Origin of the sequence: Enterococcus sp. DIV2449a (genome assembly GCF_051711225.1) — a bacterium.
Classification (GTDB): Bacteria; Bacillota; Bacilli; order Lactobacillales; family Enterococcaceae; genus Enterococcus_D; species Enterococcus_D casseliflavus.
Genome location: NZ_JBIOME010000001.1, coordinates 1484380 through 1542050, shown reverse-complemented (window position 1 = coordinate 1542050; position 57671 = coordinate 1484380). Strand labels below are relative to the sequence as shown.

The 57671-nt window shown below is 41.5% G+C and carries 55 protein-coding genes and 1 pseudogene (2 of these 56 only partly in view); 11 read left to right on the top strand and 45 right to left on the bottom strand.

Going from position 1 to position 57671, the window contains the following annotated elements:
- The 9 genes from IGI76_RS07215 to fabT all read right to left on the bottom strand — a co-directional run.
- Window positions 1–361: the beginning of an acetyl-CoA carboxylase biotin carboxylase subunit gene (locus tag IGI76_RS07215; protein WP_194192873.1), read on the bottom strand. The gene continues 1004 nt to the left of window position 1, outside the view; 361 of the gene's 1365 nt are visible here — the first part of the coding sequence; its start codon is at window positions 359–361; its stop codon lies beyond the left edge, outside the window.
- Window positions 362–368: 7 nt separating this feature from the next.
- Window positions 369–797 carry a 3-hydroxyacyl-ACP dehydratase FabZ gene (fabZ, locus tag IGI76_RS07210; RefSeq protein ID WP_005225895.1) on the bottom strand — a complete coding sequence of 143 codons (429 nt, stop codon included), beginning with the start codon at window positions 795–797 and terminating at the stop codon, window positions 369–371.
- A gap of 4 nt (window positions 798–801) precedes the next feature.
- Window positions 802–1284: an acetyl-CoA carboxylase biotin carboxyl carrier protein gene (gene accB, locus IGI76_RS07205; RefSeq protein WP_194192874.1), complete on the bottom strand. Its 483-nt coding sequence runs from the start codon at window positions 1282–1284 to the stop codon at window positions 802–804.
- The gene (gene fabF, locus IGI76_RS07200; protein ID WP_438781276.1) at window positions 1285–2523 is read right to left on the bottom strand and encodes a beta-ketoacyl-ACP synthase II; all 1239 of its coding nucleotides are present in this window, start codon (window positions 2521–2523) and stop codon (window positions 1285–1287) included.
- Between the two features lie 12 nt (window positions 2524–2535).
- On the bottom strand, window positions 2536–3273 hold the full coding sequence (gene fabG / locus IGI76_RS07195) for a 3-oxoacyl-[acyl-carrier-protein] reductase (protein ID WP_008378189.1): 738 nt from the start codon (window positions 3271–3273) through the stop codon (window positions 2536–2538).
- Window positions 3274–3282: 9 nt separating this feature from the next.
- Window positions 3283–4206, bottom strand: coding sequence for an ACP S-malonyltransferase (fabD, locus tag IGI76_RS07190; protein WP_194192876.1), 924 nt, complete (start codon window positions 4204–4206; stop codon window positions 3283–3285).
- A 123-nt stretch (window positions 4207–4329) separates the two neighbouring features.
- Window positions 4330–4554, bottom strand: a complete 225-nt coding sequence (locus IGI76_RS07185; protein ID WP_005225890.1) for an acyl carrier protein — start codon at window positions 4552–4554, stop codon at window positions 4330–4332.
- A gap of 52 nt (window positions 4555–4606) precedes the next feature.
- On the bottom strand, window positions 4607–5569 hold the full coding sequence (locus IGI76_RS07180) for a beta-ketoacyl-ACP synthase III (protein WP_005225889.1): 963 nt from the start codon (window positions 5567–5569) through the stop codon (window positions 4607–4609).
- A gap of 9 nt (window positions 5570–5578) precedes the next feature.
- Window positions 5579–6019, bottom strand: a complete 441-nt coding sequence (gene fabT, locus IGI76_RS07175) for a fatty acid biosynthesis transcriptional regulator FabT (protein ID WP_008378199.1) — start codon at window positions 6017–6019, stop codon at window positions 5579–5581.
- Window positions 6020–6339: 320 nt separating this feature from the next.
- Between fabT and IGI76_RS07170 the strand changes: the two genes are divergently transcribed.
- Window positions 6340–7281 (top strand): GIY-YIG nuclease family protein, encoded by a 942-nt coding sequence (locus IGI76_RS07170; RefSeq protein WP_438781274.1) that lies wholly within the window; start codon window positions 6340–6342, stop codon window positions 7279–7281.
- 69 nt (window positions 7282–7350) lie between these two features.
- On the opposite strand, the gene IGI76_RS07165 is transcribed toward IGI76_RS07170, so the two are convergent.
- The 4 genes from IGI76_RS07165 to IGI76_RS07150 form a co-directional block, all read right to left on the bottom strand.
- Window positions 7351–7581: a YkuJ family protein gene (locus IGI76_RS07165; RefSeq protein ID WP_005225886.1), complete on the bottom strand. Its 231-nt coding sequence runs from the start codon at window positions 7579–7581 to the stop codon at window positions 7351–7353.
- An 83-nt stretch (window positions 7582–7664) separates the two neighbouring features.
- The gene (locus tag IGI76_RS07160; RefSeq protein ID WP_167822832.1) at window positions 7665–8540 is read right to left on the bottom strand and encodes an NAD(P)-dependent oxidoreductase; all 876 of its coding nucleotides are present in this window, start codon (window positions 8538–8540) and stop codon (window positions 7665–7667) included.
- Window positions 8541–8614: 74 nt separating this feature from the next.
- Window positions 8615–9847 carry a glycosyltransferase family 4 protein gene (locus tag IGI76_RS07155; RefSeq protein WP_005225884.1) on the bottom strand — a complete coding sequence of 411 codons (1233 nt, stop codon included), beginning with the start codon at window positions 9845–9847 and terminating at the stop codon, window positions 8615–8617.
- Between the two features lie 31 nt (window positions 9848–9878).
- Window positions 9879–10889, bottom strand: a complete 1011-nt coding sequence (locus tag IGI76_RS07150) for a glycosyltransferase (protein ID WP_034858001.1) — start codon at window positions 10887–10889, stop codon at window positions 9879–9881.
- Window positions 10890–11271: 382 nt separating this feature from the next.
- On the opposite strand from IGI76_RS07150, the gene IGI76_RS07145 reads away from it, so the two are divergent.
- Complete coding sequence (locus IGI76_RS07145) at window positions 11272–12567, top strand: ISL3 family transposase (RefSeq protein ID WP_194194237.1); 1296 nt, start codon at window positions 11272–11274, stop codon at window positions 12565–12567.
- A gap of 108 nt (window positions 12568–12675) precedes the next feature.
- Here the strand turns inward: IGI76_RS07145 and ptsP are convergent, their stop codons facing one another.
- From ptsP to IGI76_RS07130, 3 genes are all read right to left on the bottom strand, one after another.
- Window positions 12676–14403, bottom strand: coding sequence for a phosphoenolpyruvate--protein phosphotransferase (gene ptsP / locus IGI76_RS07140; RefSeq protein ID WP_140964866.1), 1728 nt, complete (start codon window positions 14401–14403; stop codon window positions 12676–12678).
- Window positions 14403–14669, bottom strand: a complete 267-nt coding sequence (locus IGI76_RS07135; protein ID WP_003126335.1) for a phosphocarrier protein HPr — start codon at window positions 14667–14669, stop codon at window positions 14403–14405. The genes ptsP and IGI76_RS07135 overlap by 1 nt, the downstream gene beginning before the upstream one ends.
- 160 nt (window positions 14670–14829) lie before the next feature.
- Complete coding sequence (locus IGI76_RS07130) at window positions 14830–15021, bottom strand: hypothetical protein (RefSeq protein ID WP_005225880.1); 192 nt, start codon at window positions 15019–15021, stop codon at window positions 14830–14832.
- A 270-nt stretch (window positions 15022–15291) separates the two neighbouring features.
- On the opposite strand from IGI76_RS07130, the gene IGI76_RS07125 reads away from it, so the two are divergent.
- Window positions 15292–17553 (top strand): ATP-dependent Clp protease ATP-binding subunit, encoded by a 2262-nt coding sequence (locus tag IGI76_RS07125; RefSeq protein ID WP_194193206.1) that lies wholly within the window; start codon window positions 15292–15294, stop codon window positions 17551–17553.
- Window positions 17554–17704: 151 nt separating this feature from the next.
- Complete coding sequence (locus tag IGI76_RS07120; RefSeq protein WP_005225878.1) at window positions 17705–18016, top strand: DUF1827 family protein; 312 nt, start codon at window positions 17705–17707, stop codon at window positions 18014–18016.
- 161 nt (window positions 18017–18177) lie between these two features.
- Here IGI76_RS07120 and IGI76_RS07115 read toward each other — a convergent pair whose 3' ends face one another.
- Together IGI76_RS07115 and IGI76_RS07110 are read right to left on the bottom strand one after the other, a co-directional pair.
- Window positions 18178–19497: a helix-turn-helix domain-containing protein gene (locus tag IGI76_RS07115; RefSeq protein ID WP_322745112.1), complete on the bottom strand. Its 1320-nt coding sequence runs from the start codon at window positions 19495–19497 to the stop codon at window positions 18178–18180.
- Between the two features lie 471 nt (window positions 19498–19968).
- Window positions 19969–20436, bottom strand: a complete 468-nt coding sequence (locus tag IGI76_RS07110) for a hypothetical protein (protein ID WP_086295177.1) — start codon at window positions 20434–20436, stop codon at window positions 19969–19971.
- A gap of 1028 nt (window positions 20437–21464) precedes the next feature.
- Between IGI76_RS07110 and IGI76_RS07105 the strand changes: the two genes are divergently transcribed.
- Together IGI76_RS07105 and IGI76_RS07100 are read left to right on the top strand one after the other, a co-directional pair.
- On the top strand, window positions 21465–21950 hold the full coding sequence (locus tag IGI76_RS07105) for a hypothetical protein (protein ID WP_167822836.1): 486 nt from the start codon (window positions 21465–21467) through the stop codon (window positions 21948–21950).
- 79 nt (window positions 21951–22029) lie between these two features.
- Window positions 22030–23028, top strand: coding sequence for a WxL protein peptidoglycan domain-containing protein (locus tag IGI76_RS07100; protein ID WP_438792255.1), 999 nt, complete (start codon window positions 22030–22032; stop codon window positions 23026–23028).
- Window positions 23029–23209: 181 nt separating this feature from the next.
- Here IGI76_RS07100 and IGI76_RS07095 read toward each other — a convergent pair whose 3' ends face one another.
- From IGI76_RS07095 to IGI76_RS07060, 8 genes are all read right to left on the bottom strand, one after another.
- Window positions 23210–23908: a hypothetical protein gene (locus tag IGI76_RS07095; protein ID WP_086295171.1), complete on the bottom strand. Its 699-nt coding sequence runs from the start codon at window positions 23906–23908 to the stop codon at window positions 23210–23212.
- A gap of 667 nt (window positions 23909–24575) precedes the next feature.
- Entirely contained in the window at window positions 24576–26156 is a 1581-nt protein-coding gene (locus IGI76_RS07090) for a peptide chain release factor 3 (RefSeq protein WP_194192881.1), read from the bottom strand.
- A gap of 191 nt (window positions 26157–26347) precedes the next feature.
- Window positions 26348–27163 carry a MetQ/NlpA family ABC transporter substrate-binding protein gene (locus IGI76_RS07085; protein WP_194192882.1) on the bottom strand — a complete coding sequence of 272 codons (816 nt, stop codon included), beginning with the start codon at window positions 27161–27163 and terminating at the stop codon, window positions 26348–26350.
- Between the two features lie 5 nt (window positions 27164–27168).
- Window positions 27169–27837, bottom strand: coding sequence for a methionine ABC transporter permease (locus tag IGI76_RS07080; RefSeq protein ID WP_194192883.1), 669 nt, complete (start codon window positions 27835–27837; stop codon window positions 27169–27171).
- On the bottom strand, window positions 27824–28549 hold the full coding sequence (locus tag IGI76_RS07075) for an ATP-binding cassette domain-containing protein (protein WP_438781269.1): 726 nt from the start codon (window positions 28547–28549) through the stop codon (window positions 27824–27826). Before IGI76_RS07075 ends, IGI76_RS07080 begins: the two co-directional genes overlap by 14 nt.
- Before the next feature lie 11 nt (window positions 28550–28560).
- Window positions 28561–29577, bottom strand: a complete 1017-nt coding sequence (locus IGI76_RS07070) for a lipoate--protein ligase (protein ID WP_087627375.1) — start codon at window positions 29575–29577, stop codon at window positions 28561–28563.
- Window positions 29578–29816: 239 nt separating this feature from the next.
- Window positions 29817–31193, bottom strand: coding sequence for a hemolysin family protein (locus IGI76_RS07065; RefSeq protein ID WP_005225867.1), 1377 nt, complete (start codon window positions 31191–31193; stop codon window positions 29817–29819).
- A 112-nt stretch (window positions 31194–31305) separates the two neighbouring features.
- On the bottom strand, window positions 31306–32421 hold the full coding sequence (locus tag IGI76_RS07060; RefSeq protein WP_010748066.1) for an AI-2E family transporter: 1116 nt from the start codon (window positions 32419–32421) through the stop codon (window positions 31306–31308).
- A gap of 142 nt (window positions 32422–32563) precedes the next feature.
- On the opposite strand from IGI76_RS07060, the gene IGI76_RS07055 reads away from it, so the two are divergent.
- Window positions 32564–32998, top strand: a complete 435-nt coding sequence (locus IGI76_RS07055) for a GNAT family N-acetyltransferase (protein WP_016610225.1) — start codon at window positions 32564–32566, stop codon at window positions 32996–32998.
- 67 nt (window positions 32999–33065) lie between these two features.
- Here IGI76_RS07055 and IGI76_RS07050 read toward each other — a convergent pair whose 3' ends face one another.
- The 4 genes from IGI76_RS07050 to recX form a co-directional block, all read right to left on the bottom strand.
- On the bottom strand, window positions 33066–34028 hold the full coding sequence (locus IGI76_RS07050; RefSeq protein ID WP_194192885.1) for an N-acetylmuramoyl-L-alanine amidase family protein: 963 nt from the start codon (window positions 34026–34028) through the stop codon (window positions 33066–33068).
- A 161-nt stretch (window positions 34029–34189) separates the two neighbouring features.
- Window positions 34190–34723 (bottom strand): nucleoside tri-diphosphate phosphatase, encoded by a 534-nt coding sequence (gene ntdP, locus IGI76_RS07045; RefSeq protein ID WP_005225863.1) that lies wholly within the window; start codon window positions 34721–34723, stop codon window positions 34190–34192.
- A 93-nt stretch (window positions 34724–34816) separates the two neighbouring features.
- Window positions 34817–35968, bottom strand: coding sequence for an A/G-specific adenine glycosylase (gene mutY / locus IGI76_RS07040; protein WP_194192886.1), 1152 nt, complete (start codon window positions 35966–35968; stop codon window positions 34817–34819).
- Entirely contained in the window at window positions 35961–36755 is a 795-nt protein-coding gene (gene recX / locus IGI76_RS07035) for a recombination regulator RecX (protein WP_034858009.1), read from the bottom strand. Before recX ends, mutY begins: the two co-directional genes overlap by 8 nt.
- A 114-nt stretch (window positions 36756–36869) precedes the next feature.
- Between recX and rlmD the strand changes: the two genes are divergently transcribed.
- Window positions 36870–38246, top strand: a complete 1377-nt coding sequence (gene rlmD / locus IGI76_RS07030; RefSeq protein ID WP_194192887.1) for a 23S rRNA (uracil(1939)-C(5))-methyltransferase RlmD — start codon at window positions 36870–36872, stop codon at window positions 38244–38246.
- A 71-nt stretch (window positions 38247–38317) separates the two neighbouring features.
- On the opposite strand, the gene IGI76_RS07025 is transcribed toward rlmD, so the two are convergent.
- Genes IGI76_RS07025 through IGI76_RS07010 form a run of 4 tightly spaced genes read right to left on the bottom strand, consistent with a single transcriptional unit; the run spans window position 38318 to window position 41975 of the window.
- Window positions 38318–38869 carry a hypothetical protein gene (locus IGI76_RS07025; protein WP_438781265.1) on the bottom strand — a complete coding sequence of 184 codons (552 nt, stop codon included), beginning with the start codon at window positions 38867–38869 and terminating at the stop codon, window positions 38318–38320.
- A 16-nt stretch (window positions 38870–38885) separates the two neighbouring features.
- The gene (locus IGI76_RS07020) at window positions 38886–40091 is read right to left on the bottom strand and encodes an ABC transporter permease (RefSeq protein ID WP_194192889.1); all 1206 of its coding nucleotides are present in this window, start codon (window positions 40089–40091) and stop codon (window positions 38886–38888) included.
- The gene (locus IGI76_RS07015) at window positions 40088–40762 is read right to left on the bottom strand and encodes an ABC transporter ATP-binding protein (protein ID WP_438781262.1); all 675 of its coding nucleotides are present in this window, start codon (window positions 40760–40762) and stop codon (window positions 40088–40090) included. Before IGI76_RS07015 ends, IGI76_RS07020 begins: the two co-directional genes overlap by 4 nt.
- Window positions 40746–41975 (bottom strand): efflux RND transporter periplasmic adaptor subunit, encoded by a 1230-nt coding sequence (locus IGI76_RS07010; RefSeq protein ID WP_194192891.1) that lies wholly within the window; start codon window positions 41973–41975, stop codon window positions 40746–40748. The genes IGI76_RS07015 and IGI76_RS07010 overlap by 17 nt, the downstream gene beginning before the upstream one ends.
- 244 nt (window positions 41976–42219) lie before the next feature.
- Here IGI76_RS07010 and IGI76_RS07005 point away from each other — a divergent pair, with 244 nt between their 5' ends.
- Both IGI76_RS07005 and IGI76_RS07000 read left to right on the top strand, forming a co-directional pair.
- Window positions 42220–43365 (top strand): sensor histidine kinase, encoded by a 1146-nt coding sequence (locus IGI76_RS07005; protein ID WP_194192892.1) that lies wholly within the window; start codon window positions 42220–42222, stop codon window positions 43363–43365.
- 18 nt (window positions 43366–43383) lie between these two features.
- Window positions 43384–44060 (top strand): annotated as a pseudogene (locus IGI76_RS07000) (response regulator transcription factor).
- A gap of 145 nt (window positions 44061–44205) precedes the next feature.
- Here the strand turns inward: IGI76_RS07000 and glyS are convergent.
- From glyS to IGI76_RS06975, 5 genes are all read right to left on the bottom strand, one after another.
- Window positions 44206–46278, bottom strand: coding sequence for a glycine--tRNA ligase subunit beta (glyS, locus tag IGI76_RS06995; RefSeq protein WP_194192893.1), 2073 nt, complete (start codon window positions 46276–46278; stop codon window positions 44206–44208).
- A 1-nt stretch (window position 46279) separates the two neighbouring features.
- Window positions 46280–47191, bottom strand: a complete 912-nt coding sequence (gene glyQ / locus IGI76_RS06990) for a glycine--tRNA ligase subunit alpha (RefSeq protein WP_005225852.1) — start codon at window positions 47189–47191, stop codon at window positions 46280–46282.
- A 15-nt stretch (window positions 47192–47206) separates the two neighbouring features.
- Window positions 47207–47446, bottom strand: a complete 240-nt coding sequence (locus IGI76_RS06985; protein WP_194192894.1) for a hypothetical protein — start codon at window positions 47444–47446, stop codon at window positions 47207–47209.
- Window positions 47447–47744: 298 nt separating this feature from the next.
- Window positions 47745–49502: a glycoside hydrolase family 35 protein gene (locus tag IGI76_RS06980; RefSeq protein ID WP_438781259.1), complete on the bottom strand. Its 1758-nt coding sequence runs from the start codon at window positions 49500–49502 to the stop codon at window positions 47745–47747.
- Window positions 49502–51514: a beta-galactosidase gene (locus IGI76_RS06975; protein ID WP_194192896.1), complete on the bottom strand. Its 2013-nt coding sequence runs from the start codon at window positions 51512–51514 to the stop codon at window positions 49502–49504. Before IGI76_RS06975 ends, IGI76_RS06980 begins: the two co-directional genes overlap by 1 nt.
- A 121-nt stretch (window positions 51515–51635) precedes the next feature.
- Between IGI76_RS06975 and IGI76_RS06970 the strand changes: the two genes are divergently transcribed.
- Complete coding sequence (locus IGI76_RS06970; protein WP_086295138.1) at window positions 51636–52442, top strand: AraC family transcriptional regulator; 807 nt, start codon at window positions 51636–51638, stop codon at window positions 52440–52442.
- Here the strand turns inward: IGI76_RS06970 and recO are convergent.
- The 6 genes from recO to IGI76_RS06940 all read right to left on the bottom strand — a co-directional run.
- A complete protein-coding gene (gene recO / locus IGI76_RS06965; protein ID WP_005225847.1) occupies window positions 52436–53209 on the bottom strand; it encodes a DNA repair protein RecO in 774 nt (257 codons plus the stop codon). The two genes, IGI76_RS06970 and recO, sit on opposite strands and share 7 nt — an antisense overlap.
- A 93-nt stretch (window positions 53210–53302) precedes the next feature.
- Window positions 53303–54202 carry a GTPase Era gene (era, locus tag IGI76_RS06960; protein WP_005225846.1) on the bottom strand — a complete coding sequence of 300 codons (900 nt, stop codon included), beginning with the start codon at window positions 54200–54202 and terminating at the stop codon, window positions 53303–53305.
- Window positions 54203–54236: 34 nt separating this feature from the next.
- A complete protein-coding gene (locus IGI76_RS06955) occupies window positions 54237–54626 on the bottom strand; it encodes a diacylglycerol kinase family protein (protein ID WP_016610244.1) in 390 nt (129 codons plus the stop codon).
- Window positions 54610–55086, bottom strand: a complete 477-nt coding sequence (ybeY, locus tag IGI76_RS06950; protein WP_005225844.1) for an rRNA maturation RNase YbeY — start codon at window positions 55084–55086, stop codon at window positions 54610–54612. Before ybeY ends, IGI76_RS06955 begins: the two co-directional genes overlap by 17 nt.
- A complete protein-coding gene (locus tag IGI76_RS06945) occupies window positions 55086–57287 on the bottom strand; it encodes an HD family phosphohydrolase (protein WP_010748045.1) in 2202 nt (733 codons plus the stop codon). Before IGI76_RS06945 ends, ybeY begins: the two co-directional genes overlap by 1 nt.
- A gap of 21 nt (window positions 57288–57308) precedes the next feature.
- Window positions 57309–57671, bottom strand: the end of a protein-coding gene (locus tag IGI76_RS06940; RefSeq protein WP_005225842.1) for a PhoH family protein. Its footprint extends 612 nt past the window's final position; 363 of the gene's 975 nt are visible here — the last part of the coding sequence; its start codon lies off the right edge, out of view; its stop codon occupies window positions 57309–57311.

Here is a 57671-nt window from a genome sequence, read left to right as displayed (position 1 = left end):
GTCTTGCATTGATTTTGTTTCCCATTGCATCGATAGTCTCACTCTTTGGCCCAATAAAGACGATATTGCATTCCTCGCACATCGCAGCAAAGCGGCTATTCTCTGAAAGGAAGCCAAATCCAGGATGGATCGCCTCAGCCTTTGTGACGATCGCAGCGCTTAGGATCTGCTGTACATTCAAATAAGAGTCGGCTGCTTTGGCAGGTCCGATACAAATCGCTTCATCGGCAAGCTCTGTGTGCAACGCTTCTTTATCTGCTTCTGAATAAACGGCGACCGTTTGAATACCTAATTCGCGACAAGCGCGAATGATACGTACGGCGATTTCGCCACGGTTTGCGATCAATACTTTAGAAAACATGTCTCACCTATCCAATCATGAAAGTCAATTCTGCTTCCGCCACTTTTTTCCCATCAACATAGGCAATTCCTTTGCCGATGCCAGCTGCAGATTTCACTTTGATTATTTCTACTTCTAAGATCAAGGTATCGCCTGGTGTTACTTTTTTTCTGAATTTTGCTTTGTCTAAACCGCCAAAGTAGGCAGTTTTCCCACGAAAATCTTCCAATGATAGTAATGCCACAGCACCTGCTTGCGCCATTGCTTCCACGATCAATACTCCGGGCATCACTGGTTCATGGGGAAAATGACCTTGGAAAAACGGCTCATTGATAGTAACGTTTTTCTTCGCAACGACCCGTTTGCCTTCTTCTAACTCCTCTACGCGATCCACTAAAAGCATCGGATAACGATGAGGGATGATTTCTTTGATTTCTTGAATCGTTAATGCGCTCATTGCTTTACCCTTCTTTCACACGGAATAATGGTTGATTGTATTCAACGATTTGTTCGCTTTCAACCAAGACTTCAACTAATTCGCCATCGACGTCACTGACGATTTCATTCATGACTTTCATCGCTTCAACGATACAGAGAATATCACCTTTTTTCACGTGATCGCCGATTTGTTTGAAGTTGTCTTTATCAGGACTTGGTTTCAAATAAACGACACCCACTAATGGAGAGACAACATCTTTGCCCTCTAAGACAGTTTTTGCCGTTTCTACTGTGTCAGGTGTTGCTGAGACAGCAGGCGTTGGTGCAACAGGAGTTGGCACAGCATTCGCTGCAGGAGCAGGAGCAGGTGCAGAGGATGCATTTTGTAGCCCACTTGTCGTATTTTTATTAAAATAAAGTTCAAATGTCTCTTTTTTTAATTGAAGCTCAGTTAACGTCGATTGATCGAATTGGCTGAGCAGCTCTTTTACCTCATGTGTTTCCAATTACGCTTCCTCCCAACGTTTCAACAAGATCACTGCATTATGACCGCCAAACCCAAGTGAATTACTCATGGCATAGGTCAATTCTGCTGGTTGGCTTTGATTGATAACAACGTTCAAGTCGATCTCAGGATCTTGTTCTGTCACGTTGATGGTTGGTGGAATAAATTGATGTTGTAATGCTAATAGTGAAGCAATGGCTTCGATTCCACCAGCCGCCCCAAGCAAATGACCAGTCATTGACTTTGTACTGCTGACATATGGTTTTTTATAGTCTTCGCCCAATCCGTATTGGATCGATGTCGCTTCTGCACTGTCATTGGCAGGCGTGCTTGTACCGTGGGCATTGATGTAGCCAACTTCAGCTGGAGTGATCGATGCTTCTTGCATCGCCAATTTCATTGCTTTTCCAGCACCTGATCCATCTGGATTTGGCGCAGTCATATGGTAGGCATCACAGTTCGCACCGTACCCTACTACTTCACCTAAAATCGTTGCCCCACGTTTTTGCGCATGCGCCAATGATTCTAAAATGAAAACGCCAGCGCCTTCACCCATGACAAACCCACTACGATTTTTATCAAACGGAACGGAAGCTTTGTCAGGGTCTGATTCAGTGGATAACGCCGTCAGAGACGCAAAACCAGCGATACCGATTTCACAGATCGTCGCTTCTGAACCACCAGCGATCATGACATCTGCATAGCCATGCTTGATGTTCCGAAAAGCTTCACCGATTGAATGGGTACCAGAAGCACAGGCGGAAACAGTCGTCGTACAAATGCCTTTCGCACCTACCCGTAACGCAATGTTGCCGGCAACCATATTTACAATCGACATCGGTACGAACATTGGTGATACCCGATTTGCTCCTTTGTCATGCATCCGAATCACTTGGTCTTGAATCGTTGGCAAGCCGCCGATCCCTGAACCAACCATCACGCCAAAACGATCCACATCAATGGTTTCTGTCTCTAACTTCGCCATTTCCATCGCTTCTAACGCCGCATAAATTCCATAAATGGAAAAAAGATCCATCCGCTTCGTATCTTTTTTAACGAAGTACTTTTCTAACGGAAATTCTTTGACTTCAGCGGCAACTGAGATCCCTGTTGCTTCTGCGTCAAATTTTGTAATCGGGCCGATGCCGTTGGTCCCGTTTTGTAAACTTGCTAAAAATGTTTCTGGGTCATTTCCGATTGGAGAAGTGACGCCGTATCCTGTAACTACTACTCGATTCATCTATTCTTCCTCCTACCCTTGCATTGCCATCCCGCCGTCTACACTGATCACCTGACCAGTGATGTAGGGGCTTTTTGCTAAAAAGACTGCTGTTTGCGCAACATCCTGTGTGGAACCAAAACGCTGTAACGGAATATTTGCCAATGATTGTTCTTTGACTTTATCCGACAGCACTTCAGTCATCTCTGTTTCGATAAAACCTGGGGCGATCGCATTGCAGGTGATCCCCCGAGCGGCACCTTCACGAGCGGCAGATTTCGTAAAACCGATCACGCCAGCTTTACTTGCCGCATAGTTGGCTTGCCCGATATTTCCCGTCAAGCCGACCACACTCGTCAAATTGATGATGCGACCTTCTCGCAGCTTCATCATTTTTTTCAACGCGTGCTGCGTCATATTGAAGGTACCAGTCAAATTGATTTTGATCACTGAATCAAAATCTTCGGGTTTCATTCTCAACAATAATTTGTCATTCGTGATTCCGGCATTATTGACTAAAATGTGGATCGGTCCGACTGCCGCTTCTGCTTCCAAAAGCATGGCTGCCGCTTGATCAAAATCAGAAATGTCCCCATTGATCGCTACACATTTCACGCCGTAGCTGGTGATGCGATCGATCAGTGACTGGGGAATTTCTTTTCGTCCATTTAAAACGATATTCGCTCCTTCTTTGGCAAAGGCTTCCGCGATGGTAAAACCGATCCCTCGCGAGCTACCAGTTACAAAGACGTTTCTATTTTGCAGATCCATAAATTCCTCCTAGTTGAATCGGGCTAGTGTATCTGCCAACGTTTGGCTATCTTCTACACGCGCAGTCTGTATTTCTTTGTCTATTTTCTTCATAAAACCGCTCAATACTTTTCCTGGTCCGATCTCGATGACTTGTTGGATGCCAAGCTGCTTCAGTGTCGCAATGCTTTCGTAAAAACGCACTGGCGATTTCACTTGCAGCGTCAACAGTTCCTTGATTTGGTCTTGCTGCATTGGCTGCGCGGTCGTATTGCTGATGACAGGTACTTGTAACTCATCAAAGGTGATTTGAGCTAATTCCTTTGCTAATTGCTGTGATGCGGGTTCCAACAAAGCAGTATGGAAAGGACCGCTGACATTTAAAGGAATCACCCGTTTGGTTCCAGCAGCTTGTAACAATTCCACCGCTTTATCCACTGCCGGCGCTTCACCGCCAATGACGATCTGCTGCGGCGTATTGTAATTCGCTGGTGTCACGATCCCCACTTGACTTGCTTCTTTACAGATTTCTTCAATCGTTTCAGCGGGTGTGTTCATCACAGCGACCATTTTCCCAACACCTGCTGGCGCCGCACTTGCCATATACCGACCGCGCTTTTGCACCAATGCGACTGCTGTCTGGAAATCAAGTGCACCACTAGCGACTAGGGCTGTATATTCGCCTAAACTCAAGCCAGCAACAGCATCTGCTTTGATTCCTTGCGCATCCAAAAGTCGCCAAAAAGCCGTACTTACCGTTAAGATGGCAGGCTGCGTATATTCCGTCTGGTTTAAACGTTCGTTTTCAGTAAAGCATAGCTCGGCCATATCATATCCTAGAATGGTGCTGGCTTGTTCAAACGTCTCACGAACGATTGCTTCTTGGTGATAGAGCTCTTCTCCCATTTGGGGGTACTGTGCGCCTTGACCGCTAAATAAAAAGGCTGTCTTCATCTTGCACTCCTTCATTACTTTGATCGTTGTCGTTGGAGAACATGGCTTCTTGCAGTTCGTCTATGAATCAGCAAAAACACGTTCTTAAAAAGGAAAGGCTAGGCTGTCTGCCTAGCCTTTGTTTTATGCTTGTTGTTTTTCTACATATTTAACTAGATCTTCAACGGTTGTGATACCATCTTCTGTTTCGATCTTCACATCGAATTCATCTTCGATCTCGTTAATGATTTGGAAAAGATCCAAGCTGTCTGCTTCTAAATCTTCTTGGATGTTTGTGTTCAATTTGATTTCTTCTTTTTCTTTTCCTAATTCTTCTGCTACGATTTCTTGAATTTTTTCGAATACCATGTGTATATTCCTCCAATGTGTTTTTCAATAGTAATTTTGTTTCGTGAACAAGTTATAAGGTGGCTAACATAGTTCCCCATGTCAATCCGCCGCCAAAACCTGAGAACACCACTTTTTGACCACTGCCAAGTGACAGTGTACCTCGTTTGATTTCTTCATCTAGCAATAACGGAATCGAGGCTGCCGAAGTATTACCATAATCTTGCATATTTTGCAAAAATTTCTCACGGGGCTGCTTCAGCTTGCGAGCAACTTTGTCTAAAATACGTGAATTTGCTTGGTGAAGCAAAAAATAATCGATTGCTTCATCTTGTGTCAGATCATTGATCGAGGCGACCACATCACGCGTCGCAAAATCAAAGATTTCTCGTCCAATCATTTGCATACAAGCACTATACGCCGGAGCGTTTTGTGAAAAAGGATTCTCATTCGTTCGAAAACCAGATGTTAAGGACATGCCTCGCGTCCCATCTGCTTTTAAAGACTCTTTGAGCAAATGCTGCTCTGAAGATGCTTCCAGCAATAGACCGCCGGCACCATCTCCGAATAAAACAGCCGTCGAACGGTCGTTCCAATCCAAGACTTTTGAAAGTACTTCTCCACCGATGACCAATCCTTTTTTAGCGCCCGTTCGAATCAGTTTTTCAGCCATAGACAATGCATACACGAAACCAGCACATGCTGCACTGATATCAAAAGCAAAGGCATTGACTGCTCCAATCGCTCCTTGGACTTGGCAAGCAACCGCCGGTGTATTGAAATCCGGTGTGATCGTCGCTACCAAGATAAAATCTAGACTTTCTGCTGAAAGCTGAGCATCTTGCAAGAGCGTTTGAGCGACGCGAATACAAAGGTCTGAAGTGTTTTCGCCAACAGCGACTCTTCTTCGTTTGATTCCCGTGCGAGAATGGATCCATTCATCTGAAGTATCCATCAAATTTGATAGATCATCATTTGTTACGATTTTTTCTGGAACATAACTTGCAGTCGCGGTAATTTTTCCAAACATATTCATCCATTATTCTCACTTATAATCTTGTAAAAAGTCATGCAGATTTTTCAGTGCTTTCAACAGTGCCTGTTCCTCTTCAGGAGACATCTGACTCAAGACACCCTTCACCATCTCACGATGAAAATGCTGATGAACACGATAAAGGAGTTTTCCTTTTTTCGTCAAACCTAGTTTAACGACTCGCCGATCATCTTCACTGCGAATCCGTTCTACATATTCTTTTTTCACCAAACGATTGATCGCGATGGTCAAAGTCCCAACAGTGATCGAAAGCTCTTTGGCAACTTCAGTCGTGGTCTTTTTTTTGTACATCCCGATGGCTTCGATGGTATGCATTTCGGTAATTGAAAGGTCTTTGAATTGAGATTTTTTCAATTCAGATTCTTCAATCACTAAGATGTCATTAAAGACGCTGACTAAGTAGTCATTAACTGTTTCTAAATTGGGTTCCATAACCTTCACCATCCGAATACTTTGATAATCAAATCATTTGATAGTCAAACTATATCGGAAGTTATTGAGAAATGCAAGAATTTTTTCGAACTTTTTTGATTTTTAAGCGCATTTTTATTTAAGAATTGATTTTCTAAGATTTTAAAAGCTGCGAGTTGACAAAATAATCCGTTTCCGTTATAGAAAAATTTCCTTTGAATGTCAAAGTTTATCATTGCGTTGCCTCCACTCTATTCCTATTTTTTTCTTGTCAACGGCCAGCAAACGTTGCTCTCTCCGCTCTCATCTGCTACTCTTTGAAGGAAGGAGAGGAAAGATCGATGAATCCGAACAAAGAGTTTCTAAAAAACAAAGCAAATGCACTGCCTGAAAAGCCTGGCGTTTATCTAATGAAAGATCAACACAACGAAGTCTTGTATGTGGGAAAAGCCAAATCATTGAAGCAGCGTGTCGTTTCCTACTTCCGAAAAAACCAGCAGCATGCCAATAAGGTGCTTCGACTTGTTTTTAATGTCGTTGATTTTGAAACTATCGAAACAGATACCGAATTGGATGCACTATTACTTGAATGTCGTTTGATCCAAGCTTTTCATCCTATCTACAACCGCCAAATGAACCATTCAGCGAACTATTGCTTTGTTGATTTGACGAATCATAGCTTCACGATCACTCAAACACCACAAATTGGCAGTTATGGCCCCTTTCGACAAACAAAAAAATTGCCTGTGTTGTTTCAATTATTGTCAGAAACGTTTCAATTGCCGACTGTCAACGAACTGACGCTATTAACCTTACGTAAGCAACTCCCTCAAATGGAGGCGTATTCCTTGGAAGAGAAGTGGCGAGAGATCGGCTGTTTTTTTGCAGGAAAGAAGACCGACTGTTTTTCACTCCTTAAAAAACGCTTGGCATACCTGATTGATCACTTATTGTTTGAACAAGCTAGTGTACTGCAGCGAGAGATCCATTTAGCAGAAAGCTTTTACCAAGAAATCGTGAGGGTCAATCAGTTCATTCAAGAACCGGAAGTGATTTTTTCGATTCCCCTTGACTTAGAGGAGCCAGTATCACAGACGACTCAACTCAAATACTATCAAGTCAGCTTTGGTAAGTTGATCCAAACAAACATTCTTTCTCCCGAAGAAACATTCCAGCCACTTCCGCCATCAAGCGCTGCGCTGCCTTTAGCCCCGGAAGATCTCGATCCATTAGGGATCATCCTTAATCACCTGTACCGCCAAGAAAAAGCAGCAGACAAATAAAAAACAGCAAGCCCAAGTAGGCTTGCTGTATAGATATGAGTCAAAGACATCAAAACGTCCCACTCATTCTTATTGGATCAAATCATAGATTTCCATGGCTACAATATCAACATTATCAAATTGATAAGATTGACTTGATTCTGCTTCCGTTAATTCAAACGTTTCTGTCGAATTGTCATAAGTAACGGTACATTTTTCGACGCCTTCTTTTTCAAAACGACGTACTTGAACTTCATTGTCTTGCGCTTCGACCATCGCTTCTAAACGTTTGATGATAGCGACTAATTGCGAACTTTTCATTCGTAAGCCTCCTTTTTCTGTCCGTTATATTGTATCAAAACATCCTCTATCTTGCATTGATTTTTCGTATTTTTTTTGTCATTTTAAGATTTTTTTCCATCTTGCCACCAAAGTTTAATCAGCGCCTGCGTTCCGTCATTTTCGAAGCCTTTTTCAGCCAACTGATCATACAATTTTTTAGCTAAAGCGGTGCTTGGCAAATCCAATCCCATCTTCTTGGCCTCATCCAAAGCGATCCCCAAATCTTTGATGAAATGTTTGACAAAAAAGCCTGGTGAATAATCCTCTTTTAGGATACGAGGACTATAATTCGTCATGGACCAATTGGCTGCCCCACCACCAGAAAGGGTTTCAATCACTCGTGGTAAATCAAGACCCGCTTGGTTCGCATAGACCAGCATTTCTGTCATCCCCGTCATGGTTCCGGCAATCATGATCTGATTGGCCATTTTCGTATGCTGACCTTTCCCTGCCCCTCCTTGAAGTTGAAACGTCTTTCCTAATACTTCAAAAAGTGGTTTTACTTGTTGGTAAGCTTTTTCATCGCCACCAACCATAATCGTTAGCGTAGCGTTTCTCGCACCAAGATCCCCACCAGAAACTGGCGCATCGATACTCGCTGCTCCTTTTTCCTTCGCTGTCTGGTAGATTCGTTCAGCCAAATCAGGTGTACTGGTGGTAAAATCCACCAATGTTTTGCCCGTCACAACCGTTTGAAAAATCCCTTGAGGTCCATAGTAAACTTCTTCAACGTCGGATGGATAACCAACCATTGTAAAGATGATTTCACTTTCTGATGCAACTTCTGTTGGGGTGTCACACCAAATTGCTCCATTCGCAACGAGTTCATCTGTTTTTGCTTTCGTCCGATTGTAAACATTCACTGTATGTCCGGCAGCTAAGAGATGACCAACCATCGCTTGACCCATGACACCAGTACCGATAAATCCTAATTTCATGCAGATCCCTCCAAAATAAAAAAGTTCATGTCTTTAGTATACGCTAAAAACATGAACTTGCGAAAATTTTCTGTTTAATCGATCGTTCGGCGAAAGGCCTTTAATTTTACTTTGAATTTTTCTAGCGTCTGCTCGGTTTCTTTTTCGATGCGTTCTGTTTCATAATAAGCGACCATGTCATGGTAGAAAGATAGCATCGACTCACCGAAGCGCAATGCCGAGATCTCGTACATTTTTCTAGCAAGAACTTCGGGATCAGCAGGAATCTTTCGTTCATAATAATCAATAAATGCTTTTGCGAAATCCCGATCACTCTCATAGGTGACGCCTAAAGACGGATCGTCGATCAAGGTATTTAAGTAGTCATTGCCTTCAACGACTAACGGTGTTCCAGCAGCCATTGCTTCCGTGTAAGTCAGTCCTTGTGTTTCTGATGTGGACGCACTAACGAAGTAATCCGCAGCGTGGTAATAGATCGCCACTTTATCATTTGCCACTTCGCCGACAAATTGAACATGGTCAGATAAAGCCATATCCACCACTTTTTCTTCTAATTTTTCTTTATGCGGACCTTTCCCAACGATCACTAATTGCGCATCAGGAATCTTCGTTAAAATTTCTGGCATGCCGTCGATGATTGCTTGGATATTCTTTTCATAAGAAATACGACTGAGGGAAAGCAGCATGGGTTGATTCTCAGTGATGCCCAATTTCTCCCGCAATTCTTTTTTCATGTCAGTTGTAATATCCGGTCGGCGAAACTTCTCAACTTCGATCCCTGTGGGGATGATCCGCATTGGTGAAACCACACCATACCCTCTCAGCGTATCGATGACCCGTTCACTTGGACAAACAACACCTGTCGAGTGGTTGGCAAATAGCCGTGAAAGATATTTCACGTGAGATGGCCGCAAGACCTTTCCGTTTGCGATGTAGTGCAAGTAATCTTCATACATTGTATGGTAGGTATGGATCACAGGAATCTGCAATTTACGCCCCACCATTTTCCCCAACATCCCAGAACCAAACTCTGTATGGGTATGGATCAATTCCAATTCTAATTCTTTGGCGATCAAATAGGCATACAACATGCCGCGAACCACGATTCGCCGATCTTTGAAGGACACAAACGGGACACTTGGCATGCGAATGATATCTTCTTCGTCCAGATCAGCATTTGGATCGGTCGTTGTAAAGATATACACTTTATGGCCTTTTTTCTCAAGCTCTTCTTTCAATGTCTTGATCGATGTCGCCACACCACTTACCTGGGGGAAGTAGGTGTCAGTAAAAAATCCGATTTTCAAAACGGTACCTCCAAACTTTACATTAGTTTCTTCATTCCGTATTCATCACTTTTGTATAAACCTCTTGTAATTTAAACCCAATTTCATCAATACTCTTTTGCTTTGCTGTTTCATAACCCGCTTCACTCAATGGTGGCAACGTGCCCTCCACGATTCCTTTGATTTTCTCAATAAATCCTTCATTGGTTTTTTCCATGTATGCATTGTGCCCATTACTTAGCCACCCTTTATAAACAGGAATATCCCGAACGAGCACATTTTGGCGGCTGGCTAACGCCTCAAGGACTACGATCCCTTCTGTTTCTTCATAAGAAGGAAAGAAGAATAAATCGGCAGCGGAATATGCGCCTTCGATAATGTCTCCTTTGATATAACCTGGAAATAACACATTTTCTGGATGGTCTTCATTGACGAGGTCGCGGATCTGTTTAGGAATCGTCATCATTGGTGTATGACCAAACCAGATAAACGTATACTCAGGCAATTGTCTAGCTATCTCTACAAAATCAAGAATGCCTTTTCGTTCAAAAAATAAACCGACGGATATAATGACTTTTTGATCTGGTAAGAGATTGAAATACTCACGAAAGGCTTTTTCTTTCTCTTGATCCGGCTGATATTTGTCAAGATCGATGCCGTTTGAGATTGCCTCGATCGGTACTTGGATACCATACCCTTCCAAAAGTTCTTTCGAATAAGGAGTCGGTGTGATCAACTGATCGGCTCTAGAATAAAGATTGATCAAATATTTTTTATATAATGGCGAAAGCTGGTTTGAGCCGATAAATGAATTCCGAAAATCCTCTTCTGTAGAATGGGCATGGTAAATCACTTTTTTCCCTTGTCTTTTAGCTTTGTTGACCATGTGCATACTATTGATCCCATACGTGTTGATATGAAGGATATCATAGTCCTCATCATTTTTATCAAGAGTAAAAGGAATCCCGACAGATGTCAGCGCTCGTTGCTGATGGGCCAACGCTCGACCGATACCTGATTTAGCTAATAATTTTTCTCCTTCAAAATAAAGAAGTACTTTCAAAGATGATTCCTCCTTGGAAATGCTTATATCTGATATTAGTATACCATAGGCAATCGGAGACATACTCCTACCATGGTCCTAGATTTTGTTCCCCATTTAATCATGATACGTGAAAAACCTACGGAATCATAGCTTTATACAAAGATATGACAAAATTGTTCGTTTTCTGAAAAAACGAGCAGGCTGTTGCAAGTCAAATCGAACAAGAAGGCTTCTTATAACAAAAAAAGGCAACAAGCAAAATTGGGCTCTATAATTTATGGGACTGATGAATCAGAATTGATTCTTCAGTCCCATTTTCATTTTAGGTATTAAAAAACATATCGTTCTCTAGTATGATTAAATCACCACAAAATAAACAACTGAGAGGACGATATGCTATATGAATGATTCTATCAAAAAAATGCTGAGAATAATAGAGAAAGATTTGATGATTACAGAGGTCTCTTACGAGACCCTTCAGAAGAAAAAGACGTTGGTCGTCGATGCTGTTCTCTCGCCTACTCCTCGTGCTTGTAGAAGTTGTGGTTCTACTGTGGTAGATGGAAACGGGAAAGCAATTATAGTGAAAAATGGGAAGAAGGAAACGATTGTCCGTTTTGAACAATACAATCATATGCCTTTGGTTATGCGCCTAAAAAAGCAGCGCTATACCTGTAAAAACTGTCGCACCCATTGGACGGCTCAAAGTTATTTTGTCCAACCCAGACATTCAATCGCAAATCATGTTAGATATAAAATTGCTTCTTTACTGATTGAAAAAGTATCTTTATCTTTTATTGCGAAAAGCTGTCAGGTATCTTTGACCACCGTTATTCGTACATTGAAAGAGTTTAAAAGCTATTTACCAAAGCAATCTAAGAAGATTCTCCCCAGAGTATTGATGGTTGATGAATTTCGTTCGCATGCTTCCATAGAAGATAAAATGAGCTTTATTTGCGCAGATGGTGAAACAGGAAAATTAATAGATGTTTTGCCTACGCGTAAATTACCTCGATTAACAAGCTATTTCTTAGGTTGTACCAATCCAGAAGAAGTAGAATTCTTGGTGACAGACATGAACGCCGCCTACTTCCAGCTCACCAAACGTGTTCTGCCAAATGCGAAAGTAGTGATTGATCGGTTTCATATTGTCAAACACATGAATCAAGCGTTCAATGAGTTGCGTATCCGTGAAATGAATGAACTTCGTAAAGCCGGACAGAAAAGCCAGGCAGAAAAACTGAAAAAGAACTGGCGCTTTTTGCTAAAAAATCGTGCAAACATCAACCACTATGAATACAAAACATGGAAAAGTTTCCGAGCACCAAAGTACCCATTTCTTACTGAAGCAATGATGATTGATCGATTGCTTGAGTTTTCTACGCCCCTGAAGGAGGCGTATCCCTTTTTTCATGAATTAGTTGAAGCCTTTCGAGACAAAGACCCTGACTTATTTTTCTGCATATTGGCAGAACTTCCCGAAACGTTAGATGACGGCTTTCGGGAGAAGCTTCAAAACCTTCTGTCCTATGAAGAAGGCATCACCAACGCAATGATCTATCCTTATTCCAATGGAAAAATAGAAGCGAAGAATACCCACATAAAGACAATGAAACGAGTATCCTACGGATTTAAATCATTCGAGAACATGAGAATTAGAATCTTTTTGATCAATCAATTAATCATTGTAAGATAACAAAAAATCTGAGCCAGAATGTGGTTCGTTCTGACCCAGATTTGATTTTGCACAACTCATCAGTCCTTATTGACAAAGAGCCCAAAATTGCTTGTTGCCTAGAAATGATTAGTTTACATACTGTTCGATTAGCTCAACAACTTCTTCCATTGTATCGCAATCTTCTAAAGCACGTTTTGCTAACTCTTGCATGTCAGTCGTTGACAAGCGTTTCATTAAGCTACGTGTTTTCAGAACAGATGTTGCACTCATTGAGAACTCATCTAAGCCCATACCTACAAGAAGTGGCACAGCAGTTTGATCGCCCGCCATTTCTCCACACATACCAGCCCATTTGCCTTCAGCATGCGCTGAGTCGATCACGTTTTTGATCAAACGTAAAATTGATGGGTTGTATGGTTGGTACAAGTAAGACACGCGCTCGTTCATGCGGTCTGCAGCCATGGTGTATTGGATCAAGTCATTGGTACCAATACTGAAGAAGTCAACTTCCTTGGCAAACTTGTCTGCTAAGACAGCAGCTGCTGGAATTTCGATCATGATTCCGACTTGGATCTCGTTAGAAATCTCAACGCCTTCGTCAATCAATTTTTGACGCTCTTCTTCATACATTTTCTTCGCTGTACGGAACTCTTTCAATGTTGCCACCATTGGGAACATGATACGTAAGTTGCCGTGAGCAGAAGCACGTAACAACGCACGAAGTTGGGTACGGAACATGTCATCCCCAAGTTCAGATAAGCTGATACGCAATGCACGATAGCCTAAGAAAGGATTCATTTCATGAGGCAATTTTAGGTAAGGAAGTTCTTTATCGCCACCGATATCCATTGTACGGACAACCACTGGTTTGCCAGCCATTCCTTCTAAAACTGCTTTGTATGCTTTGTATTGGTCTTCTTCTGTTGGGAAATCAGGAGAATCCATGTACAAGAATTCAGTACGGTATAAACCGACTGCTTCTGCACCATTGTTGTGGACACCTTCTAAATCTTTTGGCGTTCCAATGTTCGCAGCTAATTCAAAGTGCTTGCCATCAGCGGTAACTGTTTCAGCATCTTTCAATTTTTCCCATTCTGCTTTTTGTTCTGCGTAGGCTTTCCCAGCTTCAACAAATTCAGCTGCTTGGTCATCTGTCGGGTTGACGATAACGTCACCGATAATACCGTTAACAGCTAAGATGTCGCCCGCTTTCACTTTTGCAGTGATCTCCATTGTTCCAACGATTGCTGGGATTTCAAGAGAACGTGCCATGATAGCGGAATGAGAAGTACGTCCACCGATATCTGTTACAAAAGCTTTTACAAAGTTGCGGTCTAATTGTGCAGTATCACTTGGTGTCAAGTCATGCGCAACAACGACTACTTCTTCGTTGATCATTGAAGGATTAGGCAAAGTCACATTCAGCAAATGCGCCAAGATACGTTTTGCGACATCTTTAATGTCAGCTGCCCGTTCTTGCATGTAAGCATTGTCATCCATTGCTTCAAACATACCAATATACATGTCAGTAACTTCTTTCAACGCAGCTTCTGCATTGACTTTGTTATCTGTCACGTTTTGTTTGATTTGACCAATCATCTCAGGATCTGAAAGAACCATTAAATGAGCATCAAATACTTGTGCTTCTGCTTCACCTAAAGTTTGCGCTGCTTTGTCGCGGATTTGTTGTAATTCCGCTGTTGACTTCGCTAACGCATCATCTAAGCGTGCTTCCTCTGCTGCAGTATCTTCAACTGATACTTTTGAAAAAGATAAATCAGGTTGTACTAACAGGTAGGCTTTCGCAACGGCTACACCATCACTAGCAGCAATTCCTTTTAGCATCTCAACCATTATTCAGACAAACCTTCTTTTTTCATTGTTTCTACGATTGCAGCGATTGCATCTGCTTCGTCAGCACCTTCAGCAGTGATAGTTACATCAGAACCTTGGCCAACGCCTAATGACATTACGCCCATGATTGATTTAAGGTTTACTGATTTACCTTTGTACTCTAAGTTGATATCAGAGTTGAATTTGCTTGCTGTTTGAACCAATAATGTAGCTGGACGTGCGTGAATCCCTGTCTCAGCAACTACGTGAAAATCTTTCTTTTCCATATTGATCAATCTCCTTTATGATACGTTTTTTTGTGTGAAGGCAAAATTTCCATGCATGCAATGACACCCGAAAAAAATCGCCCTTTCAACTGTTAAGATTACCATTTTTTTCCTCGATAGACAACCGTTTTCTCTTAAATAAACGATTGAAATAAATGTCCTATTTATTTTCTTGCACATAACGGTAGATGATCTTCCCATTTAAGCCCGCTTCTCCGACAAAAGAAGACCGATCTTCCAACTGGAGCCAGACATCTCTAAACGCCAGGAATTCTGGCTGTTGGACAATCAATTCTTGGATCTCTCCATTGCGCAAACGCGTTATTTCTGAAGCAAAATCTCTGTTCTCCATCCTCAATTCTCACCTCTTTCTTTCTATTATAATGGAATTACTTTTTATTTAAAAGACGCTTCTGCTAATGAAAGAGCGGCAAAAATTTTTACGAGTAAAATTCTTGCAGTCTGACAAAAAGTTAGTATAATAGAATTATGGTCAGTAAAGGTCAATAACACATTACCTCGAAGATGACCGTTTCTATGCACACAGCCCCTTTTCTTTTACAAGTGTAAAAAAGCGCCGTAAAATAAGGGTGTTGGAACAAATATGAAAGGTCGTGAATCTATGCTTTGTCAAAATTGCGGCAAAAATGAAGCGTCTATTCATTTATATGCCAGTGTCAATGGTCAAAGAAAACAACTCGATTATTGTCAAAGTTGTTACCAAAAATTAAAAGCTCAATCTGGGAATGCTACAGCTGCAATGGCGCAAGATCCTTTTGGATTCGGCAATATTGATGATCTATTTCGTCAAATGTCTCGCCAGATGCAGCAAGGAAATACCCCTTATGAACAAACCCCTCCGACGCAAACCGGCGGTAACGGTTTTGTCGGCGGTCAGCCTCCACGCAATAACCAAGCACCTGCAGGTCTGTTAGGAGAATACGGTATCAATATTACCCAAATGGCTCGTGATGGCGAAGTCGATCCAGTCGTTGGTCGTGATTCAGAGATCAAACGAGTGATTGAGATCCTTAATCGTCGAACAAAAAACAACCCTGTGCTTATTGGTGAACCTGGAGTTGGGAAAACTGCCGTCGTTGAAGGGTTAGCCCAAAAAATCGTCGATGGCGATGTGCCACAGAAACTAATGGACAAAGAAGTCATTCGTTTGGACGTTGCGTCTCTTGTACAAGGCACAGGTATACGTGGCCAATTTGAAGAACGCATCCAAAAATTGATTGAAGAAATCAAGCAAGCAGAAAACGTGATTTTGTTCATTGATGAAGTCCATGAAATCGTTGGCGCTGGTGCAGCTGGCGACGGAAATATGGATGCTGGAAACATCTTAAAACCAGCTCTTGCCCGTGGAGAACTACAAATGGTCGGAGCAACGACGTTAAATGAATACCGCATCATCGAAAAAGATGCTGCTTTAGAACGCCGTTTGCAACCAGTACGTGTGGATGAACCTTCTGTGGAAGAAACGATCCGCATCTTAAAAGGTTTGCAACCACGTTATGAAGATTATCATCATGTGAAATATACTGATGAAGCGATCGCAGCTGCCGCGACCCTTTCTAACCGATACATCCAAGACCGATTCTTGCCTGATAAAGCAATCGATCTACTAGATGAAACAGGTTCTAAGAAAAACTTGACGATCCAAATCGTTGATCCAAAAACGATCGAAAAGAAATTACAAGAAGCAGAAGAACAAAAACAAGCTGCCTCTCGAGAAGAAGATTTCGAAAAAGCTGCTTACTATCGCGATCAAATCAATAAATTGCAAAAAATGAAGGAACGCCAAATCAGCGAAGAAGAAACGCCAGTCATTACCGAAAAAGACATGGAACAAATCGTTGAAGAACGGACGAATATTCCAGTTGGTGAATTGAAAGAAAAAGAACAAACGCAATTGAAAAATCTTGCGGATGACTTGAAAGCAAAAGTTATCGGACAAGATGAAGCGATCGACAAAGTAGCAAAAGCGATTCGCAGAAATCGGGTCGGTTTAGGCAAACAAAATCGTCCGATCGGCTCTTTCCTATTCGTCGGTCCAACCGGTGTCGGGAAAACCGAATTGGCAAAACAATTAGCCTATGAGATGTTTGGTTCTGAAGAATCGATGATTCGTTTCGACATGTCAGAGTATATGGAAAAACACAGTGTATCCAAACTGATTGGCTCTCCTCCTGGTTACGTTGGCTATGAAGAAGCGGGTCAATTGACTGAAAAAGTTCGTCGGAATCCATATAGCCTGATTTTATTAGACGAAGTGGAAAAAGCCCATCCTGATGTATTGCATATGTTCTTGCAAATTCTCGATGATGGTCGTTTGACAGATGCCCAAGGACGTACGGTCAGCTTTAAAGATACCTTGATCATCATGACAAGTAATGCTGGAACTGGGAAAGTTGAAGCCAACGTCGGCTTTGGCGCAGCGCGTGAAGGCATCACACGTTCCGTGTTAAATCAATTGAACAATTACTTTACGCCAGAATTTCTCAATCGCTTTGACGGGATCATCGAATTCAAGGCACTAAGCAAGGAAAACTTGTTATCGATCGTGTCCCTTATGCTGCATGATGTCAATCAAACACTTAGTCATCAAAAATTGCATATCGATGTTCCACAAGACGTGCAAGAAAAACTGGTCGATCTAGGTTACAGCGCAACGATGGGTGCTCGCCCATTGCGTAGGACCATCCAAGATCAAATCGAAGATGGAATTGCTGAATATTACCTTGAGCATCCTCAAGTCCGTCAGTTAAAAGCACAATTGGAGGATTCCGATAAAATCGTTGTAACTTCAGCTGAATCCTCTGCACTTCCTGAAGAAGCACCTTCAGCTGAAGAGGAAAAACCATCAGAAACAGATGAGTAATAACGTGTCAAAACGGTGACCAAACCGTTCGTTTTGCCAGACAACCATGTTTTGCCAAAAAATTGGGTAATTCCGAGTTGTCTGGCTTTTCTTTTGAAAAAAAACGACCTATAATGTTATTAATAAATACATAGAATGTGAGGTGAGTCTGGTGAAATTAATCAACGTTACAAACAGCCATTCTCGACTAGTATTGAATCAACTTGAAAATACCGACGCAGAACTTGTAAAGGTTTACACAGCCGGAGACACGACCGTGATCTTTACCTCAGCTCCGAACCACAATGAAATTTTGCTGATCAATAAAAAACGGAATATTCGCCCGACGGAAGTAGAAGAAATCAAAAATTACTTCTTGAAAAAATTACCTGATGGCTCCTATGATCCTGCTACGATCTCTGTGATCCAAATGCCCGAAGTGGTAGAAATCTCCATCAAAAAAACGTTGTCTTCCTCACGTTAGCTTTGCCTAATCACGTGATTAAAAAATATCTATAAAAGGTGACTGTCGCAGCCCTCTTTTATAGATATCTTTTTTTGTCTTCTCTCCTCCTTCTTTCGTCTAGTACTTCGACCAACGATACCTGATAGTCAAGCAAAAAAAGAGAGCCTTACGCTCTCTTTTCAAGTATATTTATTAGAAATCATCGACTGGATCATCACATGTAGATTGTGCCAATCCTTGGTACTATGAACATTGCCAAAAAATGTAAATTTCTGCGACTCATTATGGATCAGCACGCCATCAGAAACCAGTATATCTGAGTCTCCTAAGTTCGAACAAAAGTGAATCACATTTTCATTGTAAATTTTCAATAGTTTGTTCTTAATGACCGGAATATATTCTGGGTGGTTCAAAAGAGAAATACCAATGCGAATCGGTTCTTCTTTTTGGATCGGTAAATAAGATGCTGTAATCTGAGCGATTTTCCTTAAGAAAAGGGCTTCTTTTTCTATTACAAACGAATGGCGTTGCAAGACGGTCGCAATCAGCTCCTCCACTTCTAATACGCGTTCGTTCGTAGAGGACAAATCTTCAGTAGACACAAAACTATCCAAAAAGAGATGAAGACAGCCCCATGTATTCATCACTAATTCATAGGTAAGAAACGCTTCGATCGCTTTGGAAAGATCATACTTTTGCGACAAGACAGCCACAACATCGGCAGAAAATTCGACCAGCGGATTTCCTAAAAGATTTCTCAGCTTTTGGCCCAAAAGTAGTTTTTCTTGATCCGAGATCGTTTCAGGTATGAAGAGAAAAACCCAGAAATGATAAAAAATCTGTTCTTTCTCAATATCTTGCTGACTCCTGATCGGCAGCAGCTTGATCACTTGCTTTTCCCCATTGAGTTGCTTGATTTGCTCATAAATAGCGATGGAAGCTTCGTCAAATTCATTGACGATATAGCCCCTCAACACCGCATTTTCAATAATTGAAAACATAATGTCGTGTTTCACTTTTGTAGTTTTCAACGGCTCATATTCTTTCGCAGCTAATTCAACGCTTGCACGGGTGCGTTGATTGATGTAAACATTACAAGCCATGATCTCAACTAAATAATGGTACATCCGCACACAAGGCTCTGCCCCTGTCAGATCAATGGAATCTGTATTGTTATTGATGGTAATCGGGACATTTTGGATAACCAGCATTTTTTTCAGATAGCTGATCAATTTATAACAATAAGAAATACTAAAAATCAATTCTTCTGAGATGTCCACCATACGGGTCTTTCTTTTTCTTAACAAATAGGATAATAGACGATAATAAGGAGATTCTAAGAAATACTTCTTCTTTAGATTCACAAAAATATGCAGGCTTTGTTCTTCGCTTAATTCTCGTGACAAATAAACGGTTCTCTTTTTCAGCAAAAAAATAGACTCGTCAAAGGTCGTAAACTCCCTCATATCTTCGGCGATTTCATTGATCAAAATTTTCACCTGATACAAAGATTTGTTTATCGTTTCACATATTTTATCGAGAGACAGCTGCTTCTCCAAAATGATATTTCTAATAATAGTTAATTTATCTACCTGTTTTTTGGTTAAATAAAACCTATACAACTTTTCTATATACTCCAAAATTTTTTACCCGCCTTATTTAAAAAGTATCCTAGTTTCCAATTATAGTAAAATAAACTTAAATTTGAGCCTCATTTTTCATTAAACGGACAATTTTAATAAAAACTTCAGAAAAACCCCCGCTTCTTTAAAACAGTACGGGTGAGAAAAACTTGTGAAACGATTCTTACCTTTTATAACAAAAAATGTCGGAAACCATAAAAAGATCCTATGAATTAGCTGTTTCCATAAACTTAGAAAAATTTCGTATTCTTTCATTGATTGGTAAGTGACTTGGAGAGTAAATTCATTTTCTAGCTGGACAAACTTCTTTGAGGAATCAAGTTCATTTCAAAGAGCTTGTAATAAAATATCTTTTCTTTTTAGCCAACAATCTTTGTATTCATAAATGTTGATGATCGACAATTCATCACTCATCTCATTAATTGACCGCATAATTTCTTCATCATCCGAATCAACATTGCCAATGACATGCAAATCATAATGAATACCAGATTTATCCACGCACTCAACAATATAACTGATGACATCTCCCCAAAAATGTTCCAATCGATGCGTGCCGCCTGCTTTTTCTAGCCTTGAACGTTCAGCGATACACAAAACGTTTTTCGAAGAGTATTGCAAGATATTGATTTCCCCTAGTGATTCGGCTAAGTAGTCAAGAACCGATTGACGATCATCGTCTTGATCCACAATTAAATTTCTCTCTATAATCGTGTTCGTTTTGTTGCTGAAAAAGCGCACAGCCAACATGGTAGCATTCTTTTGCCCTCTGAAATTTATTCTGGTTTGCAGCATTTTGATTCACTCCTTAAAAGAACTTTGATCCTCTGCTATTAAGAATATAGTAAGAGCAAGCTGATTTTTATCATCTTTTTTTCAAAAAAACTACAAATAAAATAATCATTGCCACTCTTTTTCTTTCTACTGACTAAAAGACCTGACGATTAGAAACGAGGGGCAACTTCACATAATCTAGAACGGCAAAAAAACGCTTTCAAAGGTTTCTTCAAAGAGTCTGATTGTGTATTCCTAAAAAATTATGCTTCCTATTAAAATCTAGGGTTCATGAGATAGCCATCCCAAACAGTTAGTTTTTGAGATATCATCATATAAAACAAACATGAACGTTTATTAACACAGGAGTAACCCTTGATGTCTCTGTCGCGTGAAGCTAGAAGAATTGTAGGTATAGATACAAATTAAGTGAAAACGTTAATTGATATTTTTTCATAAGTAACTTTGATATACCTATCCAATAGGAACGCATAAATAGAATCATACTTTTCAATCCCCACCCTACGCAACTGTTCATACGCGTAAAGCTACTGCCAAAATAGTTTCTTAAAAATGATAGAAAGTTGGTTTCTATTGAATTGCAGGTGTTCACTAAAGAAATATTAATCATGAATTTTCAGAACTGGTTTCTCTGACAGCGACTGGTTCAGAGCAAATTCTCAGAGACTACGAATAACATTTTTTTCGTTTTTTAGGTCCAATCCTAGTTGGAACGACAATTCTTTCAACTCTGAGAAGGCTTTGACTTAAATTAAAAGCCAAAATATAACCCTGCAACAAATTTACTTTCATAGTGATTATTACCGAATTGATAATTCGTAGACAGAAAGATAGGTCGACTTGATAATCAACATCATTTGACCACTAGAATATTTAATTAAATTATTGTATAAAAAAATCAGATTAATAAAATACTTTCTACTTTTTCATTAAAAATAGCGAAAAAACGGATAATAACATAATACACCATCATTGTATACTTTATTTAAGCAGTAAATCATCTGCAAAACTTAAAGTGAGGTTTTATTATGAAAAAAGTTATTTTGGGTACTACATTGGCAACATCTTTACTACTAGTAGGAGGAATCACTGCGTCAGCAGATGTTGCTATGCCAGATGTTCCCTCTGTTCCATTTGCTGTTACTATAACAGAAGGAACATCTAGTTTTGCATTTAACGATATGAATTTAAACGGAACGTTCGAAATAAGTCCAGCATTATTTGCCAACGGAACAATGACAGGAACTATTGAAAACGTTGGTGGAACAATAACAAACTTAACTCGTTCAGTTAATAGAGTTACAATTACAGTTTCTTCTGATTCTGAAGGTATCGTAATCACCGAAAATGATGTTGTTGCCGTTGAAGCAGAAGCTATTTCCCAACCAGTAGCTACCAGCGTAAATACAACTTTCACATTCAATCGTCAAACTGCTTTGCTAGATGAAGGTGCGCCAACTATCACAGTAACTGCATCAGATACTACTGACTCAGGCAATGGTCAACAACTTTAATTCTTAAAAAGGATAGCATATGGATAAAATATCAAAACACAGAGACTCTTTTCTAAGAGTTTCTGTGTTCTTCCTCATATTGACAATAATCGCAAATATAAATATAAGTATTGCAACAGCGAATGAGACGACGAATACTTTAAAACTATCACTTAGTGATACTGAACATGAAACATCAAGAAATACTCTTACTCTTCCTTCTGATGTTGATAAAAAGTATACATTTGAAATTAAACTGGAAAACATTGGAGCTGGTGATTCATCAATAGCGGTCACTCCCTTTGCTTCAACTGCTATTTCAAGAGAATCCTCTATTTTATACACTTCGAATACAGAGAACCTTCTCGATGATAAATACGACTTTTCAAATTATGTTACTATCGCTTCAGATGCTATAGACGAGGAGAATCAAATAGAAATTGCCCCTAATGAATCTGTTGGTGTCAGCATTACCATAAATGTTCCAGACGACATAGAGCTTGAAGGTACTGTAATGGGTGGAATTAATTTTAAGCAAATATTAGGTGTTCAAACAGCTGAAGACTCATTTAGTATTGCGTCTGCCTACGAGTCTATCATTTTTATCAACTTACTTTTTAGTGATGTAGAAGAGCTCAAAGACGTCGTTTATGAAGACTTCTCCTTCGTTGCTCTTCAGGACATGGCAAACCTACAATTTTATGCACTCAACTATAATCCTATTTTAGGCAACTTAAACAATGCGCTCTACGAACTAATAAACCCCAATGGAGAAACAATTGCCTCTGGGGAGTTAGCAGATTCCGTTCTTTTAACGCCGTTAACCAAATCAAGAATGCAGATTCCTTTAATAGACAATAGTGAACTTATTGAAGGCGAATACCGTTTAACTATAGAAACAACTAGAAAAGCGATCACGACTACTTTTTCTTATGAGAAAGAAGGCTTGGATAACTTCAAAAAAGAGAACCGTCCAACGAACACTGCCGATGTTCAGACAAATAATCAAATCCTTATTTGGATTATCTTTGTTCTCGTTGTAGCGTTGGCAGCTGCAGTCATCTATATTTTTAAATCAAAAAGAAAAAGAGAGGGCTAGTGTTGTGACCCCAAAAGTTAGCTTTTAGGACTAACTTTTGAAGGTCGCTTCAAAGCTCCTTTTTTTAGTACCACCAATTAGTCACAAACTTATTCAGCAAAAGCACTTTTCACCTAGTATTAGAAAAAGATGTGCAAAAAAACCGCTCCTATTCAGCTAAGCGGTTTTTCCTACACTAGTTTTAAACATATCTTTTATCAAAAATCACTTCTTTTATAAAAATTGTCGCTATCTCGTACTGGCACTCTTCCTCTAAACGATCCTCATGGACAGTATCATCATTGATATACTCAAGTGATTCTTCTTGGCTGAATGAATCATTCTCTAATGAGTCTTCTTCCTCTGGGCGTTCAGATTCATCTTCAATGCCATCGTCTTCTTGCTTTTCATCCTCTTGGTCTTCATCTGTCAAGTTTTCATCCGATGTCTCTTCTTTTTCCTCATCCGACTGATTCATTTTTATATCTTTCGTAAAGGTCTCTGAATCATCAATTGCTGTAAAAGTGACTGATAGGTAGTACTCAGAGTTAGAATCAAGATATTCCTTTATGTTCAATGTTGCAGCTACGTTAAGAATCATTGATGCTTCATCAGCATCCTCAATCTGAATGATCATCTCTTCCGAACCGTTCACGCTGTTTAGTTCTGCTGAAAATCCTTCTCCGACAGCCGTGATCGTTACGTCAAAAGCACCTTCACTGCCGTTGCTATTGACAGACAGCTGAAGATCTTGTGTGGTTTTCAACAAATAATAGTGTTCGTCCTTAAAGTCAATCGTGTTCAAATCAAAAATCAAAGTTTCGGAAACCTCATCAGCTGCAGCCTCTATTGTTGGAAAGAAAAATATCGCCGAAAATATGAATAACAAACTTTTTAGCACTACCTGATCCCCTTTCTTCTTTCAGAAATCACTTTTATTTAACAAATAATCATTCGCTTTAGCAAAATCGATAGATAGATAACTGTAAACTAGCAATAAGACTAATTCATTTTTTGAGTCGCGAAGCCATGGTACACCAACTGAAAACTTAAACCATCTGTTAGAAGTGCTTCAAATGAAGTTTCAAGGGCAATCACCGATTCATGCTCAGATAAAGAAAGCTTAGGCTTCACTAATAGCATCTGACAAAAAGAACATGTCCCTCGATCAAATGATTGAACGAACTCTATCACTGGCAATCTATTCTCTGCTTTCCCCCTACTTTCAAACAAGGAGAAAATTTCCTGAATCATCAAATGTACCTATGATATTTTTCTATTCATTTCAAGTGCATTTCCTTGTGGTCACCTTTAATACTACGCTCTTTTTCCGACTCATTTTATCTTCTTTTAAAAGAATGGTTATAAATTAGGATAATTGTCTGATCATTGGACGATTGCCCCAAATCATGCAACCTTCCTTCTGTATCAAAAGCACGCTTGCAGCACAAAAAAGCCCCTTCTTATCCATTTTGATAAGAAAGGACTTTCTACGATCGTTCAATTCAAAAAGATCAGCCTTACGTACAAAGTTGCACATACTTAGACAGTCTAGTGGGAAACGGCTCTTACATCAAGCTCTTCAGTTCGACGTCTGGGTACTTGTCAGCGAACCAACGCATTGCAAATTGATTTTCAAATAAGAACAATGGTTGATCGAAACGATCTTTCGCTAAAATATTACGGCTTGAGCTCATGCGCTCATCTAAGTCTTTCGGATCGATCCAGCGAGCGATCTTGTGGCCCATTGGGGTCATAATGACTTCAGCATTGTACTCATTCATCATGCGGTATTGGAAAACTTCAAATTGCAGTTGCCCGACAGCACCGATGATATATTCATCACTAAGATACGTCTTGTACAACTGGATAGCCCCTTCTTGGACCAACTGATAGATTCCTTTGTGGAAAGATTTTTGCTTCATCACATTCTTTGCAGTGACTTTCATAAAGAGTTCCGGAGTAAATGATGGTAGCTCTTCGTAAGCAACTTTTAGTTTTCCTTCATAGATCGTATCGCCAATTTGGTAATTTCCCGTATCATAAACCCCGATGATATCTCCAGCGACTGCTTCTTCAATATTTTCTCGGGTGTCTGCCATAAATTGTGTCACATTGCTGAGTTTCATTTTTTTGCCAGTACGCTCAAGCGTTACGTCCATGCCTCGTTCAAAGGTTCCTGAACAAATACGGACAAAGGCGATCCGGTCACGATGGGCAGGGTTCATATTTGCTTGGATCTTGAACACAAACCCGGACATTTCTGGTTCATAAGGACTGACTTCAACACCAGCTAAAGTTTTGTGACCGTAAGGCGCTGGTGCAAAGGACAAGAAGGTTTCCAAAAAGGTCTGCACTCCGAAATTCGTAAGGGCGGAACCAAAGAACACAGGTGTTTGATCGCCTCGTGCGATTTTTTCTGTATCAAAGGCATCGCCAGCTTCTTGCAGTAATTCTACTTCTTCTAAAACTTGTTGGAACAGCCCATCTTCGGCAAATGGATGGTCTGCAGGAAATTGCCCATTTTCATCTAGGGCAACTAAACGTTCCCCACCGTGATTGTCTGGACGATAAAATTCGACCCGTTGGTTATGGATATCATACAGTCCTTCTAAGCCTTTCCCCATGCCGATCGGCCAATTCATTGGAAATGATTCGATCTCTAAAAGATCTTCTAGTTCTTCTAATAATTCTAATGGTTCGCGGCCATCACGGTCGAGTTTATTGATAAAGGTAAAAATCGGAATACCGCGTTTTTTAACGACCTGGAAGAGTTTTTTCGTTTGCGCTTCGATCCCTTTTGCGCTATCGATCACCATGACGGCACTATCCACCGCCATCAAGGTACGGTAGGTATCTTCAGAAAAGTCCTCATGCCCAGGGGTATCTAAAATATTGACCCGTTTGCCTTGGTAATCAAACTGCATAACAGAACTGGTAACGGAGATCCCCCGTTGTTTTTCAATTTCCATCCAGTCGGACTTTGCGAAGTTACCAGTCTTTTTCCCTTTGACCGTACCAGCTTGGCGAATCGCGCCACCGAATAATAATAATTGTTCTGTAATGGTTGTTTTCCCCGCATCCGGGTGGGAAATAATCGCAAAGGTACGGCGACTATCTACTTGTTGTTTTAATTTTGGATTATCCATTGATTATATTGCTCCATTTCTTGTATTTACAATGCGAACAGTGTCCATTTTAGACTGTCGCTAGTTTTCTGACCAAATCAGTATATCATGGATAAGGGTGATAAAAAAGCAAAAAAAGACAAGAAACCCCTTTGACTACTCTCTTTTAGAGAGTTAGGCAAAGGGCGTTCCTTCCATTTGATGGAAATAAATTAAAATGCTGGCAATAAGGTATCGCTATGGTCGTTTTCTAAAAATTCGCGAACTTTATCGCTAGTCATGGCACGGCGCAAAACGGCGATTTTTTCAGAATCTTGATTGTCTTCTCGAGCAACCAATGAGATAGCAAAGCGATCATCGATCGTTTTTTCTAAGAAAAGGGCATCGGCTGGTTTCAAACCGATTTTCGCGATATAGGTTGGGTAGTTGTATACCAAGGATACATTCGGTTCATCATAGGCTTCCGCAAGATTCAGTAAATCAACAGATAACCATTCAAAGTTTTTCGGATTTTCGGTAACGTCTTTAAGTGTTCCATTAACACCAACGCCATCTTTGAGAGTGATCAACCCTTCTTCTGCTAAAATCGCTAATGCTCGACCTTCATTGGACACATCATTCGGCAATGCGACTTTCGTTCCTTCTGGAATATCATTGACATCCGTATATTCTTTGGAATAAAAACCGACTTTTGCGTTATAGATTTTATCTAATGCCACTAGGTTTGCATCTTTTTCTTCATTATACATTTGCATATATGGTTCATGTTGCGCAAAGTTGGCATCGACCTCGTCATTATTCAGCAGCTCATTGTACTGGATATTGTCATTGACTTGGACCAACTGGATTTCCCAGCCATCTTCCACTGCTTCCGCTGCAACCTTTACGACATCGGTCATTGGTGTCGTTTGCGAAGCGACCTTGATGATTTTCTCTTCGCTTGCCTCATCAGAACCCGTACCGCAAGCCCCCAATACACCTAATGCCAATACACTCAATCCTAAAACAAATCCTTTTTTCACTTTCATTCCTCCTATTTTCGTTTATCAAGTTTTCTTGCTGCTTGATTGCCAATCCCCTGCAGGATAAAGACCAAAAGAATCATGATGATAATTGCAAAATACATGACGCTATATTCATAGCGTTGATAGCCATAGCGGATCGCAAAATCGCCGATACCACCACCGCCGACGATCCCCATCACTGTTGAATAAGAAACCATGCTGACTGCTGTCGTCGTTAAAGATAAAATCAAGCCGCTTCTAGCTTCCACCAGTAAAAACGACCAAACGTATTGCCATTGACTGACGCCAAGGGATTTCGCCAAATAAGAAACTTCTTCTGGTACATCCAGCAGTACTTGCTCCGTCAAACGAGCAAAAATACTCATAGCAACGATGCTCAAAGGGAAACTGGCGGGAATCGGTCCAAATGAGCTTCCTAAAAGCATCCGTGTCAGTGGGATCAAGGCTACGACAAATAATAGAAACGGAAACGAGCGGATGATCGTCACAACAAGATTCAAACACTCATAAAGAAATGAGATTTTTTTTCCACGACTGCGGCTAAGAAAGAGCCAGACACCTAGCGGTAGTCCTAAAACAATGGCTGCGAGCATCGAAATCCCCATCATGATCGCTGTTTCTTTCAAAGACTGAAGTAATTCAGGCAGATAATACAAAATACTCTCACTGATCGTCATGCAGCAAACTCCTCTCCACTTTGTCCACATAAGAGCTTTCTTTGCGGACAATTGGCTGCGGATGATTGACAAATTCCGCCGCAAAGACGGCATCTTCCAATACAAACACACGTTGACAAATTTGTCTGACTGCGGTTAGCTCATGACTAACGAAAATGACTGCTGGCTGAAACGTCTGTTGAACTTTTTGCAGTAAAGCAAGTACATCGGCTTTCGTATCTTCATCCAGCGCACTAGTGGGTTCGTCACACAGCAAGATTTTCGGCTCACGGATCAACGCCCGTGCGATAGCTACTCGTTGTTTCTCCCCACCGCTCAACTTGGCTGGATAAATGTCGGCTTTGTCTTCCATCCCAACAAATGAAAGCATCTCCAACACCTTCTCCGATGATTTCCCCATTAACTTCAAGGGCAAATAGACATTTTCAAAAACGGTTCGATTGTGTAGCAGATTGTAATTTTGAAAAATCATGCCGATTTCCTGCTGCGCATGTAGCAGTTGCTTTTTGTTTAAGGGATCGATTCGTTTCCCGTCAAAGAGCAGCTCCCCACTGTCAGGTGTCTCAATTAAGTTCAAAAGCCGAAGCAACGTTGATTTCCCCGAGCCGCTTTTGCCGACGACCCCAACAATTTCCCCTGGCTGAAAAGCAAAAGAAAGACTATCTAGGACGCTTCGATCGTAACGCTTTGTGATGTTGATGGCTTCTAGCATCTTTTTTCCTCCTAATCAAACAGCAACGCAAGAAATTCAGCGTTAGTCATCTGATGGATAAATTGCTCGATGGCAATATCCTTTAGCAAGCGGCTGATGGTGTTTTGTTCAAAATCAATACCTTGCAGCATCGCTTCAAGTTCACTGATCTCTTTTTGTCCAAAAAAATCACCGGTAATTTGAATCGCTGCAATCTTGCCTTTATTGACAGTAAAATCGACTTCAACGATCCCAACCTGCGCAAACCGCTTTCTTTTTTGCCATTCAAAAGCAGGCGCTTCATTAAAAATCCACTCATTGTTCGCGTAACGTTCTTCAAACAACGTTTGGATCGCTTGGCGATCCGCATCCGTCAAGACGATCTCTTGCTCACTGATTTCATCAATCGATTCTACTTCATAGATTCGGCAAAGGAGTGTGTCTCGAAATGCCTTGGTATCCATTGATTGGTATTGTTCTGCCAAATACGGTTTAATATTCGTCACACTTTTCCGTACGGATTTCGTTGCTTTAGAGGCAATTTTTTCTTGGGCAACGTGTAGGACTTTTGTTAATTCTTCTAGATCCACATCATACATCAATGTGCCATGAGAATACGTTCGACCTTTTTTTGTATACATCGCATTGCCAGAAAACTTTTTCCCATCAATGAACAGATCATTGCGGCCATGTACTTCTACCTCCTTGGCTCCCATTGCCGCTAAGCCTTTCATGATCGGTTGTGTTGCACTTTGGTAGTCACCAAAACTCGTGGCATCTTTTTTGGTGACAAAACTAAAGCTCATGTTGCCTAGATCGTCATACACTGCTCCACCGCCAGATGTCCTGCGAGTCAACACGATATTGCGACTCCTTAAATAGTCAAAATCAATCTCTTGATACGCATTTTGATTTCTGCCGATTATAACACATGGTTTTTGTATATATAACAGAAGACAAGGTTCTGAAACATCTACGTTATTCATTAAATACTCTTCAGTTGCCAAATTGTAACGGATATCCTCACTAAGCATACGGTAAAATTTCATTTCAAGCCCCTCGTTCTTATTAGATTTCTATGGATATTCTCGCTTTTCTTACGGAAAATTGCAATCAAACTGCTTAACGATAAGATACACGTGTTTTTTTATCTGTTTTTAAGCTGTATTATTGATTAGATTTATCGTAACCGTTTCTTACAAACAAATCAAGGGGAATAAGTAAAAAAAAGGAACAAAAAAGACCAAAGCAGTTGCCTTGGTCTTTCTCATTTCATTCATGCGGAACTTTAACGGCGAGGCTCATCTTCCTCAAAATCTTTGCGGAAATAGCGGCGTTCTTCTTCTGGTTCCACTTCGCCTTCTTCTGGATCATGGAAGATTACACGGATCTTCAAGACACGTGATCCTTCCATTTCTTCAGAAATCAATTTCACGTTATCGACTTCAAAGGAAAGTTTCTCTCCTTCATCTGGAATCATTCCTAAAGCAGTGATCAAGTAGCCTGCCATCGTATCGACGTCGCTCATATGCAAGCTCATATTGAAAGCTTCATTGAAATCATCGATCAGCATCCGACCTTGAATCACGTATTCTTTATCAGAGATTTTTTCATAAAGCTCTTCGACCTCATCGGATTCATCATCGATCTCACCGACGATTTCTTCAAGCAAGTCTTCTAATGTAACTAACCCAACGACTCCGCCGTATTCATCAAGCAAGATCGCCATTTGGTTTTGGGTTTTCTTTAATTCATAAAGCAAATCATCGATAAAGACTGTTTCTGGAACAAACAGTGGTTCTTGCAAGATCTGCTTGATGTCCATTGTTTCAAAGCCGTATTTGTAGGCACATTTCAAAAGGTTTTTGGTATGCAAAATCCCAACGACTTTGTCTTTATCTTCATTATATACAGGAATACGAGAATAATTTTCTGCTAAAATTTCAGTCAAAATTTCTTCTACTGAGTCATTGATATCCACCATAAAGGCAGAGGTTCGAGGAACCATGACTTCACGGGCGACTTTCGTATCTAATGAAAAGATCCCTTGCAGCATCTCTAATTCATCTTCTTCAAAGACCCCTTCTGTTTCCAACATATACCGCATTTCATCACGGGTCATCTTTGTGTCTTCATCGTCAAATTCCATTGGAGTGATCCGCGCCAATAAGCTTGTTGAAGCAGATAAGAACCAGACGAAGGGCTTTGCAATAATCCCGATCGTTCGAATCACACCAGAAGTGAACTGGGCAACTTCTTCTGATTTGTTCATGGCGATACGTTTTGGATACAACTCACCGAAAACGATCGACACATAGGTCAAGATCGCTAAAACGATAATGTTCGCTAAGCTTTTAGCCGCCGTTCCTCCACCTAATAAAGGTGCCAGACGGGTCGACAAGGTATCTGCCAGAGATGCCCCAGATAAGATATTCACCAAGGTAATCCCAACTTGGATCGTTGACAAGAAATTTGTTGGATTATCAATGATTTTCAATAATTTTTGTGATTTGACATTTCCTTCTTCCGCTTTTTGCTCCACACGGTTTTTGTTGACTGAGACGACTGCGATCTCAGAGGCCGCTAGAAAAGCGTTGATCAATGTCAAAACGATCAATAATAAAATTTGCGCTAGAAGCGACTGACTCTCGGGGTCAGCATTCATAATAGCATTCTCTCCTTATTTTTTCATATTCTAAAAAAAATCGTGGGCTTAGCCCACGATAAAATCCTATCACAAAGTTTTTTTCTTTGCAATAAAAAACACCAGTCATTGATTACTCGATCAACCGTTCTTGATTTTTCTTGATTTTGTCATCTTTGATCAGACGAACAATAAAGACCACGATCGTCCGACAAATTGCGTAAAACGGTACTCCTAAGAAAATTCCCAGCAAACCTGCCAGATTTCCAGCGACCAATAAAACCAAGATGATCGTTAATGGATGGATCGCTAATGATTTTCCGATCACATTCGGGTAGATAACATTTCCATCTAATTGTTGGACGACTAGTACCACGACACAGCACAGCAATGCGCGGAACGGTTCATCAAAGACCGTTACTAAGACTGCTGGAATCAAGCCAAGATACGGACCTAAATAAGGAATCAAGTTTGTGACCCCTGCGATCACCCCAAAAAGAAAGGCATAGTTGACGCCGATCATCCAGTACCCAATAAACGTGAAGGTAGCGACAAAAATACATTCGATCGCTTGCCCACTGATGTAATTGGATAGTGTCTTGTTTAAATCACCTAGCAACCCAACAATCTGATCTCGTCTTCTTTCTGGAAAGACTGTTTTCAGATTAGGAACTAGCTTTTCTCCATCCTTCAACATATAGAAAAGGATGAATGGGACTGTAACGATGATCATCGTCGCGGAAGCAATCGTACTGACGATCGATCCTAAGCTAGTGGATAACCCACTAAGAAACTGCTGCAGCAAAGAACCATAAGAAAGATTTAGGTTTTCTAACTGCTGCGCGATATCGATTTGTTTGAAAAATGGATCATCTGCGATCCTTGAGATCCAGCTTTCCATATTTTTGGCAAATGTTGGAATATTTTCCGCCAATGAAGTAATCTGACTCACCAGATTAGGAATAACGCTGACGAAAATCAAGATGATTGCTGCTACTAATAACAATAGAACCAATATGACAGCAAACAGTCGTTTTATTTTTGTCGTTTTCATCAAAAATAGGACGATTGGATTTAGCAGATAATACAGAAAGCCAGCAATCAATACTGGTGCAAATAAAGTAGAAAAAAACGTGCCGATCGGTGCAAATAGAAAATTGACTTTACTTAACACAAACACGAGTGTCACTAAAACCAATGCTTCCAATGACCAAAAGAACAGTTTTGATTGTTTGAATTTGTCGAACAAAAGATTCCCTCCTTTTTTATAACATTATAGTTGATTTTGTAAAAAAAAGCTTGCGACTTTAGCCGCAAAAAAAAAGAAATTTGTAAAAAAAGTGGTATACTAATAAAAATAACGGAGAAATCATAGCTGAGGTGAGTTTTTTATGCATATCGCACAAACAAAAGATACGCTAAGTGAGATCTATTTGGCGTCATTGAAAATACGAAATCAAGTGTTCGTAAAAGAGCAAGGAGTTCCATTAGCATTAGAAGTAGATGAAAATGAGGCATTGGCTGTTCATTTCGTCTTATATGACGATGACAATGAAGCAGTCGCAACCTTACGTTTTTTACCGATCTCTGATCATGAGGTGAAATTACAGCGAATGGCGGTGCCAGCTGCTCATCGAGGTTCAGGCTACGGCAGGCAGTTGATCGAGGGAGCGGAAGCTTTCATTCAAAAACAAGGAATCAAAAAAGTCACGTTAGGGGCACAGTTAACTGCCAAAGAATTTTACTTGAAGTTAGGCTATCAGCCTGAAGGCGATGTCTTTTTAGACGCGGATATGCCCCATATCAAAATGAGCAAAACCTTTTAACGAGCAGTGATTACTTAAAACAGCGACCCCAAAACAGATCCTTCCTCTGTTTTGGGGTCGCTGCTTTTTATTCCTCTGCTTCAACGATCTCTTCAATCGCTGTCAGCAACGCTTGCGCCACCCTTTGATCATAGCCTTCACTTGTAATCACCGCTAAATCAGTGTCACTGTTCAAATAGCCTAACTCCAACAAAACTGCTGGAATATATTGCTCTCGTAAAACATAATAGTTACCAAAACGAGTGCCGTTGGAACTCAATGCCACTGAACTACTCAAACTGGAAGTGATCGTTTCTGCCATCTCTTTTGCCCCAGTATAGTAATAGTAAGTTGTCAGTCCTTGATTGCTGTTTGGTAGCTCTGAATTATCGTAATGAATGCTGATAAATAGATTTGGTTCCTCCGAGAGTGAAGCTGCAGTAATTTCAGACAGCGCTAAATAGCGATCTTCGGTGCGTGTATAACTGACTTGAATTCCCGCTTGGGTCAGTACTTCGCCGATCGTTTGGACGGTGGCTAACGTCAAATCTTTTTCCATGATCGTTTGATCCGTTGACAGTGCCCCAGAATCTTCGCCGCCGTGCCCCGCATCAAGAACGACTCTAAAGTCTGACAATTTTTTTGAAGTCTCCGAAAGTGGAACTTCTTGGATGGATGCAGAATGCTTTTCAATGTAACCCGTTATTCCATCGTCAGTTTGGATTTCAACCATCTCTTCTGTTTGACTAAGTACGGTTGCCCAACTTCCACGGTGGATCTTCCCGATGACGGTTTCTTGACTTGTTGTCTGATAAATCGATACATAATCGTTCTCACTTTCAATCGCTGCATCGTATTCTGAGGGATCCACGTAAATTTGGACCATGCTTGCCGTTTGTGCGACCTCTTCTGCTTGAGCGTCCGACTCGGTTTGAGCCGTGCTTTCTTGGGTCTCTTCTTGAACAAAATGATCATTTCTCAACACAGCAAAACCTGCCGCAAAAAGTAGAATCATGGTAGTACCGATAACAAGCTTCCCTTTTTTCTTCATTTGCTTCCCCCACTTTTTTCCTTGGTCTTTCTATCATGGGACTAGCAACTTAAACAGAACTTAAAGGCAACTGCTAGAAGCAACCCTCTCACAGCACAAAAAAACTTCAACCGAAATGGTTGAAGTTTCTCGGGAAAAATGAGCGATCCGACCCATTTCACTTATTTTTGAGACAACTGCTTGTAGCGATCATACCAAATGTCCACATACCCTTGCGAAAAGGGTCCTTTGCCATTATTGATCCAATCTACTAAAATTTTGACATTTTCTTTCAAGATAAAATCAATGTCTTGCGGATATTGCATAATCTTACTGTGCAATTCATACTCATCCACATCTAGTAAACGTTTCTCGCCATCAGGAAATACTTTGATATCAAGGTCATAATCGATATATTTCAATGCCTCTTCATCAAGTAAATACGGTGAAGCAAGATTACAATAATAGGAAACCCCCTTTTCTCGAATCATTGCAATAACATTAAACCAGTATTTTTTATGAAAATATACAATTGCTGGTTCACGGGTAACCCAGCGTCTTCCATCTGATTCGGTCACTAATGTATGATCGTTGACCCCTATCACTGAGAATTCACTGGTCTTTAAGACCATCGTATCCCGCCACGTTCGATGCAAATTGCCGTCATGTTTGTAGCTTTGAATGCTGACAAACTCTCCTTCTTTTGGAACTCGCATAGCAACCCTTCCCTCAGCAAGAAAACTTGCGTTTTGTTTGGGTGTTCATTACACCGACATCGTTAATATTATAGCAATAAAAGAAAGCTTTGCCTAGAAATCTTTATCGAGTTTCTGATATTTCTTTAATTGATCCACCAATTTCTGCTGGGGTTTTGGGAAAACATAGTTTTGAAAGGATTTTTTTGCTGCCCATTCGCTGTCTTGTAACGTGAGCTCTCCCCGTTTTCTGCCGTAAAATAAAAGGACGTGCCATTTCAAATGACTAAAGATATGAGTGATCTCGCCAAAATGTCGTTTTTGCCAAACGACAGGCAGATCAGGAAAAATCTCGAGTGCATCATCTTCGGCAATCAAATCCAACTGCAGCTGATCCTCTTTTGCCCATGTCCGCTGCAGAGACTCGTACTGTTCTTTCGTCACTTCTACCAACGGAAAATGCCACATAGAGGCCAATAAGCCTGTTTCAGGTCGCTGTACGAGTAGAAACGAGCCTTGATCTTCGATGGCGCCTGCGATGTAATAGACATCTTTTGGCTTTGCTTTTTTCGATTTCACTGGAAAGTCTGTTTGTCGATTCTCCGCATAAGCAAGACAATACTGACTGATGGGACACTCTTCACATTTCGGTGTGGTGGGTGTACAGATTCGTGAGCCAAGATCCATCAAGGCTTGATTAAACTCACCGGGTTCATCGGGGGAAATGATCGTTCTCATCGCCTCGTCAAATGGTCTTCGGCTGCTGGCTTTCGCAATATCTGCTTCGATACAAAATAACCGACTGACGACCCGCATCACATTTCCATCGATTGCCGGTTCTGGCAAGCCAAAAGCAATACTGCCAATCGCTCCAGCTGTGTAGGGACCAATTCCTTTTAGTGAGCGAATCTCCTCAATTGATTGGGGCATTTCTCCGTCGAATTCGGCAACGATTTGCTGGGCGGCAGCCTTAAGGTTACGGGCACGAGAGTAATAACCTAAACCTTCCCAAACCTTTAACAGCTTTTGTTCTTCGGCTGCCGCCAAGTCTTGGATCGTCGGGAATTGTTCCATAAAACGGTAAAAATAGCCAATCACTGTTTCTACTCGTGTTTGTTGAAGCATGATCTCTGAGATCCAGATTGCATACGGATCGTTGGTCGCCCGCCAAGGGAGATTGCGTTTTTCTTTATGATACCAAGTTAAAAATGTTTCTTGGAACGTCTTGATTTTTTCTACATCCCAAGTTTCCCATTGCTTACTCATCCATTACTTCCTCATCTAAGAATCGTTGTATATCATCGATGGCAAACCCTTTTTGATAAAGGCCTTGCTTGATTTTCATTTTTCGTTTCATCAACGGTAACCGCTGATGCCGCCGCATAAGTCGGGCACCTTCTCTTTGGAGCGCTTCATTTTCTTGGTCCTCATCTTTTTCCATCGGTAATTCATCCAAAATCATCTGAATGACTCCTTGATGAAAACCTTTTTGCATCAAATGCATTTTTATCTTTTGGATCATTTCTTTATGGCTTTTGTTGTGAAAACGACGCATCGCTTTTTCAGCCGTATGATAACCGACCTCAAATTGCATTTCCTCGGTATACAAAGGCAATACTTCCTGAATCACGGAATCTTTTAATCCTTTTTTTCTCAATTGCTGACTGATGACCACGGGTCCTTTATCACTCATGCGGACTTGGGTGCGAATGTAGCTTTCTCCGTAGTTTTTGTCATCGATCAAATTCAACTCTTTCAGACGTTCAACGACTAAGTCTCGGTCTTGTTTTTCGATTTCTTTGTCTTTCAAATAGGTACGGACTTCCATTTCAGAACGCAGCTGATAGCTGATATAGTTCATGGCTTGCTGCAATCCTAAATCAAACCCCGCACTTTTTTTGATTTCTTTTAATTCTTCTTCACTCAGTTCCTTGCCTTTTAATAGCCGAAAGCGGACCAAAAGATCTTCTGAGACCCGCAGCGTTTCACCTTCTGATGTCGCCACTTCATAAAATGGTCCTTTTCCTTTATTGATACGAATAATTGTATTCATCTTCTTCACCTCGCGAACGTACATTCTATTTTACCACAACTACGATGAAATTCCTTCTAATCAAGCTGAAAAAATGTGGTAAAATGAACTGACTATTTTATTTAAGGAGTTCACATGGCAAATACACAAGTCCAGCTTGGACAAAAACTACAACTAACGATCAAACGCTTGGGGATCAACGGAGAAGGCATTGGGTATTACAAAAAGTTGATCATCTTTGTTCCCCGTGTTCTACCGGGGGAACAGGTCATTGCCGAAGTCACCAAAGCATCTCCCCGCTTTGCTGAAGCTAAGATGACCAAAATCATCAAGCCAAGCAGCGATCGCATCCAACCACCCTGCAAGTTTTACGACCGGTGCGGCGGCTGCCAATTGCAGCACTTAGTCTACGACAAACAATTAGACTTCAAAAAAGACCTATTGAAACAAGCACTTGAAAAATTTAAGCCAAAAGGCTACCAACAGTTTGAACTAAGGGATACTTTAGGCATGGATGTTCCTTGGCATTACCGCAACAAAGCACAATTTCAATTGCGTTACAACAGTCAAACCAAACGAATCGAAGCGGGTTTATACGAAATGGAGTCTCATCGCTTAGTCGCCATTGATGATTGCCTCGTACAAGAACAAGATACGCAAAAAGTGATCAACGGCATCGTCCAATTGTTGAATAAATACCAGATCCCGATTTACGATGAACGCAAAAACAGCGGGATTCTACGGACATTGATGGTTCGTATCGGGATCGCAACTGGCGAAGTTCAAGTCGTGTTTATTACCAACTCTGTCAAACTGCCGCAAAAAAATGCGCTGATTCGCGAGATCAATCAGCGCTTGCCGCAAGTCGTTTCCATCATGCAAAATGTGCAAAACAAAAAAACGTCCGTCGTCATGGGAGAGGAAACGATTCATCTTTGGGGCAAAGAAGCGATCGAAGAACGGTTGAATGAACTGACCTTCGACTTGTCCGCCCGCGCATTCTTCCAGCTGAATCCACAGCAAACCAGCATCTTGTATCAAGAAGGGTTAAAAGCCCTTGACTTGAGCAAAAATGAAACAGTCGTTGATGCCTATTGCGGTGTGGGAACGATTGGGTTGAGCGTGGCTCCTTATGCCAAAGAAGTCCGCGGCATGGACATTATTCCTCAAGCAATTGCAAATGCCCAAGAAAATGCACGCCGCATTGGTGCCCAAAATACCCATTATGAAACGGGAACTGCTGAGGAGCTCTTACCAAAATGGTTCAATGAAGGCTTCAATCCTGATAGCATCATTGTTGATCCGCCAAGGACAGGCTTGGATGAACGATTATTGCAAGCGTTGCTGAAACAACCACCGAAGAAGATGGTCTATATATCTTGTAATGTTTCTACTTTAGCAAGAGACTTGGTCCAATTAGCCAAAGTGTTTCACGTAGTATATCTGCAATCAGTAGATATGTTTCCACAAACCGCCCGCTGCGAAGTAGTGGTAAAATTGACCCGCAAATAAGCATTCGCCTGACAAATCATCTTGTGATCTGTCAGGCGAATGCTGTTTTCGTTGTCTTTTAAGAACAACGATTAATTGATTTGTAAGACGAGGACTTTCGTGGCAATGAAGGTGTCGCCTACTCGCTGCCCATAAAGACTTACCGATCGTTCAAGCTGCAGATCCGCACGTGACCCCTCCACGATTCGAGAATTATGCGATTGTGCATCATATAGAATTACTTTTATCTCAGTCTCGCTAGTAATCGTAAATTTGAGTTTTTCTTCTGAAGATATTGCGATATCGATTTCCTCATCCCCTTCAGTTCTTGTAGAAAAATTGGTTATCTCTAGTTCAAAATGATCCCCATCCATAGATACAAGAATGCCCGTTTCATCTGCTTGTGCCAATTCCTCATTCGCTCGCTCTGCATCAGTCTGAGTCACTTGTTGCGCTTTTGTCTGATCGGTTTGATCGTGATTATTTTGGGTCTCGTCTCCACTTTGACTTGTTTGCGTTTGCGGCGTATTTATTTGGTTGTTGATCGGTACGTTGTCGTTGTTTGTCTGTGGATCATTCGCAGCAACACCACAACCACTAAGTAATGCCACAAACAAGATAATTACTGTTTGTTTTTTTATCATAAAAAACACCTTCCTTTTATTCATAGCGTAATGCTTCGATCGGTTTTAATTTCGACGCTTTATAAGCGGGTAAGTAACCAAAAATAGTACCGATCAGCATTGAAAATGACACACTGATCAAAATGGATAACAATGAGATCGTCATCGGATACTCTAACAGACGCAAGGCGATCAGACTGATCAACAGACCGACGAAGATGCCAATCAGCCCGCCGATCACCGATAAAACGATTGCTTCTGTCAAAAATTGCTGCAAAATCACTTTACGTTTGGCACCCAATGCTTTCTTCAAACCGATCTCTCTGGTACGCTCTGTCACACTGACTAGCATCGTATTCATTACTCCGATCCCACCGACGAGTAAGGAAATGCTAGCAATTCCCCCCAGTAAAATCATATTCGATCGATTGATATCATCGGTCATTTTCTGCACTTCATCATAGTTGCGGATGGAAAAAACAAAATCTGAAGGCGGAATACTCTTGGTCAATTCATGGCTGGCTTGGACGACTGCTGATTCTAAGACGTCCGCATTCGTCGCCTGAAACAGCACTGTTGGCCTTTGGTTGATCTTTCCTTCGACGAAACTTTGGCTGCCTCGAGGGATGAAGACATATTTCCCTGACAGTTGCTCCGTGTCAGAAACAGCTACGCCAACGATGCGAAAGGGCGTCCCATTGATTTCGATCAGTTGATTGATAGGATCACGATACGAGAAAAAAATTTCCGCCAAATCTTTCGTAATCACCGCAACTTGCTTTTGTGTCTGCAATTCGGTTTCAGTCATTGCTCTGCCAGCAAGGATCGTATGGGGCAAAATTTCAAAGAACCCGCGATCCATGCCTAACACTGTCGTATCGGTTTGCTGGTCTCTTTGGAAAACTGTCAGATTGGCTTCATAGAACAAGCTAACGTTCTTGGCGTGATCAATGGTCAGCAACTTTTGCAGCTCTCCTTCTGATAGTTGCGGGGCGTAATCAGGCAAACGATCATTTCTGCCGCTTTCGCCCGCTAAAAAAGCACTTCTGGCGTCATATTCAATCCGCATCGAGTTAGTATCACCACCAATCAGCTGCTTTTTCATGTTCTCAGTATTTCCGTTGATGATACTCACAATGGAAATGATGGAGGCAATCCCGACAATAATTCCTAGCATCGTCAACAAGGAACGCAAACGATGCTGGTAGATTGCTTGAATGGCTAAGCGAATATTTTCGGTCATTTTCTGCCCTCCTCAACAACTTCACCATCTTTAATGACGATTTGCCGCATTGCATAGTCCGCGACTTCTTGTTCGTGGGTAATCAAAACCACTGTTTTTCCTAGATGATTCAGCTTAGTAAATAACGCCATGATCTCATGACTATTAGCGGTATCTAAAGAACCTGTCGGCTCATCTGCTAAAATCACATTTGCTTCTCCTGCTAATGCCCGAGCGATCGCTACTCGTTGTTTTTGCCCCCCCGACAACTGATTGATCCTAAAATCGATTCGATCCCTCAATCCGACACTTTCTAAGGCGTGAATAGCTCGAGACGTACGTTCTTCCTGATTGATACCAGCATACAAGAGCGGTAAGGCAGCATTTTGTAAAACAGATAGTTTGGGCAACAGTTCAAAATTTTGAAACACGAAGCCGATTTTTTGATTGCGGATCTCGGACAGTTTATCTTCACTCAATTGACTGGTATTTTTACCATCAAGTAGATAGCTGCCCGTTGTTGGCGTGTCTAAACAGCCAATAATATTCATCAAGGTCGACTTGCCTGATCCTGATCGGCCCATGATAGAAACAAACTCGCCAGCATTGATTGTTAAGTTGATTTTTTTCAAAACGTGAATCTCGCTAGTACCCTGTGGGAACGTTTTGCAGACATCAATCAGTTGGATCATTTGGTTTCACATCCATTCCTTCTTGGATCCGAACTGTTGGGAAGACGAGCACCACTTGCATATCCAGTTCACTTTCTAACAGATACATGGCTTCATCCGTTTCATCTTCCATGATTTCCACGGATAGTTTACTGATTTTATGGCCCTCAACGACGTAGATGAAGGGCCTATCTTCTTCATAAAACACGAAAGATTTGGGCAGCTTGATCGCGGTTTGCTCTTCCTCAATGCGTTCTACAAAACAATGGATGCCAATACTAGGTGGCTCTTCACTTTCATCCAAAACGACCTCAAAACTAAATTGCGACAAATTGGGGTTTGCGCCTTGTTCTTCAACCACTACCGAAGGCTCTTTCATATCCCCAACTCGGGTGATCTTTCCAGTCCATCGCTGACTGCCGCCATTACGGTCTCTAAGTTCAACCTTTTGACCAGGCTCAAGTTGATTGCGGCGAAATTCATCCACAGTCCCTTTTAAAAAGAGCCGACTGGTATCAACGATCGTCATAAAAGGATTCTCTGGGGCCGCTTCACTTGCGCTTCGATTCATTTGTCGCTCGTCCACGTCTTTAACGATTCCATCAATTTCGGCTTCCACGACGTCTGAGCCATGTTGCTCTTTGACTGAACGTAGTTCTAATTCTGCCCGTTCCAGCTCTAATTCGGCATCGCCAATGCTGCTCTCCAAGTTTTGCGCTTCTAGCAGTAATTGACTTTGCTGCATTTCCAAATCGGTTTTACGATCTTCCAGCCCTTCTTTGTCCTCTTCTTCCGCACTGGCAATTTTTTGTTTCGTCTCCTCCAGCTGATTCGTTACCTTATTGTATTGTTCCCATTTTTGATTCGTTTGCCGTCTTGCTTGTTCCACAGCTCTCGAGCGATTTGCCGTCGCCTGTTCTGCTTCTTTAATGGCCAAAGCTCCCTCAGGGTTAGAGTAAACAAAAAGAGCTTGCCCTGCTTTGACTTGATCCCCTGCCTCTACTTTTTTCTCAACAACTGATCCTCTTGAGCTATCCACCTTGACTTCAACCGTTCTTGCTGGTTCAACGACTCCTACTAAGTAAAAATCTGCTCTCGGTTGCAGATCTTGCAAAGTTATTTGAGTGATGGAAGGTTCTTCACGACGAGCAACCCCCCAGGCACTCGTCCAGCCTAAACTGCCGATGATCAGTAAACTACTGATGATCATGAAACTCTTTTTTGATTTGTTCATATGCTTTCTCAAACATCTCACCTTCCTGATTGGTTAATCGAATGACCACCTTTATTTAACCATTGAATCAATTTCCGTTTTGAACGTTTCTCTTAATATCTGCTGAAGATTTCTTAAGAAAATAAAATTTTTCCATTCTTTTTTTATTAATATGAAGAATTCTTAAGAAGAATTAGCTATTCGCTCCTACTCCTCTTTGCTATAATCAAGAAAGAATCAAGAAAGAGTTAGAAAGGACTGTTTCATGCGTAGTAAATATTCTTCATTTGTCTTTTTTCTGGTTGGCTTCTTCTTATTGGTAGGAGCCTTATGGCTATTAAAGGAAACGAGACTCATTCAAATGGTGCTGGATAATTTTTTTTCAAACCTCGTTTTACAGGAAGTTGTGGAATCAAGTGATGGCCAAGGCGGGATGATCCTTGGTACATTTGTCGACTGGCGCCCTGTTAAACAATTGTTCTTGGCATTCTCCCTCTTTCTCGTTTTTGCCGTTACCTTGATTTGCTATTTTAGTTATCGTTATGTTTCAAGGAAAAAAATTGCAAGGATCGCCGAAGGAATTCAGCTCTTTTTCTCTCAATCGGAAGCAAGTTCGACGGGCAGCCTAGCGATCGATCATGAATTATTAAAAATAAAAGATTCGATGAACCGCAATGAGGCTCTTTTAAAGGAAGAAACACAGCGCACCAAGGACTTGATCACCTATTTGGCGCATGACTTAAAGACTCCCTTAGCTTCAGTGATCGGCTATCTCAACCTATTGTTGGATACGAAAAACTTGACCAATGAACAAATGACGCAATCCTTGACGATTGCTTTAGAAAAGTCTGAGCGTTTGGAAACGCTGATGAATGAATTTTTCGACATCACCCGTTTTAATCTGCAAGACATCCAATTGTATCAACGGGAACTTGATTTCGTCTTCTTACTGAAGCAAATCCAAGAAGAATTCTATCCGCTGCTGAAAGAAAAAGAACAAACCATCTGCTACTCTGGACCAGAGAGCTTGAAATTAAAAGCCGATAGTGAACAGTTGGCGCGAGTGTTAAACAATCTGTTAAAAAATGCCATTGCCTATGCGCCTGATCAAACCACGATCACAATGCAGCTAACCGTGGACGAACAAGCAGCAACTTTTATCCTAGCGAATCAAAGTGAGCCGATCGAACAAGAACAATTGGAGGCATTATTTGAAAAATTTTATCGTCTGGATCAAGCTCGTTCAACCAAGACAGGTGGAGCAGGTCTCGGATTGGCGATCGCCAAAGAAATTATTTTGGCGCATCAGGGAACGATCCGAGCTGCTAGCAAGAACAATGAGATTCAAATGATCGTCACATTGCCTTTAGCGATAAATCAACATGAAAAAACTAGAAAGTCAGTTAACTGAAAAGGAAGGTCAATACGAGTGGAAAAGATACTTTTAGTTGAAGATGAAAAAGAAATCTCAGATTTGATTGCCTTTTATTTACGAAACGAAAATTTTTCTGTCATCACTTGTGCAGATGGGAATGAGGCTCAGGTACAGATCGAGCAAAACAGCTTTTCTTTGGCGATTCTTGATGTCATGCTGCCAGATATAACAGGCTTTGACCTGTGTAAAATCATCCGCAAAAAGCATCATTACCCAATTATTATGTTGACAGCTAAATCTGAGGAGATCGATAAGATCACTGGTTTGACAATTGGTGCCGATGATTACATCACCAAGCCCTTTCGTCCGTTGGAAGTGATCGCTCGGGTGAAAGCTCAGATACGCCGCTCGACTCAATACAACGGCTCAGATCAAAACAAATTGATCGTGAGGGAGTTGGAATTAGATGTCAATAAGCGAAAATGTTTCTTGCAAGAAGAAGAACTTTCCCTGACGCCGATCGAATTTTCCATTTTAAAATTATTGATGGAGCGAAAAGGACGAGTGGTAAGCTCTGAGGAAATGTTTCAAGAGGTTTGGGGCGAAAAATATTACACGTCTTCCAATAATACCATCATGGTCCACGTTCGAAACCTTCGGGAAAAAATGCACGATACCCACAAGAAGTCCTCTAAATCAAAACCGTTTGGGGGATCGGCTATAAAATTTAACACCAAAAACCGTCCTTTCATTGTACGAAAAGGACGGTTTTCTTGGGACTGAACACAAGCAAATCGAGAAACATAGAAAAAAGCTAGAACTGCTTCTTTCAGTTCCAGCTTTTTTTATTTAGAAACGTGCAACTACAAGCTTCTTTTATTTCGTAATCAAAGCATCTAAACTAGCCACTGCCAGACTCATCTTCGCGATTTTATCCAACAAGGCAAAACGGTTGCGGCGAATCTGTTCATCTTCCACCATGACCATGGTTTGATCAAAATAAGCTTCGATCAATGGGCGCAATGCCACTAAGCTTTGGTAGTTTTCTTCCATCGTTTGATGTGGGAACTTGTCCTCTACTGTTAAGACCGCTTCATACAAGGCAGTTTCAGAGTCGTTTTCAAACAAGGCAGGATCAATTGCTGCTTGATCCAATTCGGCTTTCTTCGCTAAATTGATCACCCGTGTCAAAGCTTCCATCGATGGTTTGAAGTCGTTGTCCTGCAGATGTTCTCTTAACATTTGAGCCGTTTCAAACAACGTGCTGATGTCTGCTTGACGTGCGCCTAAGACAGCTTCGATGACATCATGACGCGTATTTTTGCTGAGTAAGAATTGACGCAGACGACCTTTCACAAAATCGGTCACTTGTTCTTGACCAGCGGCAAGTTGAATCCCAAAAATTTCCGGTTGGGCATTAATGGCTTCACGAATTTCTTCTTGCAACTGAGCAAATGGGAAGTACCAGCGCTTTTCAGCTAAGATGCGGATAATCCCGTAGGTTTGACGGCGTAAAGCATAAGGATCGTTTGAACCGCTTGGAACCATATCAACAGCGAAGAAAGCAAGTAAGCTGTCTAATTTATCCGCAATCGCTAAAACAGCCCCGATTTTTGATTGTGGCAGCTCGCCTTCTGCTGAGATCGGCATGTAGTGTTCACGAATCGCTTGGGCAACTGCTGGTTTCTCTCCTTGGATCAGGGCATATTTTTCCCCCATGATCCCTTGCAACTCAGGGAATTCCCCTACCATATTGGTCACTAAATCAAATTTATAGATTTGAGCTGCCCGTTGAAGGTCGGTCAGTTCTTCTTGTGTTAAACCAACGGTCTTCCCGATGATTTGCGCTGCTAGTCCGACACGTTGCATTTTTTCATACAAGCTGCCGATTTTTTCGTGGAAGGTGACTTGCTTAAGTTTTTCCACGCAATGGTCAATGGTCAGCTTTTTGTCTTCATTGTAGAAAAACTCAGCATCTTCTAGACGAGCGGTCAGGACTTTTTGGTTTCCTTTGATGACATTATCGATCTTCACAGCATCCCCGTTGCGGGCAGAGATGAAGTGCGGCAGCAATTCTCCGTCAAGGGTGCGGACATCAAAGTAACGTTGATGTTCTTTCATAGAAGTAACTAATACTTCTTCAGGGACAGAAAGGTATTTTTCTTCAAAGTCCCCTACAAAGGCTGTTGGGTATTCAACTAGATTTGTCACTTCTTCTAGCAAGTCTTCATCTAAATCGATCCGCCAGTTGTTTTCTTGAGCGATCGCATTGATTTGCGCGGTGATCATTTGTTGACGTTCGCTTGGATCAGCGATGACAAATTGATGCTTCATTTTTTCCAAATAGTCGTCCGCATGATCAAACGTGACTGCCTCACCTAAGAAACGATGACCTTTTGACTCGCGACCGGTAACAATATCAAGGATTTGGAAAGGAATGACTTGCTCACCAAAGAGTGCTACGATCCAATGAATTGGCCGGATATATTCAAAATCGTAGTCTGCCCAGTGCATCGTTACTGGGAACGTCAAACTCGTGATTACTTCCTGCAATCCTTTCAATACCTCAACGGTTGGTTGACCTTGGGTATGTTTTGTTACATAGACATACTCAACACCTTTTAATTCACGGAAGGTGATGTCATCGGTTGTCAATCCTTGTCCACGAACAAACCCTTGAGCTGCTTTCGACCAATTGCCTGCTTCATCTAACGCGATTTTTTTCGCTGGTCCTTTGACCTCTTCTTGCGTATCCGCTTGTTTTTCAGGAATACCGGTGACATAGACAGCCAAGCGGCGAGGTGTGGAATAGGCTTCGATCGTTGTATAAGGCAACGCATGAGCATCTAAGAAAGCTGCCGTTTTTTCTTGTAATTGTTTCATACTTGGGGTTACGACATGCGCAGGTAATTCCTCTAAGCCGATTTCTAATAATAGGTTTTGTGCCATCTTATTTTCCCTCCTCAATCAGTTTTTGCGCCACTTCTGGATCAAGCAATGGATAACCGAGGTTTTCCCGTTCTGCTACAAATAGTTTTGCTACTTGACGCGCCATGTTACGGATACGTGCGAGGTACCCAGCACGTTCAGTGACGGAGACTGCGCCACGAGCATCCAACAAATTGAAGGTATGGCTGCATTTTAAGATATAGTCGTAAGCTGGATGAACTAAGCGTTCATCGATACAACGTTTTGCTTCTTTTTCAAAACGATCGAAGTTTCCTAAAAGCAAGTCTTGGTCACTGACTTCAAAGGAATATTTTGAATGTTCATACTCAGGTTGGCGGAAAATCTCACCATATTTGACACCTGCAGACCATTCAAGATCGTAGACACTTTCAACTTCTTGAATATAAGATGCTAGACGTTCTAAGCCGTAAGTGATCTCTGATGTCACTGGCTTACATGCTAGGCCGCCGACTTGTTGGAAGTACGTAAACTGAGTGATCTCCATCCCATCTAACCAAACTTCCCAACCAAGACCTGCACAACCCATTGAAGGATTTTCCCAGTTATCTTCGACAAAACGAATATCATGTTCTAATGGATCGATCCCTAAAAGACGCAGGCTTTCTAAATAAAGCTCTTGGATATTTTCAGGAGAAGGCTTCATTACGACTTGGAACTGGTGGTGCTGATACAAACGATTTGGGTTTTCCCCGTAGCGGCCATCAGCTGGACGGCGAGAAGGTTCTACGTAAGCGGCGTTCCATGGTTCTGGACCGATTGCACGTAAAAATGTATATGGGCTCATGGTTCCAGCCCCTTTTTCTGTATCATAGGCCTGCATCAGCATACAGCCGTTTTCAGACCAGAATTTTTGCAGGGTCAAAATCATCTCTTGCACAGTTAGTTTACTCATCTTTTTCTTCCTTTCTTATAACGCATTGACGACAGGATAAAATTCGACAACTGATCCAGGGATCAATTTCACTTCGACCACGACATCTGCTTCTAAAACATCCGATAAGTCGTAAAGCATTTGGTCTGGACTCGTTGTAAATTCATTTAAAAGCTGTTCATCCTTTAAAAGGCGAACTTGCAGTGGAATACTTGCTAATACTTTGAGCTTTTTTTCGGTAAACGCACTTGCTGGAATCGTCATATCAAATAACATAAAAACCCTCCTTTGTTTTTGGCTATTCTTGGTGTGAAACATAAAAAAGTCCCTATATCTATACAAAGTGTATAGATATAGGGACGATAAATTCGCGGTTCCACCCTACTTCCGACAAGTCGGCAGCTTCATTGATCATGCTCACGGACGCCTGCGAAATAAGGTTCCAACTTGGCTTTCACTCTCCCAAGTTCGCTTCATGGAATGGTCTTCTTTCTTTCTTCCGATCATAGCACGGATTCGATTACCCTTATGATAGTAGTTGAAGCTAGGGTTTGTCAATGATTAATTTGAACTTTTATGCTTCTGGGCCTAAATCCGCCTGATCATGAAAGACGATCTCATCAGCGATTTTCCCATCACTTTCAAAAACGATGATCTCATTCATTCCGATTTTTAAAAACGGTGCTGGGACGTACAAGCGCTGCTGCGGTCCTTTTTCCCAGAAACGGCCGATCGTATGACCATTGACTTGGACAAATCCTTTACCCCAGCCTGGCAATTCGATAAAGGTATCTGCACATTCATCAAAAATACATTCAAAGCGTGAGAAACTTGGTTGTCCTTTTTGCCAATTTCCTTGGAAATCAATGGCATGCAAATTATCCATCGGTAAGGGATAGATTTCCCAGTTGCTTTGGAAAGCGCCATTGATGATCACACCGTCTTTGATGCCTTTGTGCTGATGGTTCATTTTTACGGAATAATTGACCCGCCCCATGTTCTCCACCAAGATCCCCAACTCGTTTTCTGATTCTGATAAATCGAAACTGTAGGTTTGACCGATTTCTTGATCGTAATCGATACGCAAAAGTTCCTGGTTGATAAACGTATGGGCACGATCCATCGTATTGATCAGACGGTAGTCGGCAATCTTCCGAGCAGGCCCAATCAGTGAGCGATAATAGATATAACCTGTCGCTTGATTGCAGGCTTCCATCGATAACGGGTAATTACTTATGATCGGTTGACTGATCGTGTCGATCGTCGAAAACAAGGAGACTCGTTCTTTCACTGAGAATGTTCCATAAGCTTTTCGCTCAATTTTCATACTCAATGGAAACTCAGGAATTTCCGCATAGTCAGCGATCACCTTTTTGAAGGCTTGGTATTTGGCAGTAGGTTCTCCCCATTCTGTCAACAAGGCATCGTAATCATAGCTAGTGACATCCGGCGCTAAGCGTTCATAATAGTTTGACCCGTTCATAAAGCCAAAGTTGGTCCCGCCATGAAACATATAGATATTGACAGAACCTAATGCTAAACAATCCTGCAATTCCTTTACTGCATCTTGTGTTGAGGTCGTATGGTGCTGGTCGTCACCCCAGGCATCAAACCAGCCGATCCAAAATTCCATGACCATCAGTGGCCGTTTTTCTCCGTGAAATCTTCGAAGTTTTTCAAAGTTTTCCTTGATGTTGGAGCCGCAGTTGATCGTAGGCAATGCCAAGTCTTTGATACTGCCGTTTTCTAGCATATCGTGCCAAGGTCCGTCAGAGGTCACTAACGGCGTTTCTACACCATGCTGCCGCATCGCAGCCACCATTTTCCGCAAATACTCTTTATCATTGGCGTAGCTGCCGTATTCATTTTCTACTTGCATCATTATAATCGGACCGCCTTGGGTGATCTGCAGATCCCGCACTTGTGGAAACAAATGGGCGAAATAACGAGTGATTTTTTCCATAAATGGGGGATAATCAAACCGAAGCTTCATCATAGGATCTTGCAATAGCCAATAAGGCAGTCCCCCAAATTCCCATTCTGCACAAATATAAGGTGCTGGTCGCAAAATGACATAAAGCCCTACTTCTTGTGCCGTTTGGATAAATCGCCGCAAATCAAGGATCCCATCAAATTGATAGACACCTTCCTGTGCTTCATGAAGATTCCAAGGAACATAGGTTTCGACTGTATTACAGCCCATCAAGCGTAGTTTCTCTAAGCGATCTTGCCAATATTCAGGAACGACACGAAAATAATGGATCGCTCCAGAGATCACTTTAAAAGGCTTGTTGTCTAAATAAAAGTCATCTTCAATAGCAAAAGTTCGCATCAGTTACGCTCCTCTTTGACGATATAGGTGGTGTATTGTGCCAGCATCATTCCTGAAGAAAGAACCTCGCCCGTCAGAAGATCCGTTTTTCCAACAAACAATTCTGGCAGCGGTTGTGCTTCTTCGTGGAAATTGATGATGACGAAAAATTTCGCCTCTGCATTTTCACGACAGGCAATTTCTAGTTTTGTTGCCTCCTCGATCACTGGGGTAATATCGGTTTCTTCGACGATCATTTTGAAAAGCTGATCTTGCAGCTGATCTTCCAACTGTCCACCAAAGTAATAGACGGTTCCATCGCCAAATGTATTTTTGGTCACTGCCGGCATTCCTGCATAGAAATTGCTCGTGTAATGCACTAGCGCTTCGGCGTTTTCTAAATGAATCAAATCGCTGACTAAATTACTTGTTCCTGTGAGTTCTTCATTGACTAACGAAACCCCGTTTGATTGTTCTGGGGCTAATGCATCGATTTCTTCCACCCAGATGCCAGCTAACTCCCGCAAGGGGCCAGGGTAGCCGCCTAAGTGAACATTGTCTGATTGATCAACGATGCCGCTCATATACGTCGTAAGTAAGGCACCACCTTGCTTAACGAAATCAGTGAGCCGCTCTTGCATCCCTTCTTTGATCATGTAAAGAACCGGAGCTGCGACTAGCTTGTATTTTGATAAGTCAGCATCCACGGGAATCAAATCGACTGCAATATTTTGTTCGTAAAAATAGCGATAGTAGCGATGGATCTGTTCAACATATTTCAGATCAACGGTCGGACCACTCGTGTATTCTAATGCCCAATAATTGTCCCAATCGAAAATCACGGCAACCTGTGCTCGGGTTTGCGTGCCAATGATGTCTGAAAGCTGCGCTAATTCAGCCCCAAGAGTTGCTGTTTCTCGGAAAACCCGCGTGTCTTCATGACCGACATGTTCGATGACCGCACCATGGAATTTCTCACAAGCACCAATGGAACGACGCAATTGGAAGTACTGGATCGTATCTGCCCCATGAGCAATCGTTTGGTAGCTTTGCGCCCGCATCTGTCCTGGTTTTTTTAATGAATTATAAGGCTGCCAGTTTTGTTGGGAAGGTGTTTGTTCCATCAACATAAAGGGCTGCTGTTTTAACCCGCGCATCAAATCATGGGTCATGGCTACTAAGCTCCATGGCGTATTGTATGATGGATAATTATCCCACGAAACAAGGTCCATTTCCTTTGCCCACTTGAAATAATCCAGTCCTTTAAAGGTTCCCATCAAATTCGTTGTAATCGGTGTTGTGGGATCGATTTTCCGAATAGCGTCACGCTCCATCATGTAGTTTTTTAAAAGACTATCCGAGTTGAACCGTCGGTAGTCAATAGAAATTCCTGCAAAAGCCGTCTTGTCATAGCCGATTCCTTCTGACAGCGCATTTGGCAGCACGATTTCATCCCATTCATACACGGTATGACCCCAAAATTCCATATTCCAGGCTTTATTCAGTGCTTCGATCGTATGATATTTATCCTTTAACCAGACACGAAACGCTTTTTCACAGTTGTCGCAATAACATTCGCCGCCGTATTCATTGTTGATGTGCCAACAAGTCACTTGTGGATTTTCGCCGTAACGTTCGGCTAATTTTGTTGCCAAGCGTTCTGCGTATGTTTGATAAACCAAACTGTTGGGACAGGCATTGTGCCGTTGCCCAAACTTATGATGGCGTCCATCATAATCGGTGCGAGCGACTTCTGGATACTTCTTAAACATCCAAGCTGGCAAAGCGGCTGTGGAAGTGGCTAAGACGATGTCGAAGCCTTCCGTACTTAATTTTTCGATGATTTGATCCAATTCCTCAAAATCATAACAATTTTCAGAGGGTTGGATCTTTGCCCATGAAAAAACATTGACGGTCGCGCTATTGATACTTGCTTTTTTAAAGATCCGAATGTCTTCTTCCCAAATCTCTTTCGGCCACTGATTGGGATTGTAATCGCCGCCAAATAGAATTCTATCAAAAAATTTTGTCATATAAGTGAACGCTCCTTTAAAATAAAATGATTTCTACTCTCTTATTGTAAGGCTTTTCATTCTGTTGTAGTATAATACATGAAACACTATTTTATAACTTTTCGAAACATGGAGGTACACTATGCCTATCTACTTTTATCAAACCAATCAGCAGCTGCCTTTATCTCTTGAAAGCATCGGCAACGATTGGGCGCAAGATGACGTCGCTCGTCCTGATGGTTATCCCTACTTCCATTGGCTGCAAACAGAGCAAGGGGAAGGCCGAATCACATTTGGTCAGGAATCGTTTATCTTACGTCCGAATGAAGGCATTTTGATTTTTCCTTTTACGCCCCATCGCTACTATCCATTGACTGACTGGAAAACATCCTTCGCCACATTCCAAGGCCCTTTGGCAGCTGAGGTGTTAAAGCAGTACACGAATCAGCCCTATATATTAGCTGAAGAGTCAGAAACCTTTTCTTATGTCACCTGGATCAATCAACGGATCAAAGAAGACCAACAAATCAGTTGGGACCCGCTACGGGCCTCTAGCGAATGTTACCGCTTTTTATTGGCGATCATGCAAGAACGCTCAGGGAATCCAACAGAAAAACACCCGCTGTTCCAACAATATCTGGTTCCCGTTATACAAGAAATCGAAACGAATTATGATCAGGCGATCACGATCAAAGAACTAGCAGGGCTCGTCTATGTGTCACCACAGTATCTCTCACGTTTGTTCCAACGTTTTTTGGGGCAATCTACTGCACAATATTTATTGAACTACCGCATGACCCGAGCCAAAGAACTTTTGGTGGCACAGCCAGATCTGCCCATTCAACAAGCTGCCTTCGCAGTGGGGTTTCAAGATGCAAGTCACTTTACAGCATTATTCAAAAAAAGAGTCGGCTTAACTCCATTGAAGTTTCGCCAACTCTATCATTGATTTTTCGGTTTTAAGACGTCTTGCCATTGCCCCATCTGATCGATAAACTTCTTACTTTTTAAATGAATGCCCACATATTCATCATATAATAAATCAATCACTCGTCGGATCGCGGCTTTCGTTTCTGGCTTTAATTTGATTGAAGCAATCTGCTCGTAGGATATTTGCGAAAATAAGCGAATAAAATGGATCGCCCGAGAATCAGCATGATAACGACGTTCGTCCATCCCCCAGTGCTGTTCACATAAAATACCGCTATATTTTGAGGAATAGTCAAACCGACCGTCGGTTTTTCCGCAGATCGCACAATGGGTCCAATTCGGGGTGATCCCGAAACGGTGCAAAATCTGGATTTCAAAGATATTGGTGATGATCTCTGCGTCGTTTTCTTGATCCATTAATTGCAAGGCCTCATGTAAAAATTGGTATAGATGTGGGTCATAGACCCGATCATCAATAGCAGAATCAGCCAAATTCAATAAGTAGGTTGCATAACCAGCAATAAAAATATCACTTTGGATCGTACGAAAAGGATGGATGTCTTTAGCATTGTTTAAAAAGGACAAGCCTTCCGTTTTGATGGTTCCCATGTAGGTGGCTTCAGTATAGGAGAGCAGCGCTGGTGCCAAGGGGTTATTTTTCCGATGGGCACCCTTGACATAAAACATTTGCTTCCCAGCAGATTCCGTAAAGATTTTGACTAGCTTGTCTTTTTCTTTATGGTCTTTTGAAAAAAGTAAGATTCCTTTTGTTTCAACAAGATTCATCGTCGCACCCCATTTCTTTAAAAAAACTGATCCAGTTCGCTGACTGCATCAGTTTTTCCTCATTAAAACAGATCATGTTTGATCTGCATCTCATCAATACTCATCTTTGCGATAGCCGTAGTCCGTTAAGAAGGTTTGCTTGTCGCGCCAATCTTTTTGAACTTTTACCCATAATTCCAAGAAGACTTTGTCATCTAACAAGTGTTCAATGTCTAAACGAGCTTTCGTACCGATCTGTTTCAGCATTTTTCCGCCTTTACCAATGATAATGCCTTTTTGACTGTCACGTTCGACAATGATCGTCGCTTGAATATGCACCTTGTCATTGTGGTCTCGTTTCATAGAGTCAACGACGACTGCTACTGAGTGAGGTACTTCATCTCTGGTCAGTAGCAAGACTTTTTCCCGCACCAATTCGGAGACGATAAAGTATTCTGGATGATCCGTGATTTGATCCTCTGGGAAGTACTGAGGTCCTTCTGGCATTTCATCGATCAGTAGCTTCATTAACGTTTCGAAATTATTGCCTTCTGTTGCGGAAATCGGTACGATCTCAGCAAAGTCCATTTGTGAGGAATAGTCTTCAATAATTGCCAATAAGGCATCTGGATGGACTTTATCAATTTTATTGATCACGAGGAAAACCGGTGTCTGACTTTGGCGCAATCGTTCGATAATAAAATCATCGCCCTTGCCACGCTTTTGGTCCGCACTGATCATAAATAGCGTCACGTCAACTTCTCGCAGTGCACTATAGGCGGTTTCAACCATAAAATCGCCTAAACGGTGTTTGGGTTTGTGGATCCCTGGTGTATCGATAAAGATCAGCTGTGCGTCATCCGTCGTATAGACCCCTTGGATTTTGTTACGGGTCGTTTGCGCTTTGTCACTCATGATCGCGATTTTTTGTCCTACGACTCGATTTAGTAGTGTTGATTTCCCAACATTTGGCCGCCCGACGATCGCAACGAAGCCTGATTTGTGTGTTGTCATTTTTGTTCCCCTTTATCTTGTGTTTTGGTGCGCATCAGAAGAGCTGCAGCAATTTTGGCAAGAAGATGATCGCTGCGACGACTAACGCAAAAACTGCAGTCATCAGCACGGCACCAGCTGCCATATCTTTGATTTTTTTTCCGATAGGATGGAAATGGAAATCTGTAAACATATCTACGACGTTTTCAAAGACGGTGTTGATGATCTCAACGATCCAGACTAAGAAAACAGCTAGCAGCAACCAGAGCCATTCCATTTGACTCAAACGGAAAATAAAGCCCGCAATGATCGCAACGATTCCTAGTGCAACATGTTTACGCATATTGCGTTCCTCTTTAAAGACGGTTTTTATACCAGTGAAAGCAAATTCGATCGACGAAATAAATTGTTTGTTTTTCCCAATATTCTTATCTTTTGAGTCCATAGGCATCCAGTATTTCCTTTTGCAATCCAAACATTTCCTTTTCATCTTCAGGTGTCATATGATCATAGCCATTGATATGCAAGAAACCATGTAACGCCAAGAAACCCAGCTCCCGATCATAGGTGTGCCCGTATTCAGCAGCTTGTTCTTTCGCTCGTTCAATGGAGATCATAATATCTCCAAGATCACGCGGCAGCTCTTCAAGGGCTTCGTCAAAAATGATCGACAGCTCTTCGTCTGTTTCTTCTTCAAAGGCAAAACTAATGACATCTGTTGGCATATCTTTGCCGCGGTACTCCCGATTGATTTCTTGGATCGCCGCATTGTCCATAAATGTGACGGACATTTCTGTATCCTCTGGAAGTTCTAAATGTCCTGCAGCAAATTGCAACAGTCCTTCGATCTCTTTGATCTTGGTTTCCCCCACTGAATTTGTCTCATCTAAAAAGGTAATCTCCATTAGCGCTCTCTTCTTTCTTGTTCTTCTTTCATTTTCTCTGCTTCCGACTTCATTTTTGGATATTTGATCCGTGAATGGAAGGTACTGCAAAGTCCGTTGACCAGTGATTTTTCAATCATTCGGATTTCTTTCAAAGTCAGGCCTGTTTCATCCAGTTGACCGTCTAAGATCCGATCATTGATGAGATTTGCAACAAATTCTTGAATCTTTTGATTTGTTGGATTTTCCATCGCTCGAACAGCTGCTTCACAACTATCCGCGATACTCACAACGCCAGCTTCTCGTGTTTGCGGTTTTGGACCAGGATAACGGAAATCTTCTTCCGTCACCTCGGGATTACGCTCTTTGGCTTTCACGTAGAAATAACGCATCAAGGTCGTGCCATGGTGTTGACGACAAATGTCGATCACCATGCGCGGCATTTTGGCTTCTTCGAGAATTTCCGCCCCATCGATCACGTGACCGAAGATAATTTGTTTGCTGTCTTCAGGCAACAAGAAATTATGCGGGTTTTCGGCACCAGCAGGTAAATTTTCTACGAAGAAATTGGCATGTTTGACCTTGCCGATATCATGGTAATAACAAGCCACACGAGTCAGTAAGCTTTGCCCGCCGATTTCGGCAACGGCATTGGCACTAAGATTGGCAACCATCATACTGTGATGATACGTTCCTGGCGCTTCTTCCAGCAACTGTTTTAACAATGGATGATTCGGGTTACTCAATTCATTTAACACGATCATACTCTCATCCGTCACCAACAATTCGATGTAAGGATGTAGTCCCATCGTTAGCAAATAGCTTAAGAGAGAGCCTGCTAAACCACAAATGATCGTGGTCCAAGTGTTCCCGCGAGCAAAATCCATTCCTTGGAAAATCACCAGCACAAAACTCAGTAAGAGCGGAAAGACGATCACCCACGCTACTGCCGTTTTCCCTTGACTAGCGATGCGGGCGCGCTTGATCATCGTTCCCATCAAGCCAGAGAACAAATAGGTGACTAAGACGGTCGTCAACAAGTTGGTTCCGCTAGAATCAAAGTAAATAAAGAGTGCACTGATTACTTGGAAAATCGCAGACAAAATCCCCAAACGACGGCTGGAGAAAATACTCAGGATCAACGGTGTAAACGCAGCTGGGAAAAACAGCGGGATAAAGGTCACTAATTCAGATTGGAAAAGTTGGAAAAACTTCATGATCAAAATACTGAATGCCATTGCCAAAATATAAAACGTGACCGCATTCATCCGTTTTTCCACGTCTTTCGTCTGTTTCGTGTAATAAAACACCATAAGCATCTGTAAGACTGTTGCTAACACTAAAGCGATCAATGGAAAAACAGAAAAGGTCTGATTAGTCATTCCTAAAAGCTGCAGCTTCTCTAGGGCATTGGCATCGATCTGCGAGCCCTCACGGACAATGATCTCTCCTTGATAAATCATCACTGGAGGAACAGCATCCATGGCGGTTTGCCGTGCTTCTTCTGTCCGTTTTTCATTTGGGATATCGTTCACGACGATTCCTTGATTGACTAAGAAACGTAAGACAGAAGCCATATCTGAGCTAACATCTAAGAACTGGATCTTATCTTCCGCCTCAGAACGGAACGTACTTAATTCCGTTTGGCGGATCTGTTTGGCCATTTGTTCATCTACTAATTGTAGCGCATAGGTACGCACTGTATTTAATTCATCATCACTTAATGAGAACATCGTCGTCAAAAAATTATTGGTAAATGACTGATAAAAATCCAGTTCATCATCACTCATTTTTTCAAATTCTTGTTTTAAGGCTGCGATATATTCATCTGTACTAGGTTTAGGGATATTTTCATCCTCATCGGCCTCAGCCACTTTTTTTTCATGGGCTTCATCCACTGATTTTTTGACTGAAGCAACTAGGTCAAATAAATGATCGATACGATCATGCTGCGTTTGCGCCAGTGTATCCTGATACGTGTACTCTGGTGGTACAGCTTCGGCAGCCAGTTTACGTTTTTGTTCCGTCGCAGCGGTATTTTCGATCGTTTTATTGGCACGGATATTTTCTTCCGCCACTTGACCTTCGCTATAATCGACATTGTTTTGTTTGACGCTGGTGTACATGATACCAATCGAAAAAAGAAAGAAAAGGAACATCAAAACTGGTAGATAGAATTTCCCAAGTCTTTCTCTAAATTTCCGTAGTGGTTGAATGATCATAGTTCTCCTCCTAAAAGACGATCAGCGCTTGTCTTTAAGATCTGCTTCTTCATATGCGCGAATGATCTCGGCAACAACTGGATGCCGCACGACATCTCCTGCTTCAAAATTAGCAAAAGCAATTTTAGGGATCTCTTGTAACGTCCGTTCGGCGTGGATCAGGCCGCTTAAAGTCCCTTTTGGCAAATCGATCTGGCTGGTATCGCCATTGACGATCATTTTAGAGTTGAATCCTAAACGGGTCAAAAACATTTTCATTTGAGCGATCGTCGTATTTTGCGCTTCATCTAAAATGACAAAGGCATCTTCTAGCGTACGTCCACGCATATATGCCAATGGTGCGATCTCAATGACGCCTCGTTCCATGAGACGGTTCGTATGATC

Excerpts from the sequence above, each read along its gene's own strand:
- IGI76_RS07145 (WP_194194237.1), top strand. The coding sequence starts at position 11,272 with ATGAATGATTCTATCAAAAAAATGCTGAGAATAATAGAGAAAGATTTG.
- IGI76_RS07015 (WP_438781262.1), bottom strand. The coding sequence starts at position 40,762 with ATGATCCAACTGATTGATGTCTGCAAAACGTTCCCACAGGGTACTAGC.
- IGI76_RS07130 (WP_005225880.1), bottom strand. The coding sequence starts at position 15,021 with ATGGAGAACAGAGATTTTGCTTCAGAAATAACGCGTTTGCGCAATGGA.
- glyQ (WP_005225852.1), bottom strand. The coding sequence starts at position 47,191 with ATGAGTAAACTAACTGTGCAAGAGATGATTTTGACCCTGCAAAAATTC.
- glyS (WP_194192893.1), bottom strand. The coding sequence starts at position 46,278 with ATGGCACAAAACCTATTATTAGAAATCGGCTTAGAGGAATTACCTGCG.
- IGI76_RS06980 (WP_438781259.1), bottom strand. The coding sequence starts at position 49,502 with ATGCGAACTTTTGCTATTGAAGATGACTTTTATTTAGACAACAAGCCT.
- fabD (WP_194192876.1), bottom strand. The coding sequence starts at position 4,206 with ATGAAGACAGCCTTTTTATTTAGCGGTCAAGGCGCACAGTACCCCCAA.
- recX (WP_034858009.1), bottom strand. The coding sequence starts at position 36,755 with ATGAATACAATTATTCGTATCAATAAAGGAAAAGGACCATTTTATGAA.
- fabZ (WP_005225895.1), bottom strand. The coding sequence starts at position 797 with ATGAGCGCATTAACGATTCAAGAAATCAAAGAAATCATCCCTCATCGT.
- IGI76_RS07050 (WP_194192885.1), bottom strand. The coding sequence starts at position 34,028 with ATGAAGAAAAAAGGGAAGCTTGTTATCGGTACTACCATGATTCTACTT.
- IGI76_RS07180 (WP_005225889.1), bottom strand. The coding sequence starts at position 5,569 with ATGAATATGTTTGGAAAAATTACCGCGACTGCAAGTTATGTTCCAGAA.
- IGI76_RS07165 (WP_005225886.1), bottom strand. The coding sequence starts at position 7,581 with ATGAAAAGTTCGCAATTAGTCGCTATCATCAAACGTTTAGAAGCGATG.
- IGI76_RS07085 (WP_194192882.1), bottom strand. The coding sequence starts at position 27,163 with ATGAAAGTGAAAAAAGGATTTGTTTTAGGATTGAGTGTATTGGCATTA.
- IGI76_RS07010 (WP_194192891.1), bottom strand. The coding sequence starts at position 41,975 with ATGAACAAATCAAAAAAGAGTTTCATGATCATCAGTAGTTTACTGATC.
- IGI76_RS07005 (WP_194192892.1), top strand. The coding sequence starts at position 42,220 with ATGCGTAGTAAATATTCTTCATTTGTCTTTTTTCTGGTTGGCTTCTTC.
- mutY (WP_194192886.1), bottom strand. The coding sequence starts at position 35,968 with ATGAGTAAGCAATGGGAAACTTGGGATGTAGAAAAAATCAAGACGTTC.
- ybeY (WP_005225844.1), bottom strand. The coding sequence starts at position 55,086 with ATGGAGATTACCTTTTTAGATGAGACAAATTCAGTGGGGGAAACCAAG.
- IGI76_RS07125 (WP_194193206.1), top strand. The coding sequence starts at position 15,292 with ATGCTTTGTCAAAATTGCGGCAAAAATGAAGCGTCTATTCATTTATAT.
- IGI76_RS07110 (WP_086295177.1), bottom strand. The coding sequence starts at position 20,436 with ATGCTGCAAACCAGAATAAATTTCAGAGGGCAAAAGAATGCTACCATG.
- IGI76_RS07170 (WP_438781274.1), top strand. The coding sequence starts at position 6,340 with ATGAATCCGAACAAAGAGTTTCTAAAAAACAAAGCAAATGCACTGCCT.
- IGI76_RS07160 (WP_167822832.1), bottom strand. The coding sequence starts at position 8,540 with ATGAAATTAGGATTTATCGGTACTGGTGTCATGGGTCAAGCGATGGTT.
- rlmD (WP_194192887.1), top strand. The coding sequence starts at position 36,870 with ATGGCAAATACACAAGTCCAGCTTGGACAAAAACTACAACTAACGATC.
- IGI76_RS07105 (WP_167822836.1), top strand. The coding sequence starts at position 21,465 with ATGAAAAAAGTTATTTTGGGTACTACATTGGCAACATCTTTACTACTA.
- IGI76_RS07090 (WP_194192881.1), bottom strand. The coding sequence starts at position 26,156 with ATGGATAATCCAAAATTAAAACAACAAGTAGATAGTCGCCGTACCTTT.
- fabG (WP_008378189.1), bottom strand. The coding sequence starts at position 3,273 with ATGGATCTGCAAAATAGAAACGTCTTTGTAACTGGTAGCTCGCGAGGG.
- IGI76_RS07025 (WP_438781265.1), bottom strand. The coding sequence starts at position 38,869 with ATGATAAAAAAACAAACAGTAATTATCTTGTTTGTGGCATTACTTAGT.
- ntdP (WP_005225863.1), bottom strand. The coding sequence starts at position 34,723 with ATGCGAGTTCCAAAAGAAGGAGAGTTTGTCAGCATTCAAAGCTACAAA.
- IGI76_RS06945 (WP_010748045.1), bottom strand. The coding sequence starts at position 57,287 with ATGATCATTCAACCACTACGGAAATTTAGAGAAAGACTTGGGAAATTC.
- ptsP (WP_140964866.1), bottom strand. The coding sequence starts at position 14,403 with ATGGTTGAGATGCTAAAAGGAATTGCTGCTAGTGATGGTGTAGCCGTT.
- fabF (WP_438781276.1), bottom strand. The coding sequence starts at position 2,523 with ATGAATCGAGTAGTAGTTACAGGATACGGCGTCACTTCTCCAATCGGA.
- era (WP_005225846.1), bottom strand. The coding sequence starts at position 54,202 with ATGACAACACACAAATCAGGCTTCGTTGCGATCGTCGGGCGGCCAAAT.
- IGI76_RS06975 (WP_194192896.1), bottom strand. The coding sequence starts at position 51,514 with ATGACAAAATTTTTTGATAGAATTCTATTTGGCGGCGATTACAATCCC.
- IGI76_RS07185 (WP_005225890.1), bottom strand. The coding sequence starts at position 4,554 with ATGGTATTCGAAAAAATTCAAGAAATCGTAGCAGAAGAATTAGGAAAA.
- IGI76_RS07065 (WP_005225867.1), bottom strand. The coding sequence starts at position 31,193 with ATGAATGCTGACCCCGAGAGTCAGTCGCTTCTAGCGCAAATTTTATTA.
- IGI76_RS06970 (WP_086295138.1), top strand. The coding sequence starts at position 51,636 with ATGCCTATCTACTTTTATCAAACCAATCAGCAGCTGCCTTTATCTCTT.
- fabT (WP_008378199.1), bottom strand. The coding sequence starts at position 6,019 with ATGGAACCCAATTTAGAAACAGTTAATGACTACTTAGTCAGCGTCTTT.
- IGI76_RS06955 (WP_016610244.1), bottom strand. The coding sequence starts at position 54,626 with ATGGACTCAAAAGATAAGAATATTGGGAAAAACAAACAATTTATTTCG.
- IGI76_RS07080 (WP_194192883.1), bottom strand. The coding sequence starts at position 27,837 with ATGACGATCAGTGAGAGTATTTTGTATTATCTGCCTGAATTACTTCAG.
- IGI76_RS07070 (WP_087627375.1), bottom strand. The coding sequence starts at position 29,577 with ATGAAATTTTACCGTATGCTTAGTGAGGATATCCGTTACAATTTGGCA.
- IGI76_RS07020 (WP_194192889.1), bottom strand. The coding sequence starts at position 40,091 with ATGACCGAAAATATTCGCTTAGCCATTCAAGCAATCTACCAGCATCGT.
- IGI76_RS07055 (WP_016610225.1), top strand. The coding sequence starts at position 32,564 with ATGCATATCGCACAAACAAAAGATACGCTAAGTGAGATCTATTTGGCG.
- recO (WP_005225847.1), bottom strand. The coding sequence starts at position 53,209 with ATGAATCTTGTTGAAACAAAAGGAATCTTACTTTTTTCAAAAGACCAT.
- IGI76_RS07135 (WP_003126335.1), bottom strand. The coding sequence starts at position 14,669 with ATGGAAAAGAAAGATTTTCACGTAGTTGCTGAGACAGGGATTCACGCA.
- IGI76_RS07075 (WP_438781269.1), bottom strand. The coding sequence starts at position 28,549 with ATGCTAGAAGCCATCAACATCACAAAGCGTTACGATCGAAGCGTCCTA.
- IGI76_RS06985 (WP_194192894.1), bottom strand. The coding sequence starts at position 47,446 with ATGTTATTTGATATGACGATTCCAGCAAGTGCGTTTACCGAAAAAAAG.